Source organism: Burkholderia aenigmatica (genome assembly GCF_048627025.1).
GTDB lineage: Bacteria > Pseudomonadota > Gammaproteobacteria > Burkholderiales > Burkholderiaceae > Burkholderia > Burkholderia aenigmatica.
The window spans coordinates 678,454-736,124 of sequence record NZ_CP184470.1 but is presented as its reverse complement, the minus strand read 5'-3'; the positions used below and the strand labels follow the sequence as shown (position 1 = coordinate 736,124).

Sequence of the window (57,671 nt, the reverse complement as noted above, 5' to 3'; positions counted from 1 at the left end):
CCGACGTGCCGGAATCGGCCGACTGGTACAACTCGACGTTCATCATGATGTGGGGCTCCAATGTCCCGCAGACGCGCACGCCGGACGCGCACTTTCTCGTCGAGGCGCGCTATCGCGGCACCAAGGTCGTGTCGGTGTTCCCCGACTACTCGGAAGGCGCGAAATTCGGCGACCTGTGGCTGCACCCGAAGCAGGGCACCGACGCGGCGCTCGCGCTCGCGATGGGGCACGTGATCCTCAAGGAATTCCATCTGGCGGGGAAGAGCGACTACTTCACCGACTATTGCAAGCGCTATACCGACATGCCGTGCCTCGTGCGCCTCGTGCCGCACGGCGACGGTTACGTGCCCGAGCGCCTCGTGCGCGCATCCGACTTCGACGATGCGCTCGACGAAGCCGCGCATCCGGACTGGAAGACCGTGATGATCGACGATGCGACCGGCGAGTTCGTCGTGCCGGTCGGCTCGGTCGGGTTCCGCTGGGGGCAGCAGGACGAAGCCGACAAGGGCAAGTGGAACCTGCGCGGCGAGACGTCGAAGGGCGCGGCACTCGCGCCGCGGCTGTCGTGCACGGCCGCGCACGACGACGTGGTCGACGTGCTGTTCCCGTATTTCGGCAACCAGCCGCACGCGCATTTCAATTCGACGCAGCACACGTCCGAGCTGTCGCGCCGGATCGGCGTGCGGCGCATCGCGACGCGCAACGGCGACCTGCTGGTCGCGACCGTCTACGACCTGTTCGTCGCCAACTACGGGCTCGACCAGGGCCTCGGCGGCCGCGACGTGGCCGCGAGCTACGACGACGACCTGCCGTACACGCCGGCCTGGCAGGAAGCGATCACCGGCGTGAAGCGCGCGGACGTGATCTCGGTCGCGCGGCAGTTCGCGGAGAACGCGCACAAGACGCAAGGCAAGTCGATGGTGATCATCGGCGCCGGGATCAACCACTGGTTCCACATGGACATGTCGTACCGCGCGATCATGAACATGCTGATCATGTGCGGCTGCGTCGGCAAGCCGGGCGGTGGCTGGTCGCACTACGTGGGCCAGGAGAAGCTGCGGCCGCAGACAGGCTGGACGGTATTGTCCGGCGCGCTCGACTGGAGCCGCCCGCCGCGCCAGATGAATGCGACGTCGTTCTTCTACGCGCACACCGACCAGTGGCGCTACGACCCGATGGACCCGGCCACGCTGCTGTCGCCGCTCGCGGACAAATCGAAGTTCCACGGCGCGCCGATCGACTACAACGTGCGCGCGGAACGGATGGGCTGGCTGCCGTCCGCGCCGCAGCTCGCGGTGAATCCGCTGAAGGTCGGCGCGGCGCTCGCCGATCCCGCGCATGGCGGTGCGGCCCTCGCGCAGCAGCTGAAGACGGGCACGCTGAAGTTGGCGAGCGAGGATCCCGATGCGCCGGAGAACTTCCCGCGCAACCTGTTCGTGTGGCGCTCGAACCTGCTCGGTTCGTCAGGCAAGGGGCATGAATATTTCCTGAAGCATCTGCTCGGTACGACCCACGGCGTGCAGGGCGAGGATCTCGGCGCGACCGGCGGCACGCGCCCCGAGGAAGTGACGTGGCATGACGACGCGCCGCGCGGCAAGCTCGACCTGCTCGTGACGCTCGACTTCCGGATGTCGACGACCTGCATGTACTCGGACGTCGTGCTGCCCACCGCGACGTGGTACGAGAAGGACGACATGAACACGTCCGACATGCACCCGTTCATCCATCCGCTGTCGGCGGCCGTCGATCCCGCGTGGGAATCGAAGAGCGACTGGGAGATCTTCAAGGGGATCGCGAAGCGCTTCTCCGAACTGTGCGACGGGCATCTGGGCGTCGAACGCGACGTGGTGCTCGCCCCGATCGCGCACGACACGCCGGGCGAGCTCGCGCAGCCGTTCGACGTGCAGGACTGGAAGCGCGGCGAATGCGAGCCGGTGCCGGGCCGCACGATGCCGAACGTGACCGTCGTCGAGCGCGACTATCCGAACACCTACGCGCGCTTCACGTCGCTCGGGCCGCTGATGGACAAGCTCGGCAACGGCGGCAAAGGCATCGGCTGGGACACGAAGGACGAAGTGAAGCTGCTCGGCGAGCTCAACTACAAGGTGGCCGACGGCGCGGCGCAAGGGCGGCCGCGTATCGACACGGCGCTCGACGCGGCCGAGGTGATCCTCGCGCTCGCGCCCGAGACCAATGGCGAAGTGGCGGTGAAGGCGTGGCGCGCACTGTCCGGCATCACGGGCATCGACCATACGCACCTGGCCGCCGCGCGCGCAGACGAGAAGATCCGTTTCCGCGACATCCAGGCGCAGCCGCGCAAGATCATCTCGTCGCCGACGTGGAGCGGGATCGAATCCGAGCACGTGTCGTACAACGCCGGCTACGTGAACGTGCACGAGCTGGTGCCGTGGCGCACGATGACCGGCCGCCAGCAGCTCTATCAGGATCATGCGTGGATGCGCGCGTTCGGCGAGTCGCTGTGCGCGTACAAGCCGCCGGTCGATACGGGCAGTTACGCGAACATGGTCGGCACGCGTTCGAACGGCAACCCGGAACGGGTGCTGAACTTCCTGACGCCGCACCAGAAGTGGGGGATCCACAGCACCTACACGGACAACCTGCTGATGCTGACGCTGTCGCGCGGCGGCCCGATCGTGTGGATGTCGGAGGACGACGCGAAGGCGATCGGCGCGGTCGATAACGACTGGATCGAATGCTTCAACTCGAACGGCGCATTGTGCGCGCGGGCCGTGGTCAGCCAGCGGATTCCGTCCGGGATGGTGATGATGTACCACGCGCAGGAGAAGATCGTGAACACGCCGGGCTCCGAGATCACCGGCACGCGCGGCGGCATCCACAACTCGGTCACGCGCATCGCGCTGAAGCCGACCCACATGATCGGCGGTTATGCGCAGCTCGCGTACGGCTTCAACTACTACGGCACGGTCGGCTCGAATCGCGACGAGTTCCTGATCGTGCGCAGGATGAACAAGATCGACTGGCTCGATGGCGAAGAGACCGCGGTCGACCCCACAACGCAAGCCGTACGGGCTACCGGAGAAACGTCATGAAGGTACGCGCACAGATCGCGATGGTGCTGAACCTCGACAAGTGCATCGGCTGCCATACCTGCTCGGTGACCTGCAAGAACGTATGGACGAGCCGCGAAGGGATGGAATACGCGTGGTTCAACAACGTCGAGACGAAACCGGGCATCGGCTACCCGAAGGACTGGGAGAACCAGGACCGCTGGCGCGGCGGCTGGAAACGGCGCGCGGACGGCAAGATCGAGCCGCGTCTCGGCAGCAAGTGGCGGCTGCTCGCGCAGATCTTCGCGAACCCGCACCTGCCCGAGATCGACGATTACTACGAGCCGTTCACGTTCGACTACGCGCATCTGCAGGAAGCCGGCAATACGCGCGCGATGCCGGTCGCGCGGCCGCGCTCGGTGATCAGCGGCCAGCGGCTCGAGAAGATCGAGTGGGGGCCGAACTGGGAGGAGATCCTCGGCGGCGAGTTCGAGAAGCGCGCGAAGGACTACAACTTCGAGAATGTGCAGAAGGAGATCTACGGGCAGTTCGAGAACACTTTCATGATGTACCTGCCGCGCCTGTGCGAGCACTGCCTGAACCCGGCGTGCGTCGCGTCGTGCCCGTCGGGCTCGATCTACAAGCGCGAGGAAGACGGCATCGTGCTGATCGACCAGGACAAGTGCCGCGGCTGGCGCATGTGCGTGTCCGGCTGCCCGTACAAGAAGATCTACTACAACTGGCAAAGCGGCAAGGCCGAGAAGTGCATCTTCTGCTATCCGCGCATCGAGGCCGGCCAGCCGACCGTGTGCTCGGAAACCTGCGTGGGCCGCATCCGCTATCTCGGCGTGCTGCTGTACGACGCCGACCGGATCAGCGAGGCGGCCAGCGCCGAGAACGAGAAGGATCTGTACGAAGCGCAATTGTCGCTGTTCCTCGATCCGGACGACCCGGCCGTGATCGCGCAGGCCGAGCGTGACGGCGTGCCGGCCGCGTGGATCGACGCCGCGCGCCGTTCGCCGACCTACAAGATGGCGATCGACTGGAAGATCGCGTTCCCGCTGCATCCGGAATACCGGACGCTGCCGATGGTGTGGTACGTGCCGCCGCTGTCGCCGATCAACGCGGCCGCGAACAGCGGTGATCTCGGGATGAATGGCTACCTGCCGGACGTCGAATCGCTGCGCATCCCGCTGCGCTATCTCGCGAACCTGCTGACGGCCGGCGACGAGGCGCCCGTGAAGCTCGCGCTCGAGCGGCTGCTCGCGATGCGCGCGTTCATGCGCGCGCGCCACGTGGACGGCGTCGACGCGCGCGGCGTGCTCGACCAGGTCGGGCTGTCGCTCGCGCAGGTCGAGGAGATGTACCGCTACCTCGCGATCGCGAACTATGAGGATCGTTTCGTGATCCCGACCACGCATCGCGAGTATGCGGAGAACGCCTACGACCTGCGCGCGTCGTGCGGCTTCTCGTTCGGCAACGGCTGCTCGGATGGCCGTTCGGAGGCCAGCCTGTTCAGCCCGAGGAAGGGCAGCAAGACGATTCCGATCCACGAGGCTTCCCGATGATGAGCACCGCATCCGATCCGACCTATGCGGCGCTCGCGGCGCTGCTTGATTATCCCGACGAGGCGCTCGTTGTCGCGCTCGATTCGATCGAAATGCACCTGCGCGAGCACGCGCGCCTGTCGAAAACGGTGCGCGCGGGCCTCGACCGGTTCCTTGCCTACGTGCGCGAGCGCGACCTGCTGACGCTGCAGGAGAACTACGTCGGGCTGTTCGACCGTGGCCGCGCGACGTCGCTGTACCTGTTCGAGCATGTACACGGCGAATCGCGCGACCGCGGGCAGGCGATGGTCGACCTGCTGCAGATGTACGAGCGGCACGGGCTGTTCCTGAACCAGGGCGAACTGCCCGACTACCTGCCCGTGTTCCTCGAATACCTGTCGCGGCTGCCGGCGCCCGATGCGCGCAAGTTGCTCGCCGAAACCGGCGAAATCCTGAGCGCGCTGGCCGGCCAGCTCGCGCAGCGTGGCAGCCATTACGGCTTCGTCGTCGGGGCGCTGCTGCCGATGGCCGGGCTCGCGCCGGCCGACGCGCCGGGCGCCACCGACGACGACGTGGCCGCCGAGCGGCCGAGTGCCGCCGACTACCGTGCGCTCGACGCGTCGTATGCGGACGAGGCCGTGCGCTTCGTCGGCGCGGCCACGCCGGCGGAGGAACCGGTGCGCTTCTACGATCAACGGCCTGCGCGGCGCGCGTAAGCGCGCCGGTTCAACAGGGGAAAGCCATGAACGATTACCTGCATCAATTCCTGTTCGGGATCTATCCGTACATCTGTCTCGCGGTGCTGCTGCTGGGCAGCCTGATTCGCTTCGACCGTGAGCAATACACGTGGAAAAGCGATTCGTCGCAGCTGCTGCGCCACGGCATGCTGCGGCTCGGCAGCAACCTGTTCCACTGGGGCGTGCTGGTCGTCGTGCTCGGGCACTTCGGCGGCTTTCTTGCGCCGCACTGGCTCGTGTCGCCGTTTCTTTCCGCGTCCGGGCACCAGTTGGTCGCGATGGTGGCCGGCGGCGCGGCCGGCGTAGCCGCGATCATCGGGCTGACCATCCTGATCTGGCGGCGCCTCGGCGACCCGCGTATCCGCAAGAACAGCCGCAAGTCCGACATCCTGATCGTGCTGATGCTGTGGGTGCAGCTCGCGCTCGGGCTCGGCACCGTCGTGCTGTCGACGCGCCACATGGACGGTGCGATGTTCGAGCAGCTGACCGACTACGTGAAGGGCGTCGTCACGTTCCGGCCGGATATCGCGAGCCTGCTCGTCGGCGTGCCGCTGACGTACCGGCTGCATATCCTGCTCGGCTTCACGATCTTCCTCGTGTCGCCGTTCACGCGGATGGTGCACATCTGGAGCGGGATCGCGTCGGTCGCGTACCTGATCCGCCCGTACCAGCTCGTGCGCAAGCGCTGAGGAGGCCACATGAACGACGTACTCCACGAAGCACCGGCCGCGTTGCGCATCAACGGCATCGCGATCGATGACGACGCGGTCGCGGCCGAGGCCGCGCATCACGGCGACGCGCCCGATCCGCTCGACGCGGCACGGCGCGCGCTCGCGGTGCGCGAACTGCTGCGGCAGCGCGCGGTGTCGCTCGCGCTGCTCGACGAAGGCGCGCCGCTCGACGACGCGGCCGTCGACGCATTGCTCGAACGCGAACTCACGCACGTGCCCGAACCCGATCGCGCGGATTGCGAGCGCTACTACGCGCAGCATCCGGCGCGCTTTCGCCGCAACGACATCGTCTATGCGAGCCACGTGCTGTTCGCGATGACGGACCGCGTGCCGCTCGCGCCGCTGCGGCAGCGCGCGGAAGCCGCGCTTGCCGACGTGGTGGCCGCACCCGACACGTTCGAAGCGCTCGCGCGGGCGTCGTCGAACTGCCCGTCGGCGGAAGTCGGCGGCAGCCTCGGGCAACTGCTGCGCGGCGACACGGTGCCGGAATTCGAGGCCGCGCTGTTCGACACCGACGGGCTCGGCGTGCTGCCGAAACTCGTCAATACGCGCTTCGGCTTTCACATCGTGCGCATCGAGCGCCGCGTGCCGGGCGATGCGGTGCCGTTCGACGAAGCCGCCGCGCAGATCGCCGCGTACCTGTCGGCGCGCGTACGGGAGCGGGCAATGCGGCAGTACGTGGCGATTCTCGCGGGCGACGCGCGTGTCGAAGGCGTTGAATTCGACGGCGCGAACGGGCCGCTGGTCCAATGAAACGGGGTTTGGCGTATGGCAACTCAACAACAAGGTAACGTGGTGCCGGCCGGCGGTGCGCCGGCCATCCCGCTGCGTGCGTGGTCGGTGCTGGCCGCGAGCACGCTCGCATTCATGGTGTGCTTCGTCGTGTGGATGATGTTCGGCGTGCTCGGCGTGCAGCTGCGCACCGATCTCGGGCTGAACAGCACGGAGTTCGGGCTGCTCACGTCGACGCCCGTGCTGACCGGCGCGCTGATGCGCTTGCCGCTCGGCACCTGGACCGACCGCTTCGGCGGCCGGATCGTGATGACGGTGCTGCTCGTCGTGTGCGCGGTGCCCGTGTATATCGTCAGCTACGCGACCCAGCTGTGGCAGTTCCTGCTGATCGGGCTGTTTCTCGGTTGCGTCGGCGCATCGTTCGCGGTCGGCACGCCGTATGTCGCGCGTTTCTTCCCGCCGCAGCGGCGCGGGCTCGCGATGGGCGTGTTCGGCGCGGGCACCTGCGGCGCGGCCGTCAACCTGTTCGTCACGCCGCTGCTGCTCGATGCGTACGGCTGGCGCTTCGTGCCGCGCGTCTACGCGGTCGCGCTGCTCGTCACGGCCGCGATCTTCTGGTTCGCGTCGGCGCCGGACCCGGGTGCGGGCAAGCGCGGCGGCTCGTGGCTCGATTCGTTCAAGGTGCTGCGCGACCCGCGCGTGTGGCGGCTCTGCCAGTACTACTCGATCACGTTCGGCGGCTTCACCGCGCTGTCGCTGTGGATTCCGCAGTACCTGAAGAGCGAATACGGAATGTCGCTCGTGATGGCGTCCGCGTTCGCGGCCGGCTTCTCGCTGCCGGGCTCGGTGCTGCGCGCGCTCGGCGGTGCGCTGTCCGACCGCTTCGGCGCGCACGCGGTCACATGGTGGGGGCTGTGGATCGCGTGGATCGCGTTGTTCCTGCTGTCGTATCCGGCGACCGACTTCGTGATCCACACGATCGACGGCACCGCGACGCTGAACGTGTCGATGCCGGTGGCCGGTTTCGTCGCGCTGACCTTCGTGCTCGGCGCGGTGTTCGCGCTCGGGATGGCATCGACCTTCAAGTACGTCGCCGACGATTTCGCGGACAACATGGGCGTCGTCACGGGCATCGTCGGGCTCGCGGGCGGGCTCGGCGGGTTCCTGCTGCCGATCCTGTTCGGCGTGCTGCTCGACCTGCTGCGCGTGCGCACGACCTGCTTCATGTTCCTGTACGGGATCGTGTGGGTGTCGCTGATCCTGATCTATTTGTCGGAAGTGCGGCGCACGCCGGTCACGGGCTGACGGGTTTCGATCGATGTGATGTGTCTGAGCGCGACGCCGGAACGATCCGGTGTCGCGCATCGGTGCCCGTCGCGCCCGGAACGCCGCGCGCGACGTATCCGGCCGCGCGCGCTTCTGTCAAACTGGCGGCCATGAAACCGCGCCTCGCTTCACCGCCTTCCTCCGATTCTGCGCCTGCGCCCGCAGGCTTTCCCGACGCCGACGAACTGGCCGCGCTGCGTGCGTGGTATGCGGGCATGACCGTGCGCCAGGCCGTCGCGCGCTACCTGCCCGATCGTCTCGGCGAAGGGCGCTCGGCGCGCGGCGTGATCGGCGTCATCCGCCGCCGTCTCGTGCGCGTCGCGCGGCAGGCGGGCCGGCCCGATCTCGCGGAGCAGCTCGGTCATCCCGACGGTGAGCGTTTGCAGGAGGCGAAGGCTGTCGCCGAAGCCATCGGCCTGCTGCGTCATGCGCGCCCGCCGGTCCCGCAGATCAGTGACGACGTCGGCCTGTGGCTGCCCGCGCGCGCGGTCGTCGCGCTGCGTGCGCACGGGATCGCGACGCTGGCCGATCTCACGGTGCGGATTCCGCGCCGGCGCCAGTGGTGGCGTGCGATCACGGGCCTCGGTATGGCCAGTGCGCGGCACATCGAGGCGTTTTTTGCCGCGCATCCGGAGCTGACCGAACGGGCGCGCGCGCTGATCGCGGCGACGCCGCGCGGCAGCATCGTACCGTGGGAGCAACTGAAGCTGCCGCACGAGGTCGACGGCTCGGCCGGCACGTTCCGTGCGCCGCGCGCGACCAGCACGCTCGATGCGGACAACGATTACGCGGCCGTGCACGCGTGGCTGTCGCTGCACGAATCGGCCGCGACACGGCGTGCGTACCGGAAGGAGGCCGAGCGGCTGATCCTGTGGGCGATCGTCGAGCGCGGCCGCGCGCTGTCGTCGCTGACGACCGAGGATGCGGTCGCGTATCGCGCGTTCGTACGGCGCCCGACACCGCACGAGCGCTGGGTCGGGCCCGTGCGGCCGCGCGGTGCGCCCGACTGGCGGCCGTTCTCGGGCGCGCTGTCCGCGCGCTCGGCGGCATACACGCTATCGGTGCTCGGCGCGCTGTTTCGCTGGCTGATCGAGCAGCGCTACCTGCTCGCGAATCCGTTCGCGGGCGTCAAGGTGCGCGACACGCGTGGCGCGAACGCACTCGACACGTCGCATGCGTTCACCGAAGGCGAGTGGCTGCTCGTGCGCACGATCGCCGACGGGCTCGAGTTCCGCAAGGGCACGCCGGCCGCGCCGCAGTCCAGCTGGACGGCGGCCGCCGCGCAACGGCTGCGCTTCATTCTCGATTTCGGCTACGCGACCGGGCTGCGCGCGAGCGAGCTGGTTGGCGCGACGCTTGGCGACATCGAGACCGATGCGCACGGCGACGCGTGGCTGAAGGTGATCGGCAAGGGCAGCAAGGCCGCGCGCGTCGCGCTGCCGCCGCTCGCGCGCACGGGGCTCGACCGTTTTCTGGTCGCACGCCGGTTGCCGGTCACGCCATCGCGCTGGCGGCCCGACACGCCGCTGATCCCGAGCCTCGCGGAAGACGGTGCGGCCGCGATCACGAGCGTGCGGCTGTGGAAGGTGATGCAGCGTTTCTTCGCGCAGACGGCCGATCAAGTCGATGCCGACAATCCCGCGCTCGCGCAGAAGCTGCGGCAGGCGAGCCCGCACTGGATGCGTCATACGCATGCGACGCATGCGTTGGCGCGCGGCGCGGAGTTGACGACCGTGCGCGACAACCTGCGACATGCGTCGATTTCCACGACGTCGATTTATCTGCATGGCGACGACGTGAAGCGGGCGCGGCAGATGTCGAGCGCGTTCGCGGCCGACAAGTAACCGCGTCGTGCCGGTCGGGCAGGGGCCGCCTGCGCGTCGTCAAGTCGCCTGTCGGCCTGCGTCCGGCGGTGCAAGGTGCTGCGCCGCGCGCGCCACGATCGCATGACGATCGGGCCGCACGCGCTCGAACAGCGCGGACACCGACGCGAGAATGTCCGGTGCGGCCTGCTCCGGACGTCCGCAGTCGAACGGCGGCTCAGGCGCGTACTCGATGCCGAGCTGCACGGCTTGCGCGTAGGCCGGGCCGGCGATGTCGGCCATCACCGACAGCGCCATGTCGATGCCGGCGGTGACACCACCGCCCGTGACGACCGGGCCGTCACGCACCACGCGGCCGGTGTCGACGATCGCGCCGAACGGCGGCAGCAGGTCGCGCCACGCCCAGTGGCAGGCGGCCCGCCGGCCGTGCAGCAACCCGGCCGCGCCGAGCACCAGCGACCCGCTGCATACGGAGGTAACATAGCGGGCGCTTCGCGCGAGCCGGCGCACCTCGCGAACGAACGCATCGTCGGCGATCGCGTCGATCACGCCGAGCCCGCCCGGCACGCAGACGAGATCGGCGTGCGCGATGTCGGCAAGCCGCTCGACGGCCGCGATGGTCAGGCCGCTGTCCGCGCGAATCGATCCGCCACGCACCGAGGCCCGGTGAATCCGCGCGCCCGGCAGGCGCCAGAACACCTCGTCCGGCCCGGTGAAATCGAGCTGCGTGACATGATCGAACAACGCGAATACGACGATGAACGGCGTGGTGGCCATCACGATCTCCCGAAGACATGAACGGCCTGTAGGATCGGGCCGCGCGCCGTCCGTCGCAATGTCATTTCTCCCGCACTTTCTGCCATGACCCATCGCGTCGCCATGCTCGTGTATCCCGGCTTCCAGTTGCTCGATGCCGCCGGGCCCGTTGCCGCGTTCGAGATGGCCGACTACGCGCGCACGCCGTATTACGCGGTTCGCATCGTCGCGGCGCAGCCGGGGCTGGTGCGCAGTTCGTCGGGCGTGAGCTGGCACGCCGAGCCGTTGCCGGAGGCGGCGGACCTCGATACGTTGCTGGTCGCGGGCGGCGATGGCGTCGATGCCGCGATGGCAGACGACGCGACGTGCGCGTTCGTCCGACGCTGCGCGGCGCGCGGCATCCGTGTCGCGAGTGTCTGTTCGGGCAGCCTGCTGCTGGCCGCGGCCGGCGTGCTGGACGGCCGGCTGGCGACCACGCACTGGGGCTGCGGCGAGCGCTTCGCGCAGGCGTTTCCGCAGGTCCGGCTGGCGCTCGACCGCATCTACGTGAACGACGGGCCGTTCTGGACGAGCGCCGGCATCACGGCCGGCATCGACCTGACGCTCGCGCTGATCGGCGCGGATCGCGGCGAGCGGCTGGCGCGCGCGGTCGCAAAGCGGCTGGTCGTGTACTACCGGCGCCCGGGCGGACAGTCGCAGTTCTCGGCGCTGATCGAACTCGACAGCGCGCAAGGGCGCTTCCAGCCGTTGCTCGACTACATTCGCCGCAATCTCGGTGCGCGCTTGCGCGTGAGCGACCTGGCCGAGCAGGCGTGCATGAGCCCGCGTCAATTCGCGCGGGCGTTCCAGACGGAAACCGGCCTCACGCCGGCCAAGGCCGTCGAGAAACTGCGCGTGGAAGCCGCCCGCGCCGCGCTGGAAAGCGGTGCGGCATCGCTGCAGCGCGTGGCGAACGAGTGCGGGTTCGGCGATACGGAAAACATGCGGCGCAGTTTCCAGCGCTGGCTGGGCATTGCGCCGTCGGCGCTGCGTTCATAGACGGGCGCCGGCGCGATCGGCGACGTGTCGCGCCGCTTTCGCCGGCGACTCAATCGCCGGCCGGATCGTCAAGCTCCACCGCTACGCGGGCGAGCCATTCCACATAACTCGATGCAACGCGTTCACGCCGATCGTCGTCATGCCAGACCCGGATCACTTGCCCGACCGTGCCGCCTTCGGCGGGATCGAGGTCGACGCACAGATGATTGCCGCTGCCGTTGTGCGTGAACGGAATCCACTTGAGGTTGTACCAGTCGTCGCGGATGCCGGCGTCCGGGTCGGACGTCATGTCGTCGAAGTCGCCACCCGATACCAGTTTCTTCCAGATCGACCATTGCGCGGCGATCTCGTGCGCGTTCAGCAAGGCGTCGCTTTCGGCGAAGACGGCTGCCGGATCGGCCTGGCCGTCGTGAAGCCGAAGGCTCTCCAGCAGGTCATCCGGCAGCGTCGTGCCCAGCGTGGCGTGCAATGCGGCGATCGCGTCCGCTGAGGCCGGCCCGTTGAGGCCACCTGGAAGCTGCGTCGGATCGGCGGCGATCCGGTTTTCGATGTGTTGCCATGACTCGCGAACGTCGGGGACGGTTGCGTCAGCAACCAATGTGCCGGTGTCGGTGGCGGCTGTTTGCGGTGTCGGTGGCGGCGGCGCGTCCGCCACCGTCTCCGGAGGCGTTACCTCGCCGCGACGTGGCGCTTCGTGGCCGGTGCCATCGAGCCGCACGAACAAGACGGGCGTACCGGCAGGCAGCACCGCTTTCCCGGCCGGGATCGCGACGAGCACCTCGGCGTCGGTCACGGCGCGAATCGATTCTTCTCCCTGGCATGGCAGCAGGCTGACCCGCGATTCGCCGCGTTCGGCGCCGTGCCGAATGCCCCAGCGCATCCCGTTGAGTTCGGCGTCCGGTGCGATATCGTGCGCGGTCAGCGCGGTTTCCCAGTGCGGCCCTGGCGATGCGACATGCTCCAGCGAATCGAGCACGTACCGGACGATCGCATGCATCAAGACCGCGACACCGCTCGTATGGCCCGGCAGGTTGACCAGTACCGCCTGATCGTAGCTGACCTTCGCCTCCGTCCGGTAGATGTAGCCGTTCGGCCTCGTAGATTCCACCATCCATTTCTTCGGCGGCGAGCGGTTCTCACTGCGTCCGACGTTGAGTACTCCGCCGGGCGTCTGTTTGATCCGGATCGTGTTCTGGCTGTTCGGGTATGCCATCTGGCTGCTCAGGCCGCGAATCTGGAATGAATTGCCCGCCGGCAGCCCGGCGCCGACGATCAGGTCGTAGCGCTTGGCCAGTTCGGCCAGCTGTCGCCTGAACGCCTGGTCGTCGCGCCACGCGTCGGCCGACCACGGAACCGCGGACGGCAGTGGCAGATACTCGATGGCAGGCACGTCATAACCCCATTGGCGCAGGATCGCGCGGACATACGGGCCGCACGAATCGTAGCGCTGCCACAATTCGCGCGCATGGCCAGGCGGCACCACCTCGTAGCCGGCGATCACGATGCCGATGCGCGGCCGCTTCGTGACGGCCACCTCGCGCACGCCCGCCGCAATCAGCGCAGCCTGCCGCGCCGGCGTAATCCGCAGCCCCTTCGCGAGCAGGATGTCTCCTTTCCGGTATTCGCTGCCGGCGGCGATCACGTGCTGGCCGGGCGCGTACGGCGCGCGAAACCGCAGGTACGCGCCGACGTCTGCGCTGGCCCAGCGATGGGTGGAGGCCGGCGCAACGGTGTCGGCGTGCTCCGGCATCGTCACGTAGGCCGGGATGTTGGCCGCGTGGCCGGACGCGAGCGCGCGTGCGGCCGGGCTGGCCGTTCGCGACGCCAGATAGCCCAGCGAGAGTTCGCAGGTGAGATCGACGGGTTCGCGACGTGTCGCGCGTGCCGTGTCGGATGCGCGCAGCGCGTAGCCGTCGCACGCGGCAAGCGGAACGGACGGCACATCGTCCGCAGCGATGACGTCGGCGGCTGTGACGCGCGACACGGCGTCGTCGATCGCGATCGTCTCGCTCAGCATCGCGCCCGGGACGAGTTGGCGGCAATAGTATTCATAGGTCTGCTTGAGCCACGCGGGGAAGGGGGCAGGTACGCTCATCGGGTTCCTTGTATCGACGCTTCGGGGCGCACGGCGATCCGGTCGGGTGGCCCGTGCCGCTCTCTCGGCACATCGGCGAAGCCAGTTTTTTGTGAAGCGTCATTGGACGATTCATCGAGACGTAATGTAACTGTCAGGGATATCAGGGCGTGGCGGGCGTCGAAGGTCCGCCCGTGCCTGAATGCGCATGCCTTCGACCCAGGGATGACGCGCCGCAGCGTATCTGCCAATCACGCGGAACGGTCTGGTGCACACTGCGGTCTTAAACTTTTTGCAAGGAGCGGCAGATGGCATCGAGCCAAAGCACCGTCGATTTCATCGTCGAGCAGATGGCGGCGGCCGGTACGGTTTCCGCGCGCAAGATGTTCGGCGAGTACGGCATTTATTGCGACGGCAAGATGGCCGCGCTCGTCTGCGACGACCGGCTGTTCGTCAAGCCGACACCCGAAGGCCGCGCGTTTCTCGGTGCCTGCGAAGAAGGTTCGCCGTATCCGGGCGCGAAGCCGCACCTCGTCATCTCCGGCGAGCGCTGGGACGATCGCGAATGGCTGTCGGCGCTGATCCGGATCACCGCCGCGCAGTTGCCGGTGCCGGTGAAGCGCAGCCGATAGCGGCCCGTTCGCGCGCAATGTTGCGCTGCGGCCAGGCGTATTCTGTGACACATGTGCGCGACCATCGCGCGCCAGGCGGGAGCACAAGAATGAAGACATCCGGAGATCTGCGCGGCACGTGGCTGGCTCGCCGCGCGTGGCACGCGCTCGCTGCGGCCCTGTGCGTTGGCTGGAGCGCGCTGTCGTTCGGCGCGGACGATGCGGCGACGCTGCTCGACCGTTACCGCAGCCTCGGCCCGCAATTGAAGGACAACGCGTTTCACCGGCCGCTGGTCCTCGAATCGGCGGAAGCGTCGTCGTCGTTGAAGGGCGACATCTACGCGGTGGTCGATTATCCGTACGCGGTCGTCAGCAGCCAGCTCGACGATCCCGCGCAGGGCCCCGCGAACTGGTGCGCGGTGCTGATCCTGCACCTGAACACGAAGTATTGCCACGCATCGAGCGGCAGCAACGGCCCGGTGCTCGACGTGAACCTCGGCCGCAAGATCCAGCAGAAGCTGTCGGACACCTATCGCGTGCAATTCCGCTATCGCGTGGCGGCCGCGACGCCGGACTATTTCCAGGTCGACCTGACCGCCGACAGCGGCCCGATGGGCACGAAGGATTACCGGATCGCGCTGGAGGCCGTGCCGGTCGGCGCGTCGCGCACGTTCCTGCATCTCACGTATTCGTATGGCTTCGGCACGGTCGGCCGCATGGCGATGAAGACCTACCTCGCGACTGTCGGCAGCGACAAGGTCGGCTTCACGAACGTCAGCGGCGCATCGGCCGCGCAGCCGCAGTACATCGGCGGTGTGCGCGGGCTGCTGGAGCGCAACACGATGCGCTACTACCTCGCGATCGACACGTATCTCGCGACACTCGACAAGCCGCTCGACCAGCGTCTCACGCGCTGGTTCGACGCGACCGAGCAGTATCCGCAGCAACTGCACGAGGTCGAGCGCGGCGCCTATCTGCAGATGAAAGCGCAGGAGGTGCAGCGGCAGCAGGCGGCGCGGTAGGCGGCGCCCGGAAGGCGCTCTCCGGCAAGACTTACTTCAGCGTGCGCATCGCTGCTTCCGTGCCGGACGGTTGGTCGAGTTCGGCAACCACCTTGAGCGGTACCTCGCCCACCCCCATCGCACGTTCGATCAGCAAGTCGTCGCCGTGTTGGGCCAGCAACGCCTGCAACCGGCCGAACTCGCCGCACCAGAGCGTTTCGACATCCTTGTCGCGGGCAACGTCGCGATTCGCGACGAGGGAAACGGCCCGAACCTGCAGGCGGCCGGCTTGCGCCTGACCGCCCACTTCGACGCCATAATCCGGCAGCGAAGCCTTCTTGACGACGACCCGGCCGTCCTTCGCCCATGCGGTCGTCATGCCCTCATGCACTTCGTAGCCGAGTCGCGCCAGGCCGTTCAGGATCGCGTTGCGCCGCGCCTCCGCTGCCTGTTGCTGCCGCATCTGCGCGATCAGGTCCTGCCCGGTTCGGGTCAACTCGGCCACGACGTCCGGCGAGGTGGCGATATCGCACTGTCGAGCGCGTTCGACAAAATTCGCGGTGTCTGCGGTGTTGCAGGCCCGAATCTCCGCCGTCAGTTCCTCCAGTGCCGCGATCGCCGCGCGGCGTGCGCGGGCGGCCTCGATGGCACTCGACAGGTCGAGGATCAGGCTGTCGAGCAACAGGCTCTTGCGCGCGTCGTTCATCTCGTCTTCGAGCGCATCCAGTCGCGACGAGAACCCGGCAACCGCTTGCGGATCCAGAAATACCCGTGCTTCTCCGATCTGTCGATCGAGACGGTCGATCGACGGATCGCGAGACGCCGCCCGTTGCGCGGCCTTCCAGGTCTCGAAGTCCGCCGACTGTTCGGCGGGCATCAGGCGATTCGCCAGCGCCCGTTGCGCATCGTTGAGTGTGCGTCCCACCGCCGGCGTCAGCAGGGCGAACCCTTGCGCGAGCAGCGCATCGGCATGCTCGAGCAGATCGCCCGAGCGCAGGCGATCAAGCTGGCCACGAAGCTCGGCCGGCATCTCGATCCCTTTCGCTTCCAGCGCGCGAAGCAAGGTCGTCGCGCCGTGCCGTCCTTGCCGCCGGCGTTTCGCTGCCTGCTCGGCCTGTTCGACTGCCACCTGTTGACGCCGGACGAGATCCGCCTTCAGGAAAGCCATCTCGTCGGGCACTTTCTTCTGCAACTCGATGAACGCGTCGGCGGCGATCAATGCGGCCAGCGCTTCACGTCGAGCCCGGGTCGCAGCGATCTCTTCGTCCGACAGCGCGCCGGTACGTCGGCCTTCGGCAATCCAGGTGGCGATGGCCTGGTCGAGGCGTTGCAGATGTCCTTCGCAGATCGCGACGATTTCCTCGCGCGTCACGATCCGGACGACTTTCGGGCCGCTCATGCCATCACCTCCTGGTTCAGCGCCTGCGCGACGGCTGCCTTCAGGCGAGCCTTCTCTGTCTCCGGTGCGTGGTACCAGGCTTGCGACGACACGCGATGCAGCGTCGGAATGGCGCGCCCCAGCACGGACGGCCGCCAGATTTCCCGGGCACGCGCATGTTCGAGCAGCGGATGGCGCGGCGCATCGCATTCGATGCCGATCGCATAAAGGCCGGTGTCCGGATCGGCGATCGCATAGTCAAGCCCGAAGGCATCGCCTTCCTGGGCGGGCACCGGTGACAGGCCGAGGTCCTGCAGATAAGCCAGCACATCTTCCGCGAAGCCGTCGACGCCGCCCGTCTGCCGCAACTTCGCATGCGCGCGTTCGCTGCTCATGCGGCCGAGCAACGCGCGGCCGGCGGGCAGTTCGCCGTTCGACATCGCGCGTGCGTATTCCATATAACCCTGAAGATAATCGCGCGGAATCGCCGGCTTGCGCTGCGTCGTGAGCATGTCGGAGATCTCGCGGATCGGCATCGACGTGATGAGCACCACCTTATGGCGGGCACGCGTCACGGCCACGTTGAGGCGCCGCTCGCCGCCGCTCTGGCCCAGCACGCCAAACATGCGTCGGAAGGTGCCCTGGCCGTTGCGCCCGAAGGTCGTGGAGAAGACGATGATGTCGCGTTCGTCGCCCTGGACGTTCTCGACGTTCTTCACGAATACGGCCATGTCCTCGCCGCGATCGGTGCGCTCGAGTTCCTCGCGGTACGCGTCGCGGAATGCTTCATCCGCTTCCGCGCGCTGCTCCAGGCGCTCCAGGATGAGGTCGGCCTGCTTGCGGTTGAACGTGACCACGCCGACGGAAGGGCGCTGGGCGTAAGGCTGTTGCCACAGTTGCGCCAGATAGGCGACCACGCGATCCGCTTCGTCGCTGTTGGTCTGCTGCTCGTAAAGACCATTCACCTGGACGAGTTCGAGCGGCTTCACCTCGCGTACTGTGGCATCCGGATGGCGAACCGGCACGCTGAGGTTGTTCTCGTAGAACGCGGCGTTGGAATAGCCGATCAGCTCGCGATACGCCGAACGATAGTGGATCTGCAGCGTCGACACGGGCAGCGCGCTCCGTGCCAGTTGCAGCACGTCGGGGCAGTCCTTGATTTCGCGTCGGTTCCAGGTGTCCTCGAAGCGCTCGCGTTCGTCTTCCGTCGCGCCCTCGTCGGGTTGTTCGCCGTCGAAGATGTCGGTCTCGTCGCTTTCCGCCCGGCTCGAAAAGAACGCGGTCGGCGGCATTTGCTTCTCGTCGCCGCTGACGATCGACAAGTTGCCGCGGAACAGCGTCGGAATCGCGTATTCCACCGGCATCTGCGAGGCCTCGTCGTAGACGACGGAATCGAACAGCCCCGATTTCAGCGGCAGTACGCGGCTCGCGACGTCGGGGTTCATCAGCCAGACCGGCCGCAGCGCCATCAGGCCCAGCCCCGTCCCGAGTTCGATGAATTCGCGCAGACGCCGGGAGCGCCGGCCAGTCAAGCGCGTCACGTCTTCCCAGTCGCGCGCCGAACCCAGCCGGCTGTGGTCGATGCCGTTGCGAAGCATCTCGCGGTTCAGGCGCCGCATTTCTGCGTCGGCCGCCGCGAGTGCTTCGATCTTGGCGGCCGTTTCGCTCTGGTCGAGCAGCAACTCGGGATGGTCCTGCTCCATGCGCCGCTTCCAGCCGAGCCGCGCCTCGCGGTTGATCATGCGCCGCACGGCGTCGTCGAGGCGCTCAGGCGGCAGACGCGTCAGCGCGTCTTCGTGGTCGCGCATGATCGCAAACACGTCGAGTGCGTCGGCGGTGACATGCCGTGCCCGGGTGCGGAATTGCTGATACGCGGCGAGCGTCGGCAACGCATCGCCGATTCGGTTCAACGGCGCCTGATAGCTGATGTTGTCGGCGATGGCCTGCCGGCAGGCGGTGACGAGTTCTGCCGAGAGCCACTCATCGAGCAGCCTCAGCGCGCGAAGACTATGCTGGCGCGCGTGGTGCCGCACGAATGCGGTCTCGAAACCGTCGAGCAACTGTTCGACGGGCGCCCGATCGCCGGTCATCACGGCCGAGTCGAATTCGTCGCCGCGCGGCGCGATCGCCAGATGCTGCGCGAGTTCGCGGATTTCTTCGAGCTGGCGCAGGCGGGTCAGGCAGGCATCGGCGAGCGCCGGCCCGCACGCGGGCTCGACCGTCTCGAGATGCAATGTGCGGCTGATCGTGTTCAATGTGTCGCGCAGCGGCCGCCAGGTTTTTTCGAGCCGGCTGGCGGCCAGCAGCTTGCGGAGCGTTTCGTCGGTCGCGGGCGCGCCGCAGCCGGTGACGAACTTCATCAGGCGGCCGCGCCGCAGATACGTGATCGGGTTCAGGCGGCGCAACAGCGACGGGGCGCGCGTCGCCAGCGTCGCCTGGGCCTCGAGCTTGCGGAGCGCGGGATCCGGCAGCTGCGCGACGGCAGCCGACAGCACCGCGTCGAAGCCGCTGGTGTCGACGGCCAACAGATCGCGATGCAGCGCGCCGAGCGCCGTGTAATGCCGATGGCCTTCCGCATCGGCATGGTCGGCCGGCCGGAACAAGGGCAGCCATTGCGCCAGCCGTTTGCGTTGCGTCTCGTCCAGTGCGACGAGGCGGCCGGCGTTGGCATCGAGCCAGGCCCGATACGGGGCGGGGTCGTCGACATCGAAGCGCGCGGGATGCGCGGCGAGCGTTTCGATCCGCAGGCGTTCCGCGTCGCGGAATTCCGCGAAGATCGCATTGAACGCGTCGAGCGTCGCGGCATCGGTCGCAAACGACTTCAATTGCGCCAGCGGGCTGCCCTCGAACTTCGACGGCAGCCAGTAGCGGGCGAGCGGTGCGCAGTGTTCTTCCAGCGTGGTCAGCGCCGAAATGTCCAGCGTGGCAAGCCGGGTACGCAACTGCGGCACGCTGACCGGCGGCGCGCCGGCTTCGAGCCGGATCAGTTCGCCGAGCAGCGCCCGATAGCTGAGGCCGGTCGATGCGTCGACGCGATGCAGCGCGGCATGCTGGCGATCGAGTTCGCCCTCGAGGGCCTCGATTCTCGCGGCCATGCGTTCACGCTGGCGTACCAAACCGGGGTCGAACGCGGCTCCGCGAAAGATTCCATCCAGTTGCTCGCGGACGGCGCGAATCGTCGGCTCGCGGTCCTTGTTGACGTCGTTGAGCATCACGATGCGATCGCCCAGGCCTTCCGCGACGAGACGCTTGCGAACGACTTCCAGCGCGGCATGCTTCTGGCAGACGATCAGCAGGCTCCGGCCTTGTCCGATCGCGTCGGCGACCATGTTGACGATCGTCTGGCTCTTGCCGGTGCCCGGCGGCCCTTCGACCAGCAGTCCGGGGCCCTGACGCGCCTGCAGGATGGCCGCTTCCTGCGACGGATCGCTTGCCACCGTCAGGAATCGGTCGAGCTCGGTCGACGTGGCCTCGGACGCATCGTAGTCGGATTTGTCCTTGAGCCGCAGCATCGATTCGAGCGCCGTGCCGGAAGGCGACAATTGCTTGAGCTGGCGCAGATCCTCGCCGATGGCCTGGCCGGCGAAGTCGACGTGAAACAGCACGCCGGCGCAGGCGAGGCGCGTCACGCCGGCGGGCACGTCGAGGGTCGGCAACGGCAGCGCACCGAGTTTGCGGCTTTCCACGTCGGCCAGCAGGCCGAACGCATCGACCACGTCAGCCGCTTTCAACGCCGAACGTCCGAGCACCTCGTCGGCTGCGACACGCCACGCCTTGACGGCCTCGCGTCCCAGCAGGCCCTCGAGCGCCGGATTCAGGCGAACCTCCTCGCGCTCGCCGTCGAAAGCCATCGCCACCTGGCGTCGCGCGCCGAGCTCCATCAGCAGTTTGACCGGCCACAACAGGACGGGCGCGATGCGAGGGCGCGTCGTGCTGCGATGATCCTTGTAAAGCAGGAACGGGAAGCCGAGATAGAGGCCGTCGATGCCGGTATCCCGCTTGTAGAGCGAGGTCTGCCGGTACAGCGTGTTCAACCGGCCTTCGAGCGTTCCGCTTGCACCGAACACGGCCGGGTCCACCGATACCGTCTGCACGTTGCGCTGGAGCAGATGGTCGAGCAGCGCGGTGCTGGCGAATCGCTCGCCGTTCAGTTCGTGGAGATCGACCCGCCCCGTGGTCTTGCCGATGGTCATCCGTACCAGCGGACCGCGCAATACGGTCGTGGCGACTTTCTTTTCGAAGAAGTCGAGGATCTGCGACACGTATTGCTGCTTCTGCGGCTCCAGCCACTGCTCAACGGGCACCGACAACAGAACGACGACTTCGTGCAGGGGCAAGCGACGTTCCAGCCGGAACTGCTCCGCCCATTCATCGACGGTCGGGTTGCCGGTTCGCGCGAATCCGGCGATCCGGTCGTCGACGGCATGGAACAGGTCGACGCGCGGCAGCGCAAGCGCGATCCGGGCAGCCTGGCGATCGAAGACCAGAATCTGCTCGCGCTCCGCGACGGCCGCTGCCTGATCGAGGATCTCGTCGACCGAGCGAAACTGTGAAATGGCCGCGCTCAACAGAACGATCAGGTCTTCCTCGCTGAGGACGCGGCGTTCCGACAGCGACAGCAGGCCGTGATGATCGGAATCCGGCAACAGCAGGCGTCGCTCTTCCCATTGCGCGGCCAATTGGGCTCGCGACGTGGAAAGCAGCGCGATGCGCACCAGGTCCTCGTTCAGTTCGATCCCAAGATACGCAGCCCGGTGTCGCACTTCGTCGGCGCGAGCGCGTAGCCGGGACAGCCAGCTTTCCGTGCCGAGCCGTTCCAGGAACGTCGGCACCGGCCCGGTCACCAGGTCGTAACCTTCCAGCGGGTTGTGCAGCAACCAGCCGGGCGTGACGATGTCGCCGCGCAGAATGAGCGGCATGTCGGGATTCAACAGCTTGAGCGCGATCATCAGGCGGCCATCGTCATCGACGCCGTCGAGTTGCGCGACCTGACGCAGGCCGGCCAGCACTTTCGCGCCGGCACCGGCTTGTTCCGCCCATGTCAGGACGACGCCGCGATTCAGGTGATCGCGTGCCGTTTCCCAGTTCTCGCGCTCCGCCGCGGCGAGCGCGAAGATCGCCGGCTTGCGATAGTGGCGCGCGCCCAACGCGATGCTGGCGCCTTCGTCGCCATCGGCATCGATCGTCGTTGCCGACGGTGCATCGACCGGTTTGCCGTCCAGCCAGGCCTTGACTTGCGGCCATTGCCAGCGTTGATGTCGGTCACGCGCGAGCAGGCCTCGCAGCAACAGGTGAAGCGAGGGATCCAGATCGTCCGGCAGCGTGACGCCGTTGGCCAGCACGTGAATCAGGAACGCGCGCGGGTTGATGCCCTCGAAGCAGCGGCCGTCGGTCAGCTGCTCGAGCAGGATCATGCCGAGACTCCACCAGTCGGACGCCGCGGCGACACCGCCTGCAATGGCCTCGGGCGCCATATAGCGCGTCGTTTCGAGCGGCGAGACGATATCGAGATCGAATTCGGACAGCCGTGCCGAACCGAAGCCGCTGATGACGAGATCCAGCGGTTCGCGGCTGCGCACCAGCAGCGTGCCGGGCCGCAGGTCCCGATGCCGAAGCCCCACGTCCGAAAACGCCTGCAGGGCCTGGCCCAGTTCATCGACCACCCGGCGGATCGTCGCGCGATCGCGGACGGCCACGCCGAGATCCGCCAGCGTCCCGCCGCTCAACTCCTCGGCGACTTCGTACGCACGTTGATCCCAGCGTCCGGTGGCGATGATCTCCGGCACGTGCTCGCGCGGCAGGCGACGCACCACATCGTAGACGGCCGGGTCCGGTTCTGCGCCCGGCCGATACAGCGTCAGCACGGCCTGCCTGCCGGTCCCGTCCTGCTGGGCCACGTAGCGTTCGCGCACGCCGTCCGTGCTGGAAATCTGGCGCAACAGCCGCCAGCCGTCGATCCGCGTTTCTTCGACGGGCGGCGGCGGCGGCGCGACCTCCGCCGAGCTGCCGGCAGGAACCTCGTCGCCGGCGCCGAGCTGTTGCGCGTCGGCGGGCACGGCCGGATCCGCGCCGCATTCGAGGCACATGAGGTCGCCGTCGTTCATCGGATGGCCGTTCGTGCACGTCAGCGAGGGCGGCACGCGAGATCCGGGGGTGTCCGCAGCCACTTGCTGGCTGACCGTCTCGACCGTGACCACATCCTGGGGGCGCCAGCCGTTCGCCCGGATCGGGACGCCTGACAAGTCCCAGTTGCAAACGGCATCGCCGACCGTGCCGGCACAGTACCACTCGTCCACCGACCGCTCGGTTCGGCAATTCGGGCAAAAACGCATCATGGCTGACATTTCCTGTCTTATCTGTTTCTCGCCTTGTCGGCGCTGATCCGGACGTGATGCCCCTGATCGGTCAATAGGTCTCTCAACCGTTGAAAATCGTCCCGGCCCGGTATCCCCGCGAACCAGACGCTACCGTCCTCGTCGAACATGACGTCCAGCGCTTTGCCGGTGTGCCGTGGCGCGCGCTCGACCTGCGCAAAACGCGCATGGCCGAGTGCCGTCAGGCAATGCAGCCGCTGGTTGTCGCTGCCGCGCAGCGCGCGTGTCTGCGGCGCGTCGATGTCGAACGGATCGGAGATCAGCGCATCGATCAGGCCGTCGGCGCGTGCCAGCGTATCGGCCAGGGATTCGATCGGGTGGCCGCTGTAGACGAGGATGTCGCCTGCCGACAGCTGTCGCAGGCCATGCAGGAGCGCAATCAGCGCATCGGGCTGATCGAACGGCTCGCCGCCCGAGATCGTGATGCCGGTAGCGTCGGGCAGCCAGGTTCGAACCTGCGCCAACAGCGCATCGACGGTGGTTTCGCCGCCGGCGTGCGCCCAGGTATCCATCGAAATGCAGCCCGGGCATCGGATCGTGCAACCTTGAAACCAGATGCCGATCCGCTGCCCCGGCCCGAGTGTCGTCACGGGAAAGTGCAGGCGCGAAACGCGGATGTCCATGGCCTACCGCTTGTGCAACTGGAACGCACCCGAGTCGATGCCCGAGATGACGAAGCGATCGCCGGCAGCCGCATCCTGATCGAACAGGCCGCGTGCCAGCGGGTTGAGCAGATGCGCTTCGATCTGGTTGCGGATGCCGCGGCCGCCGTTGGATAGATCACCGAGGCATTGCGCCTGGAGTGCGATCCGGGAAGTTTCGTCCAGGTCGACGGCGATACCCTGGGACGCGACGTCGTCGAGCACGGCGCGCACCATCTGCTCGAAGATCTCCGTCGCGACATCCTTGCGGATGAAGTCGAAGACGATGATGTTTTCGCCGATGCGGTTCAGGATTTCAGGCCGGTTCAGGACCAGCTTGAAATGCTGCTGGATTTCCCCGAGTACCTTCTTCTGGATCTCCGCAAAGTCGTTTCCCGGCTGGATATTCGCGACGCGCTGACCCGATTCGTCCTGGCGGTAAATGCCGAGGTTCGACGTGAAAACGATCAACGCTTCGGAAAAGTACACGCGGTCGCCGCGCCCTGACGTCAGCACGCCGTCATCGAGGATTTGCAGGAACTTGTCGAGAATGCGCGGATGCGCTTTTTCGATTTCGTCGAAGAGCACCACGCTGAACGGGCGTTCGCGAATCGCATTCGTCAATTCTCCGCCGACGTCGTAGCCGACGTAGCCGGGCGGCGCGCCGATGAGCCGCTGGTCGGCGTGTTCCGCGCTGAATTCCGACATGTCGAAGCGGATGTACGCGCTTTCGTCACCGAACAGCAGGCTCGTGATCGTCTTGGCGAGTTCGGTCTTCCCGACGCCGGTCGGGCCGGCGAGGAAGGCGACACCGCGCGGCCGGTTGCCTTTCCGCTGAGAACCCACCCCCGTCATCGCGCGCTTGACGAGGTCGAGCATGTGCGTGACTGCGTGCGTTTGCCCTTTGACGCGGCGGCGAATGAACGCGTCGGCGTGACGGATCTTGTCGCGGTCGATTTGCTGCCACGGATCCTCGGTGACGCCCACTTTATAACGCCGCACGGCGTCGGCAATTTTATCGAGGGGCACCTGCTCGACGCGGGCGAGCGTGGCGATCGCATTCATGTCGGCGAGCAGCAATCCCTCGGAACCGTCGACGAACGCGGACGCCGCCTCGGCAAGATGGTCCGGCGTAGCGCTCTGGGCACCGGGTACGCCGCGCAGCAATGCACCGGCCAACGCGCGACGGGCGGCACTGTCGGGCTTCGACACGGGAATATGCCGGATGCGCGGATTGTCGATCAGCAACCAGTCCGGCAGATCGCCTTCCTTGTCGACGATCCAGATCACGGTATTGAAAAACGGACGTCGCAGTTCTCCCGCGGGGCGGGGGGCCGCCATATGCGCCAGCACCAGTGCGCGCGTGAACAGCGTGTGCTCGGCCGGAGTCAGCGTTTCGGCGCGAATCGCCAGTCGCGAAGCAAAATCGACGACGAGGGCAATCGGCGGGCCGGGCAGCGCGACCAGGCGTTCAACGCATGCGGTGAGTGCATCGATGCCGCCCGGCGCCGTGCCATCGACCGGTGTCAGGCCGAGACGTCGCAGGGTTTCATCGGCAGGCTCCGTGGGCGACACCCGGCTGTCGGGCACCGTGAAGCCGGAAATCGGATTCCAGACGACGAGCTGCGCATAACCCGCCTCGCGGAGATTGTCGCCGAGTGTATTCACCAGCGACTGCGCGGTCACCACTTCGGGGGCAACTTCACAGGCCTGTAAATCGCGGACGTTTCCCGACAGCACGAACTGGCTTTTCAACGGGAGGAACCGCAGCAGATCCCGTAACCATCTGGGTTTGACGTAGGCAGGCATGTCGTGATGGTGCGCAAAGAAAGCGAAAGCAAAACGTTATCACAGCCACCCGACCGATATATGCCGAATGAATAGGGTTAGCGGAAACGCGTCGATCGCTTTACAGGCGTCGAGCAATGAATCTCGACAGCCCTGTTCATTTTCCGGTTTAGCCCAGCAGCCCCGCGACGACGTCGACGATCCGCTGCAGCAGCGCTTCGTCGTAAGGCAGCCACGGCACCGCGCGCAGCGGCGACGGCGGCGGTTCGATCGCGGGTTCGACGGGTTCGCCGTCGCGCGTCACGCGCCCGGTCGCGCAATGCACCGACCACGCGCCGACCCGCACATGGCGTTCGTCGATCGTCATCCGGCCTTGCGCGATCGGTTCGGCGAACACGAGCGCGAGCACCTGCTTGCGATGCCGCGCCATCGCGCCGAGCGGCAGGTCAGACAGCCGGTGCAGGCGCTGCTCGCGCTCGTTCCGCGCGGCGCGCTGGCGCACCGGGTCCGCCAGCGTGTCGGCCGCGCGCGTCGCTTGATCGTCGAGCGCGAAGGCGGCGACGCTGACGAGCAGGTCGACCGCGCGCGCCACTTCCGAGAACACGACGGGATCGATTTCGCCGAGCGGCGCGGCGATCCAGCGCCGTTCGCGCCTGCGTTCGACGTGCAGCCGGCCCGACGTGCCCTGGCCGTCCGTGCCGGGAAAGAGCCGCGCGGCGACGCTGAAGGTCGCGCGCACGTCGCCGAACTCGCGTGCGAGGCCGTCGTCGTACGCGCGGATCGACCAGCCTTCGCGGCGCGCGACGCCGATCAGCGGGCGGCTCGCGAGGACATGACCTTCGAACATCGCGGAATGACTGGTGGCAGCGTCTTCGGCGGCCGGCACGTAGAATTCGCGGAACGCCTGCCGAACGGGCTGCCGGATCGCACGGCCGACGATCGCGCGCTGCCACGCGAGCCGCTCGTCCGCATCGGCCAGCAGCGGATGCCAGAGCCGGATCTCGCTGTCGGCGTCGAGTTCGCACGCCGCGCCGGCGGCATCGCGCAGCACGATCTTGCCTTTCGCGATCTCGGGGATGAACGAGACCGTCGCGCCGTCGCGCGCGCGTGCTTGCCAGATCGTGCGGGTCGAGAACGCGGCGCCGGCCGGCGCATCGACGAGGCGCTCGCGCCATTCGGCGTGGCCCAGCGTCATCGACTGCCAGAACCCCGCTTCCATGCAGGTGGCGAGCATCGTGAGCTGCTTCTTGTCGGGTTTCGCGTCGAGCGTCATGCGCAGCGCGGTGTTCGGCCGCTCGCCGAGCGCGCGTTCGGCGGGCTTCAGGTTGCGTGCGAGCTTCTTCTGCACGCCCGCGTGACGCACGGTGGCCAGTGCATCGCGCAGCGCACGCAGGCTCTCGGGTGTCGGGATCGTCTCGACCGCGTGGCCGAGCGCGATCGCGAGCGATTGCGACGGCGCGGTTTTCGCGGCGGTCGGCGCGACGCACACGCCGGTCAGCAGCGGCCCGATCAGCGCGGGGAGCCACGGCGCGTCGCGATAGGCCGCGACGCGCGCCGCGCGCGCGACGACCTGCGCGTCGTCGGTCGTGAACGCGCGATCGGCCTGATAGGGGACGTCGCCCGCGTGAATCGCGGCGACGTGCCGCGCGGCTTCGGTCAGCGTGTCGCGCGCGAAGTCGACGTAAGCGGGCTCCTCCGCGAGCGTGGCGGCCGGGTCGTCGGCGTTGAACCACAGTCGCTTCGGCGCGAAATAGCCGTCGTTCGTCGCGGCCAGCGCGAGCAGCGCGGCCGGCCCGAGTTCGGGCAGCACGTCGAGCTCGCGCACGCGCGCCGGTGAATCGGCATTCAACTTCGCATACTCGTCGCGCAAGGCCGTGATGTCGCGCCGGCCGGCGAACGAGAGGAGGGCATATTTCCCGTACACGGAGAGTCTATGCAGGCCGTCGTTCTGCGGTTCGTCGAGGATGCGCGCGAGTTCGGCCTGCAGTGCGGGCGCGGGCAGCGCGTCGAGACACGACAGTTCCTGTAACGCGCGCCGCCACGCGCCGGCCGGAATGTCGCGGAACAGTTCGAGTGCGGCTTCGGCGTCGACGAGCGGCGCGAAATCGAGTGCGTCGATCTGCTCGCGCAGCCAGCGCGCGAATGTGGCGCGCGGATCGTCGCGCGCGTAGTCGTGCTGCGCGACGCGTTCCTCGACACGGCGCAGTGCCGGCCACACCGCACCGAGCGCGTGCGCGTCGAGCGTCGACAGGTCGAGCGGCGCGCCGGTGAAGCGCGGGTGATCGGCGGTGTCGGTCAGCCGCGCGACGAGCTGGTCGACGACAGGCGCGTGGATGGATTCGGTCATGATGTTGGGCGGCCCTCGCGTGGCGGGATCGGATCGGCGTCGGTGGTGTCGTGGCGTCAGCGTGGCCGCAGCCGCTCGACCATCTCGTGGATGACGATAGGGCGGATCGCGCGCAGCAGGTGCATCTCGCCGCCGAGCGTCGCTGTGTTACCTCCCGACGGCGAAATTCAGGAAGAAACCGTGCGATCGACGAGTTTTTGGCGGCTGACGGGCGGAATTGTATGAAAAATCGTGAGATCGCACAGTTTTCCCTCCCGATTTGCCCGGCAACGTGTCCCGGCCACCGAGTGCATGCGTCATCGCTGTCCTGCCGTTCCGTAAAGTCACGAACCTCCGTCCGGCGCCGCTGCGCGCGATTCGCCGCCATCGCGGCCCATTCATAAGACGTACAGTTTTTCTGTCGCGCGCGATTCGCGCCGAACTGTACTCTTGTTCGCACGATCGATGTGTGTACTCGTCGCCAACTGTTCTGCTCTTAAGATTCCATCATCAAGTGCACAGTGCCGCAGATCCAGTCGTACCGGAACCCTGTCGGCGCATCTTCAAGAGAGAGCCAGTGCGATGGAAAAGGCAAAACCGGAGGGAAAGATCAGGAATCACGACGGCCCGGTCGGCGGGCAAAACACGTGCGTGTCCGACGCAAACGGCAGGGCAGCCCAGCTGCGCAGGCCGGCGGGAGGCACGCGATGAAACTCTATGAAAAACTCGCGGACGACATCGAGCGCCTGATCCGCCAGGGCGTGTACCGGCACGGCGACCGGATTCCGTCGGTGCGGCAGGCGAGCCAGCAGCACCGGATCAGCATCACGACCGTGCTGCATGCCTATCTGCTGCTGGAAAGCCGTGGGCTGCTCGAAAGCCGCCCGCAGTCCGGCTATTTCGTGAACCTGCGGCGTGACGACAGCCATGCGCCGGTACGCGAGCTGCGGCCGTCGAAACCGATCGCGATCTCGTCGTCGGTCGACGTGAGCCGGCTCGTGCTGTCGACGCTGCGCTCGATCGGTACCGACGACGCGGTGCCGCTCGGCTCGCCGTATCCGGATCCGAGCCTGTTCCCGTTCGAGAAGCTGAACCGCTACGCGTATGCGGCCGGCCGCGACAAATCGCTGTGGGGCGTGACGGACGGGCTGCCGCCCGGCCATCCGCGGCTGATCCGGCAGATCGCGCGCCGTTACCTGGAAAACGGGATGTCGGTGGACCCGAACGAGATCATCGTGACGGTCGGTGCGACGGAGGCGATCAACCTGTGCCTGCAGGCCGTCGCGAAGCCCGGCGACACGATCGCGGTGGAGTCGCCGACGTTTTACGCGATGCTGCACGCGATCGAACGGATGGGGATGAAGGCGATCGAGGTGGCGACGCATCCGGAATACGGGATCGATATCGCGGCGCTGGCCGCGATCGCGAAGTCGCAGCCGATCGCGGCATGCATGGTGATGCCGAACTTCCAGAACCCGCTCGGCTTCCAGATGCCTGACGAGCGCAAGCGCGAACTGGTCGAGTTCGCCACGAAGGCCGGGATGCCGCTGATCGAGAACGGCGTGTACAACGAACTGTATTTCGGCGACGCGCATCCGAGTTCGCTGAAGTCCTACGATCGCAGCGGGATCGTCCTGCATTGCTCGTCGTTTTCGAAGAGCCTGACGGCCGCGTACCGGATCGGCTGGGCGTTGCCGGGCCGCTATCGCGACCAGGTCGAGAAGCTGAAATTCCTGAACACGCTCGCGACGCCGTCGTTGCCGCAGCTCGCGATCGCGGAATTTCTCGAACGCGACGGCTACGAGCATCACCTGCGGCGTCTGCGCAAGGCGTATGCGCAGCAGGCGAACCTGATGCGCGCGATGGTGTCGCGGTTCTTTCCGGAGGGCACGCGCATCTCGAGCCCGGCCGGCGGCTACGTGCTGTGGGTCGAGTTGCCCGCGCAGGTCGATGCGATGCGGCTGTACCAGCTCGCGCTGGAGCAGGGGATCACGATCGGGCCCGGCTACATGTTCTCGATCACGGACAGCTACCGGAATTTCATCCGGCTGAACTACAGCAGCCCGTGGTCGCCGGAGATCGAGCAGGCAGTGATCACGGTCGGGAAGCTGGCCGGGGCGTGCATGCGATAGACGGGGGCGGGCGGCGTCCCGCGCTTCAAATACGGAGCCGGCCTTGTGCCGGCTTTGTCATTTGTCACTTGTCGTCGCGACGGCCAACAGCGGTGGCCGTGCCGAAGGCGGATCCGATGGCATCCGCGATCATCGTCGCAGGCCATCGCGGGTCGGGCGCGCACCACAGAGCGCCAGCGTGACTGGCCTGACGTGCGTTACCCGCCCGTCACCGGCGGAAAAAACGCCACCTCGCTGTCCTCCCGCACGACGAAGCCACCCGTCACCATCTCGAGATTGACGGCCGCGCGCACGGGCCGGTCCATCCGCAGCGCTTCCGCGCTGCGCGCGTCGCGTGCGGCCAGCGTGTCGCGCAGTGCGTCGACGGTGAGTTCGCGCGCATCGATCTCGACGATTTCCTCGTCGCGATCGAGTTGTTCGCGAATGCTTGCAAAGTATTTGATCGTCAGTTTCATCGCGATGTCTTGAAAGGAATCGGCGGAATCGGAAAGGGTGCAGCGCGCACGCTCAGCCCCAGCGCCGCATCGCCTGGTCGTCGTGCGCCTTCGCCTCGACCCAGCCGGATACGCCGTCATGGCGGATCTCCTTCTTCCAGAACGGTGCATGGGTCTTCAGGAAGTCCATCAGGAATTCGCACGCATCGAACGCGGACCCGCGATGCGCGGCGGCCACTACGACCAGTACGACCGCCTGGCCGAGCGGAATGCGCCCGACACGATGCACGATCTTGATCGCTTCGAGCTGCCAGCGCGCGCTGGCTTCCTCGACGATGCTCCACAGGGCCTGTTCGGTCATCGTCGGATAGTGCTCGACCTCGAGCGCGACGACATCGTCGACGTCGCCTTCGTTGCGCACGACGCCGAGGAAATTCACGACCGCGCCGACATTCGGATTACGAACGATCGGCGCGAGCTCGGCGCCGGCGTCGATCGGCGCGTACTGCACGCGCACTTCGAAGCCGGCGGTAATCGATGGTGGCGGTTCGGGGTGTGGCTCGGGGTGCGGCTCGGTCGCGCCGTCGGGAGCGGGGCCGCCGGCGTGCAACGGATCGTCCGGCAGCCCGGCACGGGATTCGGTGAAGGTCGTCATGACAGGTTCTCCTGTAGGCGGTGCGTTCTGTGTCGCGCGGCGGCCCCTCAGCCGCCGACCAGCGACATGCGCACGGTCGGATAGGTTTTGCCCGGCGCGCGGGCCGGCCGTGCGGCCCGGCGCTCGGAATAACGGTCGTCGCGATGTGTCCAGCGATCGCGCACGGCGGCGGCGAGGTCGGCGGTCGATGCTGCGTCGTCGAGCCACGGCAGGAGGTCGGTGCCTTGCGTCGCGAACAGGCACGTATAGAGCTTGCCGTCGGCCGACACGCGGGCGCGCGAACAGGTGCCGCAGAACGGATGCGACACGCTCGCGATGAAGCCGACCTCGCCGGCACCGTCGATGTGTGCGCAACGGATCGCGGTCGCGTCGTGCGCCGGTTCGCCGACGAGCACGAGCGGATAGTGTTCGTCGATCGTTTCGCGCATCCGTGCGGCCGGCACGACCTTGTCGCCGGACCAGAAGCTCGCGCCGCCGACGTCCATGTACTCGATGAAGCGCACGGCCACGCCGGTATGACGGAAGTGGCGCACGAGCGGCAGGATCTGGTCGTCGTTCACGCCGCGCTCGATCACCGCGTTGACCTTGACCGGCGCGAGCCCGGCCACTTGCGCGGCCTCGATGCCGGCCAGCACGCGCGACACGGGCACGTCGGCATCGCTCATCCGGCGGAACACCGCGTCGTCGAGCGCATCGAGGCTGACGGTCACGCGCGACAGCCCCGCGTCGCGCAACGTGCGCGCCTTCGCGGCCAGCAGCGAGCCGTTGGTCGTCAGTGCGATTTCGACGGGCTTGCCGTCGACGGTCGTCAGCGCGGCGAGGCGTTCGATCAGTGCTTCGAGGTTGCGGCGCAGCAGTGGTTCGCCACCTGTGATGCGGATTTTTTCGACGCCGAGCGACGTGAACGCGCGGGCGATCTTTTCCAGTTGCGCGAACGACAGCCGCTCGGACGACGGCATGAATGCGTAGTCGGCGCCGAAGCTTTCGCGCGGCATGCAGTAGCCGCAGCGAAAATTGCACTGGTCGATCACGGACAGGCGCAGGTCGCGCAGCGGGCGGCCGAGCGTGTCGGTCGTGCGGGGGAAAGCGCCGGGCGATGCGCTGCCGGACAGTGCGGCAGCGGCCGGCGCGGCGGAAACGATGGCATTCACGATCGGTTCGTCGGCCTGCAAGAAGTAAGCGGTGGGGCGTCGCCGGTCGGCCGTGCGTGTGCGGATGGGCAGGCGCACGGCGCGTGACGAGCCTCTTCGTGAGGATAGTCCGCCGGGTTTTTCCGGCAGGGACACAATCGCGCCCGAATTGCAGGAATACAGTTCGCCGTGCGGCCTGCGTGGCCTGCGTGGCCTGCGCGGCGAATGCCTCGGATCGGGCGCGGGTCCGGCGTCGCGATCATGCGAGCCAGTGCGCGAATTCGTAATACGGTACCGCGTCGCCGCACGCGATGCGCTGCCCGGCCGGCAGCCGGGCCAGCCCGCTCGCCTGCACGAGCGACTGCAGCGTGCCGGCGCCTTGCTGGCGCAGCGTGTCGAGGGCGGGCATGCCGTCGAGGCCGACGGTGCAATGCACACGCACGAAGCGCTCGCGCTGCGCGTCCGGCTCGAAGTCGCCGTCGATCGGTAGCGACGGCACGATCGGCAGGCGTGCGCTGCGCCCCTGCAGGCGGCGGATCAGCGGCGCGACGAACAGCGCGAACGCGGTCATCGCGGCGCCCGGATTGCCGGGCAGCAGCACCACCGGTTGCGTGTCGAGCCGGGCGAGTGCCACCGGCTTGCCCGGCTTCATGCGCACGCCGGCGACGATGAACGACGCGCCGAGCGCGTCCAGCGCGGGGCGCAGCAGATCCTTGTCGCCGACCGACGCGCCGCCGACGCAGATCACCAGGTCGCAGCCCGCGTGCAGATCGCGCAGCGCGCGATCGATGGCGGGCGCGGTGTCGGCCGCATGCAGGCTCATCGCGACCTCGGCGCCGGTTCCCGTCACCAGCGCGGCGAGCATCGGTGCATTGCTGTTGTAAATCTGTTGCGGCGCGCGGGGCTGCCCGCACGCGACGAGTTCGTCGCCGGTCGTCAGGATGCCGACGCGCAGCGCCCGGCGCACGTCGACGCGCGCGAACCCTTGCGCGGCCGCCACGCCGACATGCATCGCGCCCATCCGCACGCCGGCCGGCACGAGCAGGTCGCCGGCGCGCACTTCCTCGCCCCGGCGGCGGATGTGCGAGCCGCTGCGCTGCGGCGCGTCGAACGCGACCCAGCTGTCCTGCTCGCGTGCATGTTCCTGCATCACGACGGTGTCCGCGCCTGGCGGAATCATGCTGCCGGTGAAGATGCGTGCCGCCGTGCGCGGGGCCAGCGGCGCCGGCGTGCCGCCTGCATAGCAGCGCTGCGCGACGTGCAGCGGCTCGCCCCGTGCGAGATCCGCGTGACGCACGGCGTAGCCGTCCATCGCGCTCTGGTCGGCCGGCGGCTGGTCGAGTACGGCGATGAGCGGCGCGGCCAGCACGTGGCCGGCGGCTTCCGCGACCGGGAGGGAGAGCGTGGCCTCGAGCGGCGCGAACGCGCTCGCGAAATGCTGCTGCGCGGTATCGAAATCGGTCAGTGGTTTCATCAGGAGAGCGCCGGATGCGCTTGAGCGAGCGCCGGTTGATCAGGTTGAACGGCGTCGGGCGACACGTACTCGACGAAACCGTCGTTGCGGCAGAAGCCGAGCAACCGCACGCCCGCTTCGCGGGCGACGTCGATTGCGAGCGACGTCGGCGCCGAGATCGTCGCGATCATCGGGATGCCGACCCGCGCGGCCTTGCGCACCAGTTCATAGCTTGCGCGGCTCGACAGGAACACGAAGCCTTCGTGCAGGTTCGCACGGCGCCGCGCGAGCCGGCCGATCAGCTTGTCGAGCGCGTTGTGGCGGCCGACGTCCTCGAACACGTCGAGCACGGCGCCGTCGCGATCGCACCAGGCGGCCGCGTGAATGCCGCCCGTCTCGCGCATCAGCGCCTGATGGGCCGGCAACGCGCGCGCGGCGCGGGCGATCGCGTCCGCGCCGATACCGGCTGCGATGCCGGCAGCGGCGATGCGCGGCGGGTGCAGGTCGAGCTGCGCGATGCTTTCGATCCCGCACACGCCGCAGCCCGTGCGGCCGGCGAGCGCGCGCCGGTGCGCCTTCATCGCCATGAACGCCTGCTGCGACACGGTCAGCCGCACTTCGGCGCTGCCGGGCCGGCATTCGCTTTCGATATCGAAAACGTCCGACGCGCGCTCGACGATGCCTTCGCTCAGCGCAAAACCCAGGCCGAACACGTCGAGGTCGATCGGGGTCGCCATCATGACCGTGTGCGCAATATCGTTGAACACGAGTGCAACCGGCGTTTCGTCGACGACGCGGTCGACGGTGTCGCGCGCTTCGCCGGCACGGTGACGTGTCACATGACACGCGGTGCTGCCGGTCGGATCGTCGCGGCGGATGCAGGACTCCATGCGGTTTTCTCCAGGCGGATCGGCCGGCGGGCCGGCCGGGTCGGGCGCGGATGCCCGACCAGGGGATTCGATGCTGCCGGGCGGGCGCGGCCGAGGGGCGCGCCGTGGCCGCGGACAGGCGTTGAATCGGATGTTAACGGGGATGAAAGGTGCGCCGGATATACAGCGCTGCAACGCGGAAAGCAGTACAGCTGACCATCCCGCCGGCACGAAATGTGTTTTCCGGGCACACATCTTCGGCGGCGGAAGCAGCACAGTTTCAGCGCACGTTCGAACGATTGCGAGTATCGTTGCAAACGCGATATCGTCATTCACGCTTCGATGCCATGCGAGTGACCGTTTGTGTTCGCATGTGTTGTCGCCAAGCCGTCGCGCGATTTCCTGCTTCGAGCGTACGTCCTCACAACCACGAGCAAATTACGGTCATGGAAATCTTCGATGCGTTCCATCTCGCCCGATTGCAATTCGCGTTCACGGTGTCGTTCCACATCGTGTTTCCCGCGATCAGCATCGGCATGGCGAGCTTCCTGGCAGTGCTGGAATGGCGCTACCTCGTCACCGGCGACGCCGCCTACAAATCCATGTTCCAGTTCTGGTCGAAGATCTTCGCGATCGGCTTCGGGATGGGCGTGGTCTCCGGCGTCGTCATGGCGTACGAGTTCGGCACCAACTGGGCCGGCTTCTCGCGCGTCGCGGGCAACATCACGGGCCCGCTGCTCACGTATGAAGTGTTGACGGCGTTCTTCCTCGAAGCCGGTTTCCTCGGCGTGATGCTGTTCGGCTGGCAGCGCGTGAGCCAGCGCGCACACTTCTTCGCGACGCTGATGGTCGCGGTCGGCACGCTGATCTCGACGTTCTGGATTCTCGCGTCGAACAGCTTCATGCAGACCCCGCAGGGCTACAAGATCGAGAACGGCCTGGTCGTGCCGGTCGACTGGTTCAAGATCATCTTCAACCCGTCGTTCCCGTACCGTCTCGTACACATGACGATTGCGGCATTCATCGTCGCGGGCTTCATCGTCGCCGCGTGCGGCGCGTGGCACCTGCTCAAAGGGCGCCGCGACGAGCCGGTGAAGCGCAGCTTCTCGATGGCGCTGTGGATGCTGCTGATCCTCGCGCCGATCCAGATCGTCGTCGGCGACGCGCACGGGCTGAACACGCGCGAATACCAGCCGGCGAAGATCGCGGCGATCGAGGGGCTGTGGGAAACCGAGAAGGGCGGCACCGCGCTGAACCTCGTCGGGCTGCCCGACATGCAGGCCGAAACCACGCACTATGCGATCCAGGTGCCGCACCTCGGCAGCCTGATCCTCACGCACAGCTGGAGCGGCGAGATTCGCGGGCTGAAGGAATTCCCGCCGCAGGATCGCCCGTATTCGCCGATCGTGTTCTGGACGTTCCGGATCATGGCGGGCCTCGGGATGCTGATGCTGCTCACCGCGTTGCTCGGGCTGCTGCTGAGAAAGGGCGGGCGTCTGTATGAAACGCGCTGGTTCCAGTGGTTCGTGGTGGCGATGGGGCCGTCGGGCATCCTCGCGCTGCTGGCCGGCTGGATCACGACCGAGGTCGGGCGGCAGCCGTGGACCGTGTACGGCGTGCTGCGCACCGTCGATTCGGTCGCGCCGCTCAGCGCGCAGCAGGTCGGCGTGTCGCTGCTGATCTTCGTGGTCGTGTATTTCCTGGTGTTCGGAACGGGTATCTATTACATGATGAAACTGATGAAGCGCGGGCCCGCTGCCCAGGCCGGGTATATCGAGCTGCACCGGCATCCGGGGCTGCGCAAGAGCGCGCTGTCCACGCCGCTGAACGTGACCGAAGCGGAGTAAGCCATGCAAATCGATCTTCCTGTCATTTGGGCCGCGATCATCGGCCTCGGCGTATTCATCTACGTGATGCTGGACGGCTTCGATCTCGGTATCGGCCTGCTGTTTCCGTTCTTCGACGCGAAGGCCGAGCGCCAGGTGATGCTCGACACCGTTGCGCCGGTGTGGGACGGCAACGAGACGTTCCTGGTGCTCGGCGGTGCGGGGCTCTATGGCGCGTTTCCGGTCGTGTATTCGACGCTGCTGCCGGCGAACTACCTGCCGCTGGTGCTGATGCTGGTCGGGCTGATCTTCCGCGGTGCGGCGTTCGAGCTGCGCGCGAAAGCCACCCGCACGCAACACATGTGGGATCTCGCGTTCATCGGCGGCTCGGCACTTGCCGCGTTCTGCCAGGGGATCGTGCTCGGTTCGCTGCTGCAGGGCATCAAGATCGAGAACAACCAGTTCGCGGGCGGGCCGTTCGACTGGCTGTCGCCGTTCAGCCTGCTGTGCGGGATCGGCGTGCTCGTCACGTATGCGACGCTCGGCTGCGGCTGGCTGATCCTGAAGGTCGACGGCGAACTGCAGCGCAAGATGCGGCTCCTGATGAAGCCGCTCGCGGGCGTGCTGCTCGCCGTGATGGGCGTGGTCAGCCTGTGGACCGTGATCGGGCTGCCGGCCGTCGCGCATCGCTGGTTCGGCAGCGGCAACCTCGGCTGGTTCCTGCCGGTGCCGATTCTCGTCATCGCGTGCGTATGGGGCATCTTCCACACGGTGAAGCGCGAGCACGAGGCCACGCCGTTCCTGCTGACGCTCGCGCTCGTGTTCCTCGGCTACACGGGGCTCGTGATCAGCATCTGGCCGAACATCGTGCCGCCGTCGCTGACGATCTGGGATGCGTCGTCGAGCCATTCGAGCCAGAAGTTCGCGCTCGTCGGCACGGTGATCGTGCTGCCGATCATCCTCGTGTACAACGCGATGCAGTACCGCGTGTTCCGCGGCAAGGTGCGCGAGGGCGATATCGGCTATCACTGAGCGGCTATCACTGAACGCCGCATGATGTGACGGGCATGGCGGGCGCGGGCGTATCATCACGCGCAGCGCGGCACACTTGCCCGGCATTTACCCGACAGCGGCCCGCCACGCGCGGGCCGTTGCGCATCGGGCGCAGATGCGCCGATCGATGCATCCCCTGGCAGTCGAGAAAACACCATGATCGTCCGACCACAACAAAACTGGCTCAGGATGCTGTTCGTCTGGAACGGCTCCGTGCTGCAATCGATCATTCCGCAGCTCGTGTTCATGGCGGTCGTCAGCACGCTGGCGGTCTTCACGAACGGGCGCATCTTCGGCGAGAAGATCCCGCTCAACACCGCGCCGTTCACGCTGTTCGGGCTCGCGCTCGCGATCTTTCTCGGGTTTCGCAACAGCGCGAGTTTCGAGCGCTTCAAGGAGGCGCGGCATCTGTGGGGCAACCTGCTGATCGCGGCGCGTACGCTGACGTCGCAGTTCAATCGCTACCTGCCCGACAGCGTGAGCGATGCCGAGCGCAACCGGCTCGCCGACCTGCTGATCGCGCTCACCTATGCACTGAAGCATCAGCTTCGTCATACCGATCCGACGGTGGACCTGCAGCGCATTCTCGGCGCGGAACGCACGACTGAGCTTGGCGGCAAATGCTTCAAGCCCGTCGCGATCCTCGACGAGCTGCGGGGCGGCATCGTCCGCGCGCTGGGCCGCGCGCCCGGCAGCGACGCGACCTGCTGGATGTTCGAGACGCAACTCGACGAGGTCGGCAAATCGGTCGGCGGTTGCGAACGCATCCTGTCGACGCCGATCCCGTTCTCGTACAGCGTGCTGCTGCATCGCACCGTGTATGCGTATTGCGTGCTGCTGCCGTTCGGCCTCGTCGATTCGACGGAGTTCTTCACGCCGCTGATCTGCGTGTTCATCTCGTACACGCTGATCGCGCTCGAAGCGATCGCGAGCGAGGTGGCCGAGCCGTTCGGCCTTGCGCCGAACGCGCTGGCGCTCGATGCGATATCGCGCACGATCGAGCGGTCGGTGCTCGAACTGGGCGATCGCCCGCTGCCGGAGGAATTCGTGCCGGCGTCGACGTACCAGATCACGTAGGCGGGGGCGCGCAAGCGCGGAAGTGGCGGATCGCGTCGGGCGCTAGAATGGCGCTTGCCTGTGCTTCGGACCTGACGCCATGACCCTCGTCGATACCTATCTCGCCGGCTTGCGCGCCGCGCTGCCCGACACCGACAACGCGGCGCTTGCCGCCGCCACGGGCGCGACGCCCGCGCAACTCGACGCGCTGCGCGCCGTGTATCCGCAGTGCCCGGCCAGCCTGATCGAACTGCTCGGCAAGCTCGACGGGACCTACCGGCGCGATTACGACGGCACGACGGTCAAGGTGCTGGTGCTGGGCTCCGACGTCGACGAATACCCGTATTACCTGCTGTCGGCCGCCCAGATGCTCGAGAAAGGGGTGAAGTACCGCGACAGCATCGAGGAGATCTATGGCGACGACGCAAACGACGACGGCGAACTCGTCGATCCGCGCATCGACATCGCGCTGCCGCTGGGCCGGCGGCTGTGCTTCTCGCATTGCGTGAACAACGGCGGCACGTCGCAGCTCTACATCGATTTCGAGCCGGCGCCGGGCGGCAAGGTCGGGCAGGTCGTGCGCTACCTGCACGATCCCGACAACTATGCGGTGATCGCCGACGACTTCGACGGCTACCTGCGCAAGCTGATCGACGGCGGTTATGCGTTTGTCATCGATTTCGACGAAGAATAGCGGCGGGGCGTGGCTGCCCCTTCAGGAGAGATTGAAATGCGAATCTACGTGACGAGTATTTTTGTCGACGACCAGGACAAGGCGTTGACGTTCTATACCGACAAGCTCGGGTTCAAGCTGAAGAACAACGTGCCGGTGGGCGAATACCGCTGGCTGACCGTGGTGTCGAAGGATCAGCCGGACGGCACCGAGCTGCTGCTCGAGCCGAGCCACCATCGCGCGGTCGGGCCTTACAAGCAGGCGCTGTACGAGGACGGCATTCCGGCGGCATCGTTCCAGGTCGACGATCTCGATGCGGAGTTCGCGCGGCTCAAGGCGCTCGATGTCCGCTTCACGCTGGAGCCGATGGACGCGGGGCCCGTGCGCGTCGCGGTCGTCGACGATACGTGCGGGAACCTGATTCAACTGATGCAGATGAAGTGAAGTACGGCGCCGCCGCGCGGGGCATTCAGTCGGTTGCGACCGGCGGCGCATCCTGCATCCAGCTGCGCTCCTGCGTGCGGCTCCGGATCCGCCACCCGCATTCGGTTCGCACCAGCAGGTCGCGATACCAGAGCCCGACGAAGCACACGCGGTCGACGCCCGCTTCATCGGCCGAGATCATCATCGCGTGGCCGGCCGTTCGCGCGGTCGCGGCGTCGCCGTCGACGATCAGCAGCGACGGCGAGATCGTATGCTGCGTGCCGCGCATCGCCGACGTCATCTGTTCCAGATAGGCGGCAACCTCCGCGCGATTGCCGACCGGGCCGCCGAACGCCGAGTAATCGAGTGTTGCGTTGGCCGCGAAGAGGCGCTCGAGTTCATGCCAGTCGCGGCGGTCGACGGCGTGGCAGTAGCGGGTCAGCAGATCGTGGATCTCCATCCGGTCGATCGTTTCCTGTGGCGTCATGGTGTCGTGGGTAGGTGGATGACGGTGGAACGATAGCGGGGGCGGGCGGGTGCGGCATCGGCGGAGTGGACTAAGGCGGCTGGGGATTCACGATCGGTCGAGCAAGTGTCGGGGGCTGCCGGCGCCGATCATTCGTTGATTGCTTCCGAGTCCCACTTGCCCAGTGAGACGGCCTTGCACAGCATGTTGACGGTCAATGCTTCCCGTTTGAACGTATGGGGTTTCCTGAGCAGGTACTTGCGCACGACGTGATACAGGATCCCTTCACCTTCCATCAGGAAGTACCGTCCGAAATCGTAGTCGCCGCGATCCACTTCGAATCGCGTGAAGAATCGATCCATGAAGATGTCGGCATCGTCCCCGGTTTGTCCGAGATCGTCGGATACGGAGGTACTCCCGGTAATCTGGCGTTTGCTCGATACGGCGGCTTCCTCGCGAACGAACGCTTCCAGTTTTTCCCACAATTGACGGTCGTCCATTACAGAATCCTGTCCTCCGGTTTTGCAATCTGGTTGTACCGGGAAACGGTGTTCCGGACAATATGGAAGGCATCTTTGGCGAGCAGGACCCAGCCAACGCCTGGAACAGTCCGGCCAACGAATACCGCAAGGCGATGAGTCAGGATCACGCGCAGATTCTTGATGCTTTGTAGCGTGACGGTCGGAAGTACCTTGCGTTTGAATTCATACCGGAATACCGACCGTGCCATCACTGATGCAACGGAGGTACCTTGGGTTGCCCCGAGCGGTTTGGCGCGAGTCGGAAGGATCGGCAGGCCGGAGAGAATCAGAAGAACGGCTTCCATATCGTCGATTCCGGCCTGGTTGCACGTTTCATCGATGGCAATCAGGAAGAATAGTTCGGTCGGACTCAGGTTTTGCTGGTTCTGGTAGCGATAGGTATTCACTCGGTGCCCTCGGGGAGCAGGCGAAACAAGCCACATGTGCTGCACGTTTCGCTGGCCGTCTTTGTTATTGGTGGGCCACGTTAGCGAGACCGCCATTGCCGGTCAATGTCGGACTGAGGGCATGCGTGTGGCTTGCGAGGGCTCGAGCGCTCGAGTGCTCGGGTGCGAACTGCCTGAAGCCTGCAGTTGCTGCGCTGTTGCGGGTGAGCGGCGCGGAAACGATCTCGGCCGGTGCGGTTCCCGATGCGACGGAAGGCTTGAATCGAAAGGTTTCCAAGTGTCTCTGGCCGTGTTCAGGGCCAATGCCCGTCTTGAAAGCGGCTTCGTGCTGCATCCGTATGGGCACGCCGCGAGCCGAGGTGCTGACCGAATGCCGCGCCCCGGTCGCGCGGACGCTGGCATCGATGGTCGGTCAGGGTGAAACAGGCACGGGCATGTAGACTCACGCTCATTCAATGGAGCAAACCCCATGCAATTGCTTGATCACGTGTCCATCAGCGTGCCGGATATTGACGTTGCGCGCCCGTTCTACGATGCCATCATGGCCGCACTCGGGGCAGCCAAGGTCTATGACCGTCCGACCGCGCTCGGCTATGGCGAACGCTGCAATGCGAACGACACCGCGTCGACTTTTCTGGCGGTCTATCTGGATCCCGCTGAAGTCGGCGTGAGCAAGCGGCACTGGTGCTTCAAGGCCGCGAGCCGCGAGCAGGTGGACGTGTTTTTCGAGGCCGGCCTGTCGACGGGCGGGCAGTCCGACGGCGAACCCGGCTTGAGGCCGCATTACCACGGTGATTACTACGGGGCGTTTCTCGTCGACCCGGCCGGTAACAGGGTGGAAGCGGTGTGCCACGCGGCCGTGCCGACGCACGCGTCGTGATGAGGTTGCGCCTGCATCGACGCTCGCTTGCACACGTGAAGCGGTGATCGTCACACGCCGGCCCGATAACGGCCGGCGCGTGGTGCGCATTCGCAAGCTCTCTGCCTGCGCCGCTCAATCGAAGTAGTTCAACCCCATCGCCCCCTTCACCTCTGCGAGCGTCGCACCGGCCACGTCCCGCGCATGCATCGTGCCGCGCTTCAGAATCGCCATCACCTCTGCCTTGTCGGCCTCGAATTCGCGGCGTCGTGCGCGGATCGGCTCGATCAGCGCCTGCAGCCGCTCGTTCAGCACGCGCTTGACGACGCTGTCACCGAGCCCGCCGCGTCGGTAGTGCGCTTTCAGTTCGTCGACCTTCTGCACGTCGGGCTCGAACGCATCGAGGAACGTGAACACGACGTTGCCCTCGACCTGGCCGGGATCGCTCACGCGCAGGTGGTTCGGGTCCGTGTACATGTCCTTCACGGCCTGCGTGATCTCGTCCGGCGTCGAACCGAGCGTGATCGCGTTGCCGAGCGATTTGCTCATCTTCGCCTTGCCGTCGATCCCCGGCAGCCGCGTGACAGCCGACAGCACGGCCTCGCATTCGACCAGCACGGGCTGCTCGACGGTTGCGTTGAAGCGGCGGACGAGTTCGTTGGTCTGCTCGATCATCGGCAACTGGTCGTCGCCGACGGGCACGTGCGTTGCCTTGAACGCGGTGATGTCGGCCGCCTGGCTCACCGGGTAGGTCAGGAAACCGGCCGGGATGTCGCGCTCGAAACCGCGCAGGCGGATCTCTTCCTTGATGGTCGGATTGCGTTCGAGGCGCGCGACCGTGACGAGGTTGAGCAGGTATTGCGACAGCTCGGCGAGCTCGGGCACCTGCGACTGCACGACGATCGTCGAGATCGCCGGGTCGATGCCGACGGCGAGATAGTCGAGTGCGACTTCGATCACGTTCTCGGTGACGCGCTGGCGGCGACCCATGTTGTCGGTCAGCGCCTGCGTGTCGGCGAGCAGCAGGAATTGCTTCGCTTCGTGCTGCATTTGCACGCGGGCACGCAGCGAGCCGATGTAATGGCCGAGGTGCAGCGGGCCGGTCGTGCGGTCGCCGGTGAGGATGGTCGGTCGGGTCGGGTGCGTCATGTTGGTCGTTGCTCCGGGTTATCGAAGCCGCCAGCGATGATGTCAGCGCAGAAACGCAAATGCCGCCATCGCTGGCGGCATCACGTTTGGGACATGCAAAAGGAAACGGGCCGCCTGGGTCAGGCGCGCCACCAGCAATGCACGTTCGGCGAGGCAGGTCGGGTTTCCATTGCGTGAGTATAGCGTAGTGCGGGGATGGACGTGCTGCGTCAGCGTACGACCGACTCCATCGCGAGGTAGGCGGTTTCGGCCGACGGCCACAGCAGGTACAGCAGGCCGGCCATCAGCAGCAGCGCGCCGGTGCGCGCGAGCGGCGTGCGGTCTTTGCCGTGCGGAGGACGGGGGGACTGCTTCGGTTTCTTCATGCTTGCAGGCGCGGGGAGCGCCACTCCAACAGTTGCTGCAACGGGTCGCGCGGGGCGATGCCGGGGTGTTGCGGGGTTCGACGGGGGCCGTGGGGCACCGTGTTGCCTGGGCGGGACGGCACGGATGGCGGGTCGCGGTCCATTAAAAGGGATCGATCGGGTATCCTGTGTCCGCTGTCCATGCTGAGGCGACCGGCATCCTACCAGTTTGGCGGTGTGGGCACAGTCAAGAATTGTCGGGGAGGCGTGCGGCCGGAGGCGGCACCTCCGAATCGCCGTGGTCCGCAACGCTTGCGGCGCGTCGAGCGTGGAGCCGTCGCCGATGATCGCGCCGGCCGGCTTCCTGCATCCGTTCCATGATGCGCGTGCGACAGGCGTTCGCTTTTCCTGAGTAGGCTTCCCGAATCGTGCTAAATCAATTGCGTTCGACTCCCGCCAACCGTATCGGCTTGACCCGGTTGGTTTCGGCTTTCTTGTTCGTTGCATGCGCAGCCTGCTCAATGAACGATGCTCCTTCTCGCAACATGTCGTTGACCGCCTTCAACCCTCATCGCACAGCGTTTGCGTGCAAGCACGAGGTTGACGTGGCTCCCCCGCTCGATCCCGAGGCAGATCGATGGAATCAGCAGGCATTGGTGCAGACCAGCGCGCTGTTGTGGCCGAACCAGCGCGATTACAAGGGCGCTGTCGAGTTGTGGACGAAGGCGGCCGAGCGCAAGCACTGGAAGGCAATGCTGAATCTGGCGAATGCCTACGCCCAGGGGGAGGGGGTGGATCGTGATTCCGAACATGCCCTGCAGATCACCGAACAGGCGATGAAACTGGGTATTCCGGCGGCCTACGATCTGATGGGTACGTATCACATGGACGGGATGGGCGTAAAACAGGATGCCAGCCGCGCCTATGCATTCTGGCAATTGGCTGCCGATATGGGCAGTCCGAGTGCGATGGCGTATCTGGGCGACAAGATGGACGCGCTCTACGACGACCCCAAGATGGGGTTCTGGGGCAACCGCAAGATCGCACTCCAGATGCTTGAGTGTGCGGTCGCGCAGGGCAACGGACGTGCGGCGTATGTGTTGGGAACGACGATTGCGGGTGATCGAGCCGAGTTGGGCGAGAACAACGAACGCGCGCTCAAAACGCTGCATGCGGGCGTGAAATTCGGCAGTGCCGAGAGTGCTGGATATTTGTTCGGTGCGTTCGATGATGGCGATCCGGTCGCGGGTGGCGTGAAGGATCGCGCTCGTGCCGAGCGTTATATCGTCCTTGCCGATCGCCTGGAACGCGACCCCGACCTGCGTCTGCCGAACCTGGACAAGGTGGTGCCGCTGCCGCCCGCCAAACTGCCCAAGTGGGACGGCAACAAGGAGACGTTGATCAACGCGGCGAAGGCGGTGACGTCCGCGCCGGCGTCGCCGGCCAAGCCCGCCGTGAACCCGGGTCGCTGAGTACGGGGCGCGCACGTGCCCGATGGCGACATGCCGCCAGAGAAGCCGCAGGTCAGCGTCGGTAACGCTGCCGAGAACGCTTGACGGAGCAGAAATGCGTAAATCGACGATTGCAGCGATGGTGTGTGTCGGCGGTCTGATCCTGACTGCCTGGGGTGCGTTTGCAGTATTGCAGGCCGTGGCCCAGATCAGCGGAGGTGGCTATGGTTCGCATGACGTGAACGATTTTGCGATCGAGCATTTCCTGCTTCTCGGTCCGCTGCTTGCGTTGGGTGGCTTGGTCGCATGGTTCGCCAGCCGGGGTTCGGCGACATCCGACGACGATGTGGATGAACAGCCCTCGGGCAAGGATGAGCGCGATCCAGCCGCTCCTGCGCACCGGGACGCAGACCGGTAAGCAGTGCCGACATCGCCCGCAGGCAGGATCTGGGCAATTTTGAATGCCCTGGTCTCGTGAGCCAGGGGCACTTGAGCGCGTCGGGCGAGATCCGATTGCGGAGGTGGCCGCCGGTCGACGAAATGCGTCACGGCGTTGCCGGTGCGCGCAGGGGCGACCGTCTCGATCTGCATGGTCAACACGCTGCGCGACCCTCCGTGCTCGAGCGATTTTTCCGCATACCCACGCCGCTGCGGGGCGTCGTCAAGCGTGTCGAGCCGTGTCACAACGTGCGCCCCCGGTCATCGTGCAACGGGCTGTTGCACACATTCCGGCCGCGGAAAGGCTTGTGCGAGGGCGCGCATGTACCTGATTCGTCCCGCAGCCAGACATGACCATCGTCTCTCGTGTGCGCACCCTAAAGCCACCCGCACCGCTCACCACCCCCAGCTTTTTGTTCATCAACACCAACAAAAATCATCATTTCGCGCCTGCCTGCGCATCAGCAGAATGTCTCCATTCCAACTCACGCGACAGCACGAGCGTCGCACTGAGCCGCACTTCAGAAGGAGACAGCCGTGGCAGTCGAAACAACCTCAATCGATACGCTCGTCGTCGGCGCCGGTCAGGCCGGCGTGGCCATGAGCGAGCACCTGGGCAAGCTGGGCGTACCGCATCTCGTGCTGGAGCGCAGCCGCATCGCCGAACGCTGGCGCACGGGGCGCTGGGATTCGCTGGTCGCGAACGGCCCCGCGTGGCACGACCGCTTCCCCGGCCTCGAATTCGACGGACTCGATCCTGACGCATTCGCGTCGAAAGACCAGGTCGCGGACTACTTCGAAGCGTATGCGCGCAAGTTCAACGCGCCGATCCGCACCGGCGTCGAGGTGAAGCAGGTCGTGCGCAATACGGGCAAGCCGGGGTTCGTCGTCGAGACGTCCGACGGCACGATCGAGGCGAACCGCGTGGTTGTCGCGACGGGGCCGTTCCAGCGCCCGGTGATTCCGCCGATCGCGCCGGACGACGCGCGCCTCGTGCAGCTCCATTCCGCCGACTATCGCAACCCGGGCCAGCTCCCGGAAGGCGCGGTGCTGGTGGTCGGCGCGGGGTCGTCGGGCGTGCAGATCGCCGACGAGCTGCAGCGCGCGGGCCGGCAGGTCTACCTGTCGGTCGGCCCGCACGATCGCCCGCCGCGCGCGTATCGCGGCCGCGACTTCTGCTGGTGGCTCGGCGTGCTCGGCGAATGGGACAAGGAAGTCGCGACGCCCGGCCGTGAACACGTGACGATTGCGGTGAGCGGTGCGCGCGGCGGCCATACGGTGGATTTCCGCAAGCTCGCGAACCAGGGCGTGACGCTTGTCGGGCTGACGAAGTCGTTCGACGGCGGCGTGGCCGTATTCGAACGCGATCTCGCGATCAATCTCGCGCGCGGCGACGAGAACTACCTGTCGTTGCTCGACGCAGCCGACGCCTATGCGGCCCGCAACGGCCTCGACCTGCCGGAAGAACCGGAAGCGCGCCGCATCCTGCCGAACCCCGACTGCGTCGCGCATCCGATCCTCGCGCTCGACCTTGCCGGTGCGGGCGTCACGTCGATCATCTGGGCGACGGGCTACGCGGTCGACTATGGCTGGCTGAAGGTCGACGCATTCGCCGACAGCGGCAAGCCGCAGCACCAGCGCGGCGTGTCGAAGGAGCCGGGCATCTATTTCCTCGGGCTGCCGTGGTTGTCGCGGCGCGGCTCCAGCTTCATCTGGGGCGTGTGGCACGACGCGCGGCACATCGCCGACCACATCGCGACGCAGCGCACCTACCTCGACTACCACGACGCATCGCAGCGCCGTTCGACCTCGCGTCCGGAGCAGGACGCCGCCGTGGCGCACGCCGATGCGCAGCCGCTTGCCGACGCGGTGAACTGACCGAACCCATGCCGCTTGCCGCACCGCGTTTGCGTCCGGTGCGGCGGCGGGATCCCTGACGACTGAAGGATTCCGATGAGCCAACCCACCCATACCCGTATCCGCATGTTCAACACCAAGGATACCTACCCGAACCAGACGCTCGACAACGACCTGTGCCAGGCCGTGCGGGCCGGCAACACCGTTTATGTGCGCGGCCAGGTCGGCACCGATTTCGACGGCAACCTGATCGGAGTCGGCGATCCGCGCGCGCAGGCCGAGCAGGCAATGAAGAACGTCAAGCAACTGCTGGAGGAAGCCGGCAGCGACCTCACGCACATCGTGAAGACGACGACCTACCTGATCGACCCGCGTTACCGCGAGCCGGTGTACCAGGAAGTCGGCAAGTGGCTGAAGGGCGTGTATCCGATCTCGACGGGGCTCGTCGTGTCCGCGCTCGGCCAGCCGCAGTGGCTGATGGAAATCGACGTGATCGCCGTGATCCCGGACAACTGGCAGCCGAACCGCGCGTAGGAGGCGACATGACTTTCTCCATCGTCGGGCGCTGCCCGGAAACGGGCCAGCTCGGGATCGCGATCAGCTCGTCGAGCATCGCGGTGGGTGCACGCTGCCCGTGGGTGCGCGCAGGCGTCGGCGCCGTCGCGACGCAGAACATCACGCTGCCGGCACTCGGCCCGCAGATCCTCGACCTGATCGAGCACGAGCAGCTCGCGCCCGCCGCGGCGCTCGATCGCGCGCTCAGCGCGAACGGCTGGAGCCAGTACCGGCAGGTCACGGCGATCGACGGGCAAGGGCAGACGGCGTGCTTCACCGGCAAGGAAGCGCTCGGTACGCATCACGCCGTGCGCGGCGAACAGTGCGTGGCCGCCGGCAACCTGCTGGCCGCGCCGGCCGTGATCGATGCGATGGCGCGGGCCTTCGAACAGGCGCCGGGCCTGCTCGCCGATCGGCTGCTGGCCGCGATGCATGCGGCGATGGCGGCCGGCGGCGAAGCAGGGCCGGTGCATTCGGCCGCGCTGAAGGTGGCCGGCGATGTGACCTGGCCGATCGTCGACCTGCGCGTCGACTGGGCCGATGCCGATCCGATCGGGCAGCTCGATGCGCTGTGGCAGGCGTATCGCCCGCAGATGCACGACTACCAGACGCGCGCGCTGAACCCGACCGCCGCGCCGAGCTACGGAGTGCCGGGCGATGAATGACACGTCGAGCCGCGCGCTGCTCGAACGGCTGATCGCTTTCGCGACGGTCAGCCGCGATTCGAACCTCGAGATGATCGGTTTCATCCGCGACTATCTCGCGGGCTTCGGCGTCGAGAGCGAACTGTTCTACAACGCGGAATGCACGAAGGCGAGCCTGTACGCAACGATCGGGCCGCGCGATCGCGGCGGCATCGCGCTGTCGGGCCATACCGACGTGGTGCCGGTCGACGGGCAGGCGTGGACGGTCGAGCCGTTCCGGCTGACCGAGCGCGACGGCCGCCTGTACGGCCGTGGCACGGCCGACATGAAGGGCTTCATTGCATCGGTGCTCGCGGCCGTGCCGGCATTCGTCGCCCGGCCGCTGAGCGTGCCCGTGCATCTCGCATTCTCGTATGACGAGGAAGTCGGCTGCCTCGGTGTGCGGCCGATGCTCGACGCCCTGGCCGCGCGCGAGCACCGGCCGCGTCTGTGCCTGATCGGCGAGCCGACCGAACTGAAGCCGGTGCTCGGCCACAAGGGCAAGCTCGCCATGCGCTGCCACGTGAAAGGCGCGGCGTGCCACTCGGCGTACGCACCGTCGGGCGTCAACGCGATCGACTATGCGGCGAAGCTGATCGGCCGGCTCGGCGAGATCGGTGACGCGCTCGCGCGGCCCGAACGGCACGACGAACGCTTCGATCCGCCGTTCTCGACCGTGCAGACGGGGCTGATCAAGGGCGGCCGCGCGCTGAACATCGTGCCGGCCGAATGCGAATTCGATTTCGAGGTGCGGGCGCTGCCGGATTTCGATGCGTACGACGTGCCGAGGAAGCTGCAGGACTATGCGGAATCCGAACTGTTACCGAGGATGCGCGCGGTGCAGCCCGATACCGACATCCGGCTGCAGCCGCTGGGCGCGTATCCGGGGCTCGCGACCGCGCCGGACAGCGAAGCCGCGCGGCTGCTCGCGATGCTGAGCGGCTCCGAAGCATTCGGCACGGTGGCGTTCGGCACCGAAGGCGGGCTGTTCGGGCAGGCCGGCATTCCGACCGTGGTGTGCGGGCCCGGCAGCATGGACCAGGGACACAAGCCCGACGAGTTCGTCACGCTCGATCAGCTTCACGGCTGCGACGCGATGCTCGCGCGGTTGGCTGAGCATCTTTCCACACCCGTCTGACATTGCCATCGCCGACACGCACGCACCGCATCCCGCGGCGCGTGCGTTTTCCTGTTCCTGGCTGTTCCTTATCGCGCCGTTTCCGCGACAATCTGCGCGAGCCGTTCGCGGCAGAAATCGACGAACGACTGCGCCTGCTTCGTGAGCTGACCGCGCTTCAGCCGCGCGCTCACGAGCCCCGACGGGCTCACCGTTTCGCTGAGGCCGATCGTCACGACCCGCTGGCCGTCGTACGTGTATTCGGAATGCGGGCGCGTGACGAGCAGCGAGAAGCCGAACCCCTGGCCGACCATCCCGCGCACCATCTCGATCGACGGCGACCCGAACACGATGTTCGGCGTCAGCCCGAGTTCGTGAAAGAGGCTGACGAAATACGTGCGGCTGGGCTGCACGTCGAGCAGGATCATCGGCTCGACGCAGAGGTCGCGCAACGACACGTGCGACTGGCCCGCGAACCGGTGGTTCTCCGGCAGCAGCACGTACGGCTGCTGCGGCGGCATCAGCGGTTCGGTCTCGATCGTGCCGTCGAGGTCGTGGTCGTACATGAGCGCGAGATCGAACGTGCCGGACGTCAGGCCCTGCACGAGTTCCTGCTGGTCGCCGTCGCGCAGCCGGATGTTCACGCCCGGGTAGCGCTCGCGAAAGCCCGCGATCAGTTGCGGCAGATAGAGCGGCGCGACCGTCTCGAAGCAGCCGATGTCGATCTGCCCGGTGATCACGTCGTTGTCGGCGAGCGCGTTCTGCTCGAACTCGTGCGAGATGCGCAGCAGCTCCTGCGCTTTCCGGTAGAAGCGCGTGCCACTCGGCGTGAGCGACACGCCCTGCGCGTGATGGCGGATGAACAGCTTCACGCCGAAGCTTTCCTCCAGCCCCTTGATCGCGCTGGAGATCGACGGCTGCGCGATGAAGAGCTGGCGCGATGCCTCGGCGACGCTGCCGGATTCCACCGTCGTCACGAAGTATTTCAGTTGCCGCAAAGTGTAGTGAGCCACAAGCACCTCTGATGCACGGCCCCGGCGTGCCGCCGCGGGCGCTATCTGTCCATGGTTTGCGTAGCACCTTACCTGAAAGCCCGCCGGTGCCGAAATGTCCGCTGCAGAGCTTTTTCGTATGTCCCGGAAATATTTTTAGTATTTTCCGGCCGCGATGCGCGTGGCGCACCATCGTCTCCAACCTGGATCACGACGTTCACGACGCGGCCGTGCATGCGCCGGCGGGAGAGTTATTCCGTCCCCGCATGCGCATCGTCCGCGTCGTTCGACACCGCCGCACGGGCACGCGGCGCGTCGTCGCTCGCGTATCCGGACCCGATGGCAGGCGCGTTCCCAACACGCGCCGGCTGACACGGCACGCGCGCATCGCCGCGCAGGACAGGAGACATCACCATGACGAACGTGGACCGCAATGCGTCCCCGATGATAGAGAAGCACACGATCGGCTACGTGCCGCCCGCGGAGCGCCACGGCAAGGTGCGCGACCTGTTCACGCTCTGGTTCGGCGGCAACATCGCGCCGCTGCCGATCGTGACCGGCGCGCTCGGCGTGCAGCTCTTCCACCTGAACCTGATGTGGGGCATCGTCGCGATCGTCGTCGGCCAGGCGGTCGGCGGCGTGCTGATGGCGCTGCATTCGGCGCAGGGGCCGCAGATGGGCATCCCGCAGATGATCCAGAGCCGCGCGCAGTTCGGTTCGTGGGGCGCGCTGCTCGTGACCGTGATCGCGGCCGTGATGTACGTCGGCTTCTTCGCGTCGAACATCGTGCTCGCCGGGAAGTCGGTGCACGGCATCGCGTCGTCGGTGCCGGTGCCCGTCGGCATCGTGATCGGCGCGGTGGGGTCGGGGCTGATCGGCATCGTCGGCTACCGGTTCATCCACATCCTGAACCGGATCGGCACGTGGGTGCTCGGCATCGGGATCGTGGTCGGGTTCTGGATGATCCTCACGCACGTGACGACCGACGATTTCCTGACGCGCGGCGGTTTCGACTTCGCGGGCTGGCTCGCGACGGTGTCGCTGTCGGCGTTGTGGCAGATCGCGTTCGCGCCGTACGTGTCGGACTATTCGCGCTATCTGCCGGAGGACGTCGGCGTGGCGTCGACGTTCTGGGCGACCTATCTTGGCTGCACGATCGGCTCGACGCTGGCGTTCGTCTTCGGTGCGGTCGCGGTGCTCGCGGTGCCGGCCGGCGCGGACACGATGGATGCGGTCAAGCAGGCGACCGGCCCGCTCGGCCCGCTGATGCTCGTGCTGTTCCTGCTGAGCGTGATCAGCCACAACGCGCTGAACCTGTACGGCGCGGTGCTCGCGGTGATCACGTCGGTGCAGACGTTCGCATACAAGTGGATTCCGACGGCGAAGGCGCGTGCGGTGGTGTCGGTCGTGATCTTCGTCGCCTGCTGCTACGCGGCGATCGGCGCGTCGACGAACTTCGTCGGCAACCTCGTCGATCTCGTGCTCGCGCTGCTCGTCGTGCTGGTGCCGTGGACGGCGATCAACCTGATCGACTTCTACGTGATCCACCAGGGCAAGTACGACATCAAGTCGATCTTCATGGCCGATGGCGGGATCTACGGCCGCTTCAATCCGCAGGCGCTGCTCGCGTATGCGATCGGCATCCTCGTGCAGATCCCGTTCATGAACACGCCGATGTATGCGGGCCCGATTCCCGCGCATCTCGGCGGCGCGGACCTGTCGTGGGTCGTGGGGCTGGTGCTGACGTCGCCGCTGTACTACTGGCTCGCGACGCGCGACAGCGCGTATCGGCGCCGGCAGACGGGCGCGACGATGCCGCCGACGGCGGTGCGGTAAAGACGGGAAAGGAAGCGGGCCATCGCGTCAGTGGCGAGACGGTGGCCCTTGGAGGAGGTCGGACGGGCTCGCGGTTGCCTATGCGCCGCGAGCCCGTCCGTGAGTCAGACTACCGCCGAGCGCGCGACGCGCACCGGCACCGACTTGTACGACGGCGTGCCGCTTTCCTTGTCGATGTAGTCGAGCGGCACGAGCACGTTCGCTTCCGGGTAGTACGCGCCGACCGACCCCGGCGCGATGTCGTACTCGATCGCGGTGATCTTCTCGAGACGCAGCGCGCGGCCCGATGCGGTGACCGTCTCGATGTCGACGAGGTCGCCGTGTTCGAGCCCGTACTTCGCGAGATCGGCGGGGTTCATGAACAGCACGTCACGCCGGCCGAACACGCCGCGATAGCGGTCGTCGAGCCCGTAGATCGTCGTGTTGTACTGGTCGTGGCTGCGCAGCGTGATCAGCCGCAGCACCTGCTCGGCGCCGAGCACGTCGGCATCTTCCTTCACGCCCTTGTAGACCGAGAACATCGCCTTGCCGGTCGGCGTCGGCCACACGCGCTCGGTGGGCGGCAGCGGCAGGCGGAAGCCGCCCGGCGTGCGGATGCGCTCGTTGAAGGCCTCGAAGCCGGACACCGTGCGGTCGATCAGGTCGCGGATACGGTCGTAGTCGGCGATCAGGTCGAGCCATGCGACCTTGCTGTTCGGCAGCGTCGCATGCGCGATGCCCGCGACGATCGCAGGCTCCGAGCGCAACTGGTCGGACGCCGGCTTGAGCTTGCCGGCCGACGCGTGGACCATCGACATCGAATCCTCGACGGTGATCGACTGCCGGCCGGTTGCCTGCATGTCGAGCTCGGTGCGGCCGAGCACGGGCAGGATGAAGGTTTCCTTGCCGACCAGCAGGTGCGAACGGTTCAGCTTCGTGCCGAGATGCACGCTCAGGTCGAGTTTCGCCATCGCCGGGAACGACAGCTCGGGATCGGGCAGCGCGACCGCGAAGTTGCCGCCGAGGCACAGCAGCGCCTTCGCGGTGCCGTCGATCATCGCCTGCATCGCCTGCACGGCGTCGTGCCCGTGATGCGCGGGCGGCGTGAAGCCGCACACGTCCTCGATCTTCTTCAGGAACTCGGCCGACGGCTTTTCGGTGATGCCGACCGTGCGGTTGCCCTGCACGTTCGAGTGGCCGCGCAGCGGGCAGACGCCGGCGCCCGGCTTGCCGATGTTGCCGCGCATCAGCAGCAGGTCGGCGATCAGGCGCACGGTGGCCGTGCCCTTGTTGTGCTGCGTGACGCCCATCCCGTACGTGATGATCGTCGCGTTCGACTTCGCGTACGCGAGCGCGACCTGCTCGAGCTGCGCCTGGCTGAGCCCGCTCGCGCGCTCGATGTCGCCCCACGACGTGGCTTCGAGGTCGGCCGAGAACGCGTCGAAGCCGTTCGTGTGCTGCGCGATGAAGTCGCGGTCGAGCACGTCGCCGCGTTCGGCTTCGAGCTGCAGCAGCGCCTTCATGATGCCCTTGAGCGCGGCCGCGTCGCCGCCGGCATCGACCTGGTAGTACGTCGATGCGATCCGCGTCGAGCCGAACGACGCCATCTCGATCATGTCCTGCGGATCCGCGAAGCGTTCGAGTGCGCGCTCGCGCAGCGGGTTGAACACGATGATCGGCACATTGCGGCGCGAGCACTCGTGCAGCGTGCCCATCATCCGCGGGTGGTTCGTGCCGGGGTTGTGGCCGATCGAGATGATCAGCTCGCAATGGTCGAAATCCTCCAGCGACACGGTGCCCTTGCCGATGCCGATCGACTGCGGCAGGCCGACGCTGGTCGGCTCGTGGCACATGTTCGAGCAGTCGGGGAAGTTGTTGGTGCCGAGCTCGCGTGCGAACAGCTGGTACAGGTACGCGGCTTCGTTCGATGCGCGGCCCGACGTATAGAACTCGACCTGCTCGGGCGGCAGCGCGCGCAGCACTTCGCCGATGCGCGCGAATGCGTCGTCCCATTCGATTGCGCGGAACGTGTCGGTCGCGCGATCGTAGACGAGCGGATGCGTGAGCCGGCCCATGTTCTCCAGCTCGTAGTCCGACATGCGCAGCAGCGACGACACGGTGTTCGCCGCGAAGAACTCGGGCGTCACGCGCTTGGTCGTCGCTTCCCACGTGACGGCCTTCGCGCCGTTCTCGCAGAACTGGAACGTCGACTTGTGTTCCTTGTCGGGCCACGCACAGCCGGGACAGTCGAAGCCGTCGGGCTGGTTGGTCCGCATCAGCACGATCGGCGCCTCGATGGTTTCCATTTGCGTGCGCACCGCGTCGGCTGTCGCGCGAAGCGCGCCCCAACCACCGGCGGGCCCGTCGTACTTCCTGATGCCTGGCACTTCGCGTCGATTTGTCATGTGAATCTCCATCTGCCGGTCCCGATGCGGGCGGCTCGGTTTGCGCCGTGTCGCGGCGTGGGGCGGCTCCGTCGCATGGACGGAGCCGGTCATGCGTGCCCCGGGCGTGCGGGGCACGCGGGGTTTCAGTGCGCGTCCTTCTTCGCGCCGGACGACTTCTTGCCGGACGGTTTCGCGGCAGGTGCGGGCGGCGGTGCATCGGCGGGCGTGTCGCCGGCCTTCGCCTCGTCGGTGGCCTTGGCCGCCTTGCCGTTCGGCTTCGCCTTGCCGTCGGCGTCCTTCTTCGCGTCCTTCGTTTCAGGCGCCGCGAGCTTGTTGAACGTCACTTCGTCGCTGGCCTTGTCGTAGTCGACTTCGCACCGGTCGCCCGACTTCAGGCGATCGGCAAGGATTTCCTTCGCGAGCCGGGTTTCGATGGTCTGGCGGATCTGGCGCTTCAACTCGCGCGCGCCGAACTCCGGCTGGTAGCCGGCTTCGGTCAGGTGCTCGACGAGCGAGTCGCCCATCACGAGCGTGATGTCCTGCGCGGCGGCCGTGCGCACCACGCGGTCGAGCTGGATCTGCACGATCGCGCGGATGTTCTCCTTCGACAGCGCGTGGAACACGATCACCTCGTCGATCCGGTTCAGGAACTCGGGGCGGAAATGGCCCTTCAGCACCTGCATCAGTTCTTCGCGGATCGCCTTGTCGGTCTTGCGCGCGGCTTCCGGCTGCGTGAGGTTGTCCATGATGATCGCCGCGCCGAGGTTGCTGGTCGCGATGATGATCGTGTTGCTGAAATCGACCACGCGGCCCTTGCCGTCGGTCAGGCGGCCGTCGTCGAACACCTGCAGCAGCACGTTGTAGACGTCCGGATGCGCCTTCTCGATCTCGTCGAGCAGGATCACGCTGTACGGGCGGCGCCGCACGCGCTCGGTGAGCTGGCCGCCTTCGTCGTAGCCGACGTAGCCGGGCGGCGCGCCGATCAGCCGCGCGACCGCGTGCCGCTCCATGTACTCGGACATGTCGATGCGGATGATCGCCTGCTCGTCGCCGAACACGGTCTCGGCCAGCGCCTTCGCGAGCTCGGTCTTGCCGACGCCCGTCGGCCCGAGGAACAGGAACGTCGCGATCGGCCGGTGCGTCTGGCCGAGCCCCGCACGGGACAGCCGCACCGCGTCGCTGACGGCCACCACCGCGTCGCTCTGGCCGACTACGCGCTCGCGCAGCTGCTCTTCCATCTTCAACAGCTTCTGGCGTTCTTCCTGCGTGAGTTCGGACACCGGGATGCCAGTGAGCCGCGACACGACCTCGGCCACCGATTCGACGGTCACTTCGAGCGTCTCGGAGCCCGTCTTGCGCTGCCACGCCTCCATCATCTCGTCGACGGTCTTCTGCTTCGCGTTGATCTGCTCCTCGAACTGCTTCGCTTCGTCGAAGCGTTTGCGCGACGTCGCGTAATCCTGCTCGCGCTTCAGTTGCGCGATCTGCGCTTCGCCTTCCTGGATGTCGACCGGACGCGACGTCGCGCCGATCCGCACGCGCGCGGCGGCCTGGTCGATCAGGTCGATCGCCTTGTCGGGCAGGAAGCGCGACGTGATGTAGCGGTCGGCGAATTCCGCGGCCGCGACGAACGCGTCGTCGGCGAACGTCACCTGGTGGTGCGCCTCGAGGCTGTCGCGCAGCCCGCGCAGGATCACGATCGTCTGCTCGACGCTCGGCTCCGGCACGAACACCGGCTGGAAGCGCCGTTCGAGCGCCGCGTCCTTCTCGATGTACTTCTGGTATTCGTTGAGCGTCGTCGCGCCGATCAGGCTCAGCTCGCCGCGCGCGAGCGCGGGCTTCAGCACGTTCGCGATGTCGAGGCCGCCTTCGCCGCCGCCCTGGCCCGCGCCGACGATCGTGTGCAGCTCGTCGATGAACAGGATCAGTTCGTCATGCTTCGCAGTGACTTCGTCGATCAGCTGCTTCGCGCGCTCCTCGAACTCGCCGCGATACTTCGCGCCGGCCACCATCGAGTTGATGTTGACTTCGACGAGCCGCTTGCCGCGCAGCACCTCGGGCACGTCGCCGTTGACGATCCGCTGCGCGAGCCCTTCGACGATCGCCGTCTTGCCGACCCCCGGCTCGCCGATCAGCACCGGGTTGTTCTTCTTGCGGCGCGCGAGCACCTCGATCGTGCTCTCGATTTCCTGCGCGCGGCCGAGCACCGGGTCGAGCTTGCCCTGGCGCGCGATTGCGGTGAGGTCGCGGCCGAACTTGTCGAGGTTCGGCGTGCCGGTCGGCGCGTCGACGCGGCCGTCCTCGGCGCCTTTGCCGACCACCTTCACGACCTTCTGGCGCAGCGCCTCGGGCGTCACGCCGTATTTCTTCAGCAGCGTGCCGGCGACGCTGTCCGGTACCGATGCGAGGCCGATCAGCAGGTGCTCGGGGCCGATGTACGAATGACCGAGATCGCGCGACGCCTGGAACGCGTACTGCACGGCCTTCTTCACGCGCGGCGAGATCGACAGCTTGTCGAGCGGCGCATCGGGGTCGGCCGTGCCGGTGTGCGCATGCTCGTCGATATAGGACCGGATGTCCTGCGGCGACAGCTTCAGTTCCTTCAGCAGCGCGGCACACACGTCGGTGTCGGCCAGCGCGTACAGCAGATGTTCGGAATCGAGCTCGCTGCGGCGCAGCTCGTGCGCCTTCTCGGCCGCCCGTTGCAGCAGTTCCAGCGTCTGCTCGCTGAACGCGTCGGTCGGGTCGACCGATTCGCGCGGAATCTCGGCGGCGAGCGGCGATTCGTCGTCGAGCCCGCCGAACAGCGACGACGAGCCGCCACCGCCGAGTAGCGAATCGAACGGGTTCAGCATGCTTTGATGCCGCATCAGCTGACGGAAGTGGTAATCGCAGATCGAGATCGTCTTGCGCTCGCCGTCCTGCATCACGGTTGCGCGCGCGACGGCCGGCCGGGCGTGGCAGATATCGCAAAGTGCGGGCATGGTGGTCTGGCTCCTGTCGGTGAAAGTGGG

44 protein-coding genes (1 of these 44 running past the window's edge) are annotated in these 57,671 nt (G+C 66.8%); 24 read left to right on the top strand and 20 right to left on the bottom strand.

What is annotated here, in order from left to right; all coding sequences use genetic code 11:
* From ACN8ZM_RS35715 to ACN8ZM_RS35685, 7 genes are all read left to right on the top strand, one after another.
* Positions 1-3,071, top strand: the 3' portion of a protein-coding gene (locus ACN8ZM_RS35715) for a nitrate reductase subunit alpha (RefSeq protein ID WP_420212772.1). Its footprint begins 703 nt before the window's first position; the window shows 3,071 of its 3,774 coding nt (coding positions 704-3,774); its start codon lies beyond the left edge, outside the window; the stop codon is at positions 3,069-3,071.
* Complete coding sequence (gene narH, locus ACN8ZM_RS35710) at positions 3,068-4,597, top strand: nitrate reductase subunit beta (protein ID WP_420212771.1); 1,530 nt, start codon at positions 3,068-3,070, stop codon at positions 4,595-4,597. The genes ACN8ZM_RS35715 and narH overlap by 4 nt, the downstream gene beginning before the upstream one ends.
* Positions 4,597-5,292: a nitrate reductase molybdenum cofactor assembly chaperone gene (gene narJ / locus ACN8ZM_RS35705; protein ID WP_420213320.1), complete on the top strand. Its 696-nt coding sequence runs from the start codon at positions 4,597-4,599 to the stop codon at positions 5,290-5,292. Before narH ends, narJ begins: the two co-directional genes overlap by 1 nt.
* Positions 5,293-5,318: 26 nt before the next feature.
* Complete coding sequence (gene narI, locus ACN8ZM_RS35700; protein ID WP_043192090.1) at positions 5,319-6,002, top strand: respiratory nitrate reductase subunit gamma; 684 nt, start codon at positions 5,319-5,321, stop codon at positions 6,000-6,002.
* Between the two features lie 9 nt (positions 6,003-6,011).
* Positions 6,012-6,797 (top strand): peptidylprolyl isomerase, encoded by a 786-nt coding sequence (locus ACN8ZM_RS35695; RefSeq protein WP_420212770.1) that lies wholly within the window; start codon positions 6,012-6,014, stop codon positions 6,795-6,797.
* A 15-nt stretch (positions 6,798-6,812) separates the two neighbouring features.
* Complete coding sequence (locus ACN8ZM_RS35690) at positions 6,813-8,081, top strand: MFS transporter (RefSeq protein ID WP_205823139.1); 1,269 nt, start codon at positions 6,813-6,815, stop codon at positions 8,079-8,081.
* A gap of 131 nt (positions 8,082-8,212) precedes the next feature.
* Positions 8,213-9,946, top strand: coding sequence for a phage integrase family protein (locus ACN8ZM_RS35685; RefSeq protein WP_420212769.1), 1,734 nt, complete (start codon positions 8,213-8,215; stop codon positions 9,944-9,946).
* A 39-nt stretch (positions 9,947-9,985) separates the two neighbouring features.
* On the opposite strand, the gene ACN8ZM_RS35680 is transcribed toward ACN8ZM_RS35685, so the two are convergent.
* Positions 9,986-10,702: a DJ-1/PfpI family protein gene (locus ACN8ZM_RS35680; protein ID WP_420212768.1), complete on the bottom strand. Its 717-nt coding sequence runs from the start codon at positions 10,700-10,702 to the stop codon at positions 9,986-9,988.
* 84 nt (positions 10,703-10,786) lie between these two features.
* On the opposite strand from ACN8ZM_RS35680, the gene ACN8ZM_RS35675 reads away from it, so the two are divergent.
* A complete protein-coding gene (locus ACN8ZM_RS35675; protein ID WP_205823136.1) occupies positions 10,787-11,719 on the top strand; it encodes a GlxA family transcriptional regulator in 933 nt (310 codons plus the stop codon).
* 49 nt (positions 11,720-11,768) lie between these two features.
* Here ACN8ZM_RS35675 and ACN8ZM_RS35670 read toward each other — a convergent pair whose 3' ends face one another.
* Complete coding sequence (locus ACN8ZM_RS35670; RefSeq protein ID WP_420212767.1) at positions 11,769-13,814, bottom strand: SMI1/KNR4 family protein; 2,046 nt, start codon at positions 13,812-13,814, stop codon at positions 11,769-11,771.
* A gap of 287 nt (positions 13,815-14,101) precedes the next feature.
* On the opposite strand from ACN8ZM_RS35670, the gene ACN8ZM_RS35665 reads away from it, so the two are divergent.
* Positions 14,102-14,425, top strand: coding sequence for a TfoX/Sxy family protein (locus ACN8ZM_RS35665; RefSeq protein WP_043192078.1), 324 nt, complete (start codon positions 14,102-14,104; stop codon positions 14,423-14,425).
* 89 nt (positions 14,426-14,514) lie between these two features.
* Positions 14,515-15,426 (top strand): hypothetical protein, encoded by a 912-nt coding sequence (locus ACN8ZM_RS35660; RefSeq protein ID WP_420212766.1) that lies wholly within the window; start codon positions 14,515-14,517, stop codon positions 15,424-15,426.
* 31 nt (positions 15,427-15,457) lie between these two features.
* On the opposite strand, the gene ACN8ZM_RS35655 is transcribed toward ACN8ZM_RS35660, so the two are convergent.
* From ACN8ZM_RS35655 to ACN8ZM_RS35635, 5 genes are all read right to left on the bottom strand, one after another.
* Positions 15,458-16,777, bottom strand: coding sequence for a hypothetical protein (locus ACN8ZM_RS35655; protein WP_420212765.1), 1,320 nt, complete (start codon positions 16,775-16,777; stop codon positions 15,458-15,460).
* Positions 16,778-16,800: 23 nt separating this feature from the next.
* Entirely contained in the window at positions 16,801-23,118 is a 6,318-nt protein-coding gene (locus tag ACN8ZM_RS35650; RefSeq protein WP_420212764.1) for an AAA domain-containing protein, read from the bottom strand.
* A gap of 17 nt (positions 23,119-23,135) precedes the next feature.
* The gene (locus tag ACN8ZM_RS35645; RefSeq protein ID WP_043192070.1) at positions 23,136-23,780 is read right to left on the bottom strand and encodes a 4Fe-4S single cluster domain-containing protein; all 645 of its coding nucleotides are present in this window, start codon (positions 23,778-23,780) and stop codon (positions 23,136-23,138) included.
* A 3-nt stretch (positions 23,781-23,783) separates the two neighbouring features.
* Entirely contained in the window at positions 23,784-25,607 is a 1,824-nt protein-coding gene (locus ACN8ZM_RS35640) for an AAA family ATPase (protein WP_420212763.1), read from the bottom strand.
* 148 nt (positions 25,608-25,755) lie between these two features.
* On the bottom strand, positions 25,756-27,933 hold the full coding sequence (locus ACN8ZM_RS35635) for a DUF4132 domain-containing protein (protein ID WP_420212762.1): 2,178 nt from the start codon (positions 27,931-27,933) through the stop codon (positions 25,756-25,758).
* A 686-nt stretch (positions 27,934-28,619) separates the two neighbouring features.
* Between ACN8ZM_RS35635 and ACN8ZM_RS35630 the strand changes: the two genes are divergently transcribed.
* Positions 28,620-30,044, top strand: coding sequence for a PLP-dependent aminotransferase family protein (locus ACN8ZM_RS35630; protein ID WP_420212761.1), 1,425 nt, complete (start codon positions 28,620-28,622; stop codon positions 30,042-30,044).
* Positions 30,045-30,241: 197 nt separating this feature from the next.
* On the opposite strand, the gene moaD is transcribed toward ACN8ZM_RS35630, so the two are convergent.
* The 5 genes from moaD to fdhD all read right to left on the bottom strand — a co-directional run bounded on the left by moaD (position 30,242) and on the right by fdhD (position 34,606).
* Entirely contained in the window at positions 30,242-30,499 is a 258-nt protein-coding gene (gene moaD / locus ACN8ZM_RS35625) for a molybdopterin converting factor subunit 1 (protein ID WP_043192062.1), read from the bottom strand.
* A 52-nt stretch (positions 30,500-30,551) separates the two neighbouring features.
* Positions 30,552-31,133, bottom strand: coding sequence for a molybdenum cofactor biosynthesis protein MoaE (locus tag ACN8ZM_RS35620; protein ID WP_420212760.1), 582 nt, complete (start codon positions 31,131-31,133; stop codon positions 30,552-30,554).
* A 47-nt stretch (positions 31,134-31,180) separates the two neighbouring features.
* Entirely contained in the window at positions 31,181-32,305 is a 1,125-nt protein-coding gene (gene moaA / locus ACN8ZM_RS35615) for a GTP 3',8-cyclase MoaA (protein WP_420212759.1), read from the bottom strand.
* 217 nt (positions 32,306-32,522) lie between these two features.
* Positions 32,523-33,737 carry a gephyrin-like molybdotransferase Glp gene (gene glp / locus ACN8ZM_RS35610; protein ID WP_420212758.1) on the bottom strand — a complete coding sequence of 405 codons (1,215 nt, stop codon included), beginning with the start codon at positions 33,735-33,737 and terminating at the stop codon, positions 32,523-32,525.
* Positions 33,737-34,606, bottom strand: coding sequence for a formate dehydrogenase accessory sulfurtransferase FdhD (fdhD, locus tag ACN8ZM_RS35605; protein ID WP_420213319.1), 870 nt, complete (start codon positions 34,604-34,606; stop codon positions 33,737-33,739). The genes glp and fdhD overlap by 1 nt, the downstream gene beginning before the upstream one ends.
* Positions 34,607-35,031: 425 nt before the next feature.
* Here fdhD and ACN8ZM_RS35600 point away from each other — a divergent pair, with 425 nt between their 5' ends.
* The 5 genes from ACN8ZM_RS35600 (at position 35,032) to ACN8ZM_RS35580 (ending at position 39,637) form a co-directional block, all read left to right on the top strand.
* Entirely contained in the window at positions 35,032-36,432 is a 1,401-nt protein-coding gene (locus ACN8ZM_RS35600; RefSeq protein WP_420212757.1) for a cytochrome ubiquinol oxidase subunit I, read from the top strand.
* 3 nt (positions 36,433-36,435) lie between these two features.
* Entirely contained in the window at positions 36,436-37,443 is a 1,008-nt protein-coding gene (cydB, locus tag ACN8ZM_RS35595) for a cytochrome d ubiquinol oxidase subunit II (RefSeq protein WP_122950539.1), read from the top strand.
* 177 nt (positions 37,444-37,620) lie between these two features.
* Positions 37,621-38,541: a bestrophin family protein gene (locus ACN8ZM_RS35590; protein WP_174957365.1), complete on the top strand. Its 921-nt coding sequence runs from the start codon at positions 37,621-37,623 to the stop codon at positions 38,539-38,541.
* A gap of 79 nt (positions 38,542-38,620) precedes the next feature.
* Entirely contained in the window at positions 38,621-39,214 is a 594-nt protein-coding gene (locus ACN8ZM_RS35585) for an SMI1/KNR4 family protein (protein ID WP_420212756.1), read from the top strand.
* 36 nt (positions 39,215-39,250) lie between these two features.
* A complete protein-coding gene (locus ACN8ZM_RS35580) occupies positions 39,251-39,637 on the top strand; it encodes a VOC family protein (protein ID WP_043192044.1) in 387 nt (128 codons plus the stop codon).
* A 25-nt stretch (positions 39,638-39,662) separates the two neighbouring features.
* On the opposite strand, the gene ACN8ZM_RS35575 is transcribed toward ACN8ZM_RS35580, so the two are convergent.
* The 3 genes from ACN8ZM_RS35575 to ACN8ZM_RS35565 form a co-directional block, all read right to left on the bottom strand.
* Positions 39,663-40,103: a nuclear transport factor 2 family protein gene (locus tag ACN8ZM_RS35575; protein WP_420212755.1), complete on the bottom strand. Its 441-nt coding sequence runs from the start codon at positions 40,101-40,103 to the stop codon at positions 39,663-39,665.
* Positions 40,104-40,231: 128 nt separating this feature from the next.
* Positions 40,232-40,582: a DUF1493 family protein gene (locus ACN8ZM_RS35570; protein WP_420212754.1), complete on the bottom strand. Its 351-nt coding sequence runs from the start codon at positions 40,580-40,582 to the stop codon at positions 40,232-40,234.
* Positions 40,582-41,046, bottom strand: coding sequence for an STM2901 family protein (locus tag ACN8ZM_RS35565; protein WP_420212753.1), 465 nt, complete (start codon positions 41,044-41,046; stop codon positions 40,582-40,584). The genes ACN8ZM_RS35570 and ACN8ZM_RS35565 overlap by 1 nt, the downstream gene beginning before the upstream one ends.
* Positions 41,047-41,479: 433 nt before the next feature.
* Here ACN8ZM_RS35565 and ACN8ZM_RS35560 point away from each other — a divergent pair, with 433 nt between their 5' ends.
* Positions 41,480-41,890, top strand: coding sequence for a VOC family protein (locus ACN8ZM_RS35560; RefSeq protein WP_089454342.1), 411 nt, complete (start codon positions 41,480-41,482; stop codon positions 41,888-41,890).
* Between the two features lie 114 nt (positions 41,891-42,004).
* Here the strand turns inward: ACN8ZM_RS35560 and trpS are convergent, their stop codons facing one another.
* Positions 42,005-43,018 carry a tryptophan--tRNA ligase gene (gene trpS / locus ACN8ZM_RS35555; RefSeq protein WP_043192038.1) on the bottom strand — a complete coding sequence of 338 codons (1,014 nt, stop codon included), beginning with the start codon at positions 43,016-43,018 and terminating at the stop codon, positions 42,005-42,007.
* Positions 43,019-43,227: 209 nt separating this feature from the next.
* Positions 43,228-43,383, bottom strand: coding sequence for a hypothetical protein (locus tag ACN8ZM_RS35550; RefSeq protein ID WP_179258876.1), 156 nt, complete (start codon positions 43,381-43,383; stop codon positions 43,228-43,230).
* Positions 43,384-43,883: 500 nt separating this feature from the next.
* Here ACN8ZM_RS35550 and ACN8ZM_RS35545 point away from each other — a divergent pair, with 500 nt between their 5' ends.
* The 6 genes from ACN8ZM_RS35545 (at position 43,884) to argE (ending at position 49,484) form a co-directional block, all read left to right on the top strand.
* A complete protein-coding gene (locus ACN8ZM_RS35545) occupies positions 43,884-44,834 on the top strand; it encodes a DUF6396 domain-containing protein (RefSeq protein ID WP_420212752.1) in 951 nt (316 codons plus the stop codon).
* Between the two features lie 94 nt (positions 44,835-44,928).
* Positions 44,929-45,231 carry a hypothetical protein gene (locus ACN8ZM_RS35540; protein WP_089454343.1) on the top strand — a complete coding sequence of 101 codons (303 nt, stop codon included), beginning with the start codon at positions 44,929-44,931 and terminating at the stop codon, positions 45,229-45,231.
* A 557-nt stretch (positions 45,232-45,788) separates the two neighbouring features.
* The gene (locus tag ACN8ZM_RS35535) at positions 45,789-47,129 is read left to right on the top strand and encodes an NAD(P)-binding domain-containing protein (RefSeq protein ID WP_205823647.1); all 1,341 of its coding nucleotides are present in this window, start codon (positions 45,789-45,791) and stop codon (positions 47,127-47,129) included.
* A 75-nt stretch (positions 47,130-47,204) separates the two neighbouring features.
* On the top strand, positions 47,205-47,642 hold the full coding sequence (locus tag ACN8ZM_RS35530) for a RidA family protein (RefSeq protein ID WP_420212751.1): 438 nt from the start codon (positions 47,205-47,207) through the stop codon (positions 47,640-47,642).
* A gap of 8 nt (positions 47,643-47,650) precedes the next feature.
* On the top strand, positions 47,651-48,328 hold the full coding sequence (locus ACN8ZM_RS35525; RefSeq protein WP_420212750.1) for a DUF1028 domain-containing protein: 678 nt from the start codon (positions 47,651-47,653) through the stop codon (positions 48,326-48,328).
* Positions 48,321-49,484: an acetylornithine deacetylase gene (gene argE, locus ACN8ZM_RS35520; protein WP_420212749.1), complete on the top strand. Its 1,164-nt coding sequence runs from the start codon at positions 48,321-48,323 to the stop codon at positions 49,482-49,484. Before ACN8ZM_RS35525 ends, argE begins: the two co-directional genes overlap by 8 nt.
* Before the next feature lie 68 nt (positions 49,485-49,552).
* Here the strand turns inward: argE and ACN8ZM_RS35515 are convergent, their stop codons facing one another.
* Entirely contained in the window at positions 49,553-50,476 is a 924-nt protein-coding gene (locus tag ACN8ZM_RS35515) for a LysR substrate-binding domain-containing protein (protein ID WP_043192025.1), read from the bottom strand.
* A 393-nt stretch (positions 50,477-50,869) separates the two neighbouring features.
* On the opposite strand from ACN8ZM_RS35515, the gene ACN8ZM_RS35510 reads away from it, so the two are divergent.
* Positions 50,870-52,291, top strand: coding sequence for a purine-cytosine permease family protein (locus tag ACN8ZM_RS35510; RefSeq protein ID WP_043192023.1), 1,422 nt, complete (start codon positions 50,870-50,872; stop codon positions 52,289-52,291).
* A gap of 104 nt (positions 52,292-52,395) precedes the next feature.
* On the opposite strand, the gene ACN8ZM_RS35505 is transcribed toward ACN8ZM_RS35510, so the two are convergent.
* Positions 52,396-54,675 (bottom strand): FdhF/YdeP family oxidoreductase, encoded by a 2,280-nt coding sequence (locus ACN8ZM_RS35505; protein ID WP_043192021.1) that lies wholly within the window; start codon positions 54,673-54,675, stop codon positions 52,396-52,398.
* A gap of 125 nt (positions 54,676-54,800) precedes the next feature.
* The gene (locus ACN8ZM_RS35500; RefSeq protein ID WP_420212748.1) at positions 54,801-57,641 is read right to left on the bottom strand and encodes an ATP-dependent Clp protease ATP-binding subunit; all 2,841 of its coding nucleotides are present in this window, start codon (positions 57,639-57,641) and stop codon (positions 54,801-54,803) included.
* Between the last annotated feature and the right edge of the window lie 30 nt (positions 57,642-57,671).

Excerpts from the sequence above, each read along its gene's own strand:
- ACN8ZM_RS35545 (WP_420212752.1), top strand. The coding sequence starts at position 43,884 with ATGAACGATGCTCCTTCTCGCAACATGTCGTTGACCGCCTTCAACCCT.
- narH (WP_420212771.1), top strand. The coding sequence starts at position 3,068 with ATGAAGGTACGCGCACAGATCGCGATGGTGCTGAACCTCGACAAGTGC.
- ACN8ZM_RS35550 (WP_179258876.1), bottom strand. The coding sequence starts at position 43,383 with ATGAAGAAACCGAAGCAGTCCCCCCGTCCTCCGCACGGCAAAGACCGC.
- ACN8ZM_RS35505 (WP_043192021.1), bottom strand. The coding sequence starts at position 54,675 with ATGACAAATCGACGCGAAGTGCCAGGCATCAGGAAGTACGACGGGCCC.
- ACN8ZM_RS35665 (WP_043192078.1), top strand. The coding sequence starts at position 14,102 with ATGGCATCGAGCCAAAGCACCGTCGATTTCATCGTCGAGCAGATGGCG.
- glp (WP_420212758.1), bottom strand. The coding sequence starts at position 33,737 with ATGAAACCACTGACCGATTTCGATACCGCGCAGCAGCATTTCGCGAGC.
- ACN8ZM_RS35635 (WP_420212762.1), bottom strand. The coding sequence starts at position 27,933 with ATGACCGAATCCATCCACGCGCCTGTCGTCGACCAGCTCGTCGCGCGG.
- ACN8ZM_RS35590 (WP_174957365.1), top strand. The coding sequence starts at position 37,621 with ATGATCGTCCGACCACAACAAAACTGGCTCAGGATGCTGTTCGTCTGG.
- ACN8ZM_RS35575 (WP_420212755.1), bottom strand. The coding sequence starts at position 40,103 with ATGACGCCACAGGAAACGATCGACCGGATGGAGATCCACGATCTGCTG.
- ACN8ZM_RS35585 (WP_420212756.1), top strand. The coding sequence starts at position 38,621 with ATGACCCTCGTCGATACCTATCTCGCCGGCTTGCGCGCCGCGCTGCCC.
- fdhD (WP_420213319.1), bottom strand. The coding sequence starts at position 34,606 with ATGGAGTCCTGCATCCGCCGCGACGATCCGACCGGCAGCACCGCGTGT.
- ACN8ZM_RS35530 (WP_420212751.1), top strand. The coding sequence starts at position 47,205 with ATGAGCCAACCCACCCATACCCGTATCCGCATGTTCAACACCAAGGAT.
- ACN8ZM_RS35630 (WP_420212761.1), top strand. The coding sequence starts at position 28,620 with ATGAAACTCTATGAAAAACTCGCGGACGACATCGAGCGCCTGATCCGC.
- ACN8ZM_RS35500 (WP_420212748.1), bottom strand. The coding sequence starts at position 57,641 with ATGCCCGCACTTTGCGATATCTGCCACGCCCGGCCGGCCGTCGCGCGC.
- ACN8ZM_RS35525 (WP_420212750.1), top strand. The coding sequence starts at position 47,651 with ATGACTTTCTCCATCGTCGGGCGCTGCCCGGAAACGGGCCAGCTCGGG.
- moaD (WP_043192062.1), bottom strand. The coding sequence starts at position 30,499 with ATGAAACTGACGATCAAATACTTTGCAAGCATTCGCGAACAACTCGAT.
- ACN8ZM_RS35680 (WP_420212768.1), bottom strand. The coding sequence starts at position 10,702 with ATGGCCACCACGCCGTTCATCGTCGTATTCGCGTTGTTCGATCATGTC.
- ACN8ZM_RS35650 (WP_420212764.1), bottom strand. The coding sequence starts at position 23,118 with ATGATGCGTTTTTGCCCGAATTGCCGAACCGAGCGGTCGGTGGACGAG.
- ACN8ZM_RS35660 (WP_420212766.1), top strand. The coding sequence starts at position 14,515 with ATGAAGACATCCGGAGATCTGCGCGGCACGTGGCTGGCTCGCCGCGCG.
- ACN8ZM_RS35565 (WP_420212753.1), bottom strand. The coding sequence starts at position 41,046 with ATGTGGCTTGTTTCGCCTGCTCCCCGAGGGCACCGAGTGAATACCTAT.
- ACN8ZM_RS35645 (WP_043192070.1), bottom strand. The coding sequence starts at position 23,780 with ATGGACATCCGCGTTTCGCGCCTGCACTTTCCCGTGACGACACTCGGG.
- ACN8ZM_RS35510 (WP_043192023.1), top strand. The coding sequence starts at position 50,870 with ATGACGAACGTGGACCGCAATGCGTCCCCGATGATAGAGAAGCACACG.
- ACN8ZM_RS35690 (WP_205823139.1), top strand. The coding sequence starts at position 6,813 with ATGGCAACTCAACAACAAGGTAACGTGGTGCCGGCCGGCGGTGCGCCG.
- narI (WP_043192090.1), top strand. The coding sequence starts at position 5,319 with ATGAACGATTACCTGCATCAATTCCTGTTCGGGATCTATCCGTACATC.
- ACN8ZM_RS35670 (WP_420212767.1), bottom strand. The coding sequence starts at position 13,814 with ATGAGCGTACCTGCCCCCTTCCCCGCGTGGCTCAAGCAGACCTATGAA.
- ACN8ZM_RS35640 (WP_420212763.1), bottom strand. The coding sequence starts at position 25,607 with ATGCCTGCCTACGTCAAACCCAGATGGTTACGGGATCTGCTGCGGTTC.
- ACN8ZM_RS35620 (WP_420212760.1), bottom strand. The coding sequence starts at position 31,133 with ATGACGACCTTCACCGAATCCCGTGCCGGGCTGCCGGACGATCCGTTG.
- argE (WP_420212749.1), top strand. The coding sequence starts at position 48,321 with ATGAATGACACGTCGAGCCGCGCGCTGCTCGAACGGCTGATCGCTTTC.
- ACN8ZM_RS35560 (WP_089454342.1), top strand. The coding sequence starts at position 41,480 with ATGCAATTGCTTGATCACGTGTCCATCAGCGTGCCGGATATTGACGTT.
- ACN8ZM_RS35675 (WP_205823136.1), top strand. The coding sequence starts at position 10,787 with ATGACCCATCGCGTCGCCATGCTCGTGTATCCCGGCTTCCAGTTGCTC.
- narJ (WP_420213320.1), top strand. The coding sequence starts at position 4,597 with ATGAGCACCGCATCCGATCCGACCTATGCGGCGCTCGCGGCGCTGCTT.
- ACN8ZM_RS35570 (WP_420212754.1), bottom strand. The coding sequence starts at position 40,582 with ATGGACGACCGTCAATTGTGGGAAAAACTGGAAGCGTTCGTTCGCGAG.
- ACN8ZM_RS35580 (WP_043192044.1), top strand. The coding sequence starts at position 39,251 with ATGCGAATCTACGTGACGAGTATTTTTGTCGACGACCAGGACAAGGCG.
- trpS (WP_043192038.1), bottom strand. The coding sequence starts at position 43,018 with ATGACGCACCCGACCCGACCGACCATCCTCACCGGCGACCGCACGACC.
- ACN8ZM_RS35695 (WP_420212770.1), top strand. The coding sequence starts at position 6,012 with ATGAACGACGTACTCCACGAAGCACCGGCCGCGTTGCGCATCAACGGC.
- cydB (WP_122950539.1), top strand. The coding sequence starts at position 36,436 with ATGCAAATCGATCTTCCTGTCATTTGGGCCGCGATCATCGGCCTCGGC.
- ACN8ZM_RS35685 (WP_420212769.1), top strand. The coding sequence starts at position 8,213 with ATGAAACCGCGCCTCGCTTCACCGCCTTCCTCCGATTCTGCGCCTGCG.
- ACN8ZM_RS35540 (WP_089454343.1), top strand. The coding sequence starts at position 44,929 with ATGCGTAAATCGACGATTGCAGCGATGGTGTGTGTCGGCGGTCTGATC.
- ACN8ZM_RS35600 (WP_420212757.1), top strand. The coding sequence starts at position 35,032 with ATGGAAATCTTCGATGCGTTCCATCTCGCCCGATTGCAATTCGCGTTC.